The 57,671-nt window shown below is 40.8% G+C and carries 49 protein-coding genes and 1 pseudogene (1 of these 50 running past the window's edge); 41 read left to right on the forward strand and 9 right to left on the reverse strand.

The features are described 5' to 3' along the window. The first annotated feature begins 522 nt into the window (after positions 1–522). From rsmH to D7V32_RS07730, 7 genes are all read left to right on the forward strand, one after another. Positions 523–1,434: a 16S rRNA (cytosine(1402)-N(4))-methyltransferase RsmH gene (rsmH, locus tag D7V32_RS07700; RefSeq protein ID WP_120402309.1), complete on the forward strand. Its 912-nt coding sequence runs from the start codon at positions 523–525 to the stop codon at positions 1,432–1,434. Between the two features lie 9 nt (positions 1,435–1,443). After that, positions 1,444–1,776 (forward strand): cell division protein FtsL, encoded by a 333-nt coding sequence (gene ftsL, locus D7V32_RS07705; protein ID WP_120402310.1) that lies wholly within the window; start codon positions 1,444–1,446, stop codon positions 1,774–1,776. Positions 1,777–1,789: 13 nt separating this feature from the next. Continuing rightward, complete coding sequence (gene ftsI / locus D7V32_RS07710; protein WP_120402311.1) at positions 1,790–3,613, forward strand: penicillin-binding protein PBP3; 1,824 nt, start codon at positions 1,790–1,792, stop codon at positions 3,611–3,613. A gap of 10 nt (positions 3,614–3,623) precedes the next feature. Then, complete coding sequence (locus D7V32_RS07715; RefSeq protein WP_120402312.1) at positions 3,624–5,117, forward strand: UDP-N-acetylmuramoyl-L-alanyl-D-glutamate--2,6-diaminopimelate ligase; 1,494 nt, start codon at positions 3,624–3,626, stop codon at positions 5,115–5,117. 11 nt (positions 5,118–5,128) lie between these two features. Beyond that, the gene (locus D7V32_RS07720; RefSeq protein ID WP_120402313.1) at positions 5,129–6,538 is read left to right on the forward strand and encodes a UDP-N-acetylmuramoyl-tripeptide--D-alanyl-D-alanine ligase; all 1,410 of its coding nucleotides are present in this window, start codon (positions 5,129–5,131) and stop codon (positions 6,536–6,538) included. Continuing rightward, complete coding sequence (mraY, locus tag D7V32_RS07725; RefSeq protein WP_120402314.1) at positions 6,539–7,657, forward strand: phospho-N-acetylmuramoyl-pentapeptide-transferase; 1,119 nt, start codon at positions 6,539–6,541, stop codon at positions 7,655–7,657. A 71-nt stretch (positions 7,658–7,728) separates the two neighbouring features. Then, a complete protein-coding gene (locus D7V32_RS07730) occupies positions 7,729–8,532 on the forward strand; it encodes a putative RNA methyltransferase (protein ID WP_120402371.1) in 804 nt (267 codons plus the stop codon). 43 nt (positions 8,533–8,575) lie between these two features. Here the strand turns inward: D7V32_RS07730 and ponA are convergent, their stop codons facing one another. Then, the gene (ponA, locus tag D7V32_RS07735) at positions 8,576–11,104 is read right to left on the reverse strand and encodes a penicillin-binding protein PBP1a (RefSeq protein WP_120402315.1); all 2,529 of its coding nucleotides are present in this window, start codon (positions 11,102–11,104) and stop codon (positions 8,576–8,578) included. Positions 11,105–11,274: 170 nt separating this feature from the next. Here ponA and D7V32_RS07740 point away from each other — a divergent pair, with 170 nt between their 5' ends. From D7V32_RS07740 to D7V32_RS07865, 26 genes and pseudogenes are all read left to right on the forward strand, one after another. Further along, a complete protein-coding gene (locus D7V32_RS07740) occupies positions 11,275–12,333 on the forward strand; it encodes a pilus assembly protein PilM (RefSeq protein WP_120402316.1) in 1,059 nt (352 codons plus the stop codon). Further along, positions 12,333–12,989 carry a PilN domain-containing protein gene (locus D7V32_RS07745; protein ID WP_120402317.1) on the forward strand — a complete coding sequence of 219 codons (657 nt, stop codon included), beginning with the start codon at positions 12,333–12,335 and terminating at the stop codon, positions 12,987–12,989. The genes D7V32_RS07740 and D7V32_RS07745 overlap by 1 nt, the downstream gene beginning before the upstream one ends. Further along, positions 12,986–13,684 (forward strand): type IV pilus inner membrane component PilO, encoded by a 699-nt coding sequence (locus D7V32_RS07750; RefSeq protein WP_120402318.1) that lies wholly within the window; start codon positions 12,986–12,988, stop codon positions 13,682–13,684. Before D7V32_RS07745 ends, D7V32_RS07750 begins: the two co-directional genes overlap by 4 nt. Beyond that, positions 13,684–14,211 carry a pilus assembly protein PilP gene (locus tag D7V32_RS07755; RefSeq protein ID WP_120402319.1) on the forward strand — a complete coding sequence of 176 codons (528 nt, stop codon included), beginning with the start codon at positions 13,684–13,686 and terminating at the stop codon, positions 14,209–14,211. Before D7V32_RS07750 ends, D7V32_RS07755 begins: the two co-directional genes overlap by 1 nt. Before the next feature lie 16 nt (positions 14,212–14,227). Next, positions 14,228–16,315, forward strand: coding sequence for a type IV pilus secretin PilQ family protein (pilQ, locus tag D7V32_RS07760; RefSeq protein WP_120402320.1), 2,088 nt, complete (start codon positions 14,228–14,230; stop codon positions 16,313–16,315). Positions 16,316–16,351: 36 nt separating this feature from the next. After that, the gene (gene aroK, locus D7V32_RS07765; RefSeq protein WP_120402321.1) at positions 16,352–16,903 is read left to right on the forward strand and encodes a shikimate kinase AroK; all 552 of its coding nucleotides are present in this window, start codon (positions 16,352–16,354) and stop codon (positions 16,901–16,903) included. A 13-nt stretch (positions 16,904–16,916) separates the two neighbouring features. Further along, positions 16,917–17,996 carry a 3-dehydroquinate synthase gene (gene aroB / locus D7V32_RS07770; protein WP_120402322.1) on the forward strand — a complete coding sequence of 360 codons (1,080 nt, stop codon included), beginning with the start codon at positions 16,917–16,919 and terminating at the stop codon, positions 17,994–17,996. Between the two features lie 14 nt (positions 17,997–18,010). Continuing rightward, positions 18,011–18,856 carry a hypothetical protein gene (locus tag D7V32_RS07775; protein WP_120402323.1) on the forward strand — a complete coding sequence of 282 codons (846 nt, stop codon included), beginning with the start codon at positions 18,011–18,013 and terminating at the stop codon, positions 18,854–18,856. Between the two features lie 441 nt (positions 18,857–19,297). Continuing rightward, a complete protein-coding gene (gene gltB / locus D7V32_RS07780; RefSeq protein ID WP_120402372.1) occupies positions 19,298–23,773 on the forward strand; it encodes a glutamate synthase large subunit in 4,476 nt (1,491 codons plus the stop codon). A gap of 72 nt (positions 23,774–23,845) precedes the next feature. Then, positions 23,846–25,267, forward strand: a complete 1,422-nt coding sequence (locus tag D7V32_RS07785; RefSeq protein ID WP_120402324.1) for an FAD-dependent oxidoreductase — start codon at positions 23,846–23,848, stop codon at positions 25,265–25,267. A 230-nt stretch (positions 25,268–25,497) separates the two neighbouring features. Beyond that, positions 25,498–26,386, forward strand: a pseudogene (locus D7V32_RS07790) (metal-dependent hydrolase). Positions 26,387–26,514: 128 nt separating this feature from the next. Continuing rightward, on the forward strand, positions 26,515–27,105 hold the full coding sequence (locus D7V32_RS07795; RefSeq protein WP_120402325.1) for a LemA family protein: 591 nt from the start codon (positions 26,515–26,517) through the stop codon (positions 27,103–27,105). Between the two features lie 25 nt (positions 27,106–27,130). Beyond that, on the forward strand, positions 27,131–28,171 hold the full coding sequence (locus D7V32_RS07800) for a TPM domain-containing protein (protein WP_120402326.1): 1,041 nt from the start codon (positions 27,131–27,133) through the stop codon (positions 28,169–28,171). After that, on the forward strand, positions 28,165–28,725 hold the full coding sequence (locus tag D7V32_RS07805; protein ID WP_120402327.1) for a TPM domain-containing protein: 561 nt from the start codon (positions 28,165–28,167) through the stop codon (positions 28,723–28,725). The genes D7V32_RS07800 and D7V32_RS07805 overlap by 7 nt, the downstream gene beginning before the upstream one ends. 208 nt (positions 28,726–28,933) lie before the next feature. After that, the gene (locus D7V32_RS17550) at positions 28,934–29,365 is read left to right on the forward strand and encodes a pilin (protein WP_407641539.1); all 432 of its coding nucleotides are present in this window, start codon (positions 28,934–28,936) and stop codon (positions 29,363–29,365) included. A gap of 62 nt (positions 29,366–29,427) precedes the next feature. Then, on the forward strand, positions 29,428–31,377 hold the full coding sequence (locus D7V32_RS07815) for a tetratricopeptide repeat protein (RefSeq protein WP_147394212.1): 1,950 nt from the start codon (positions 29,428–29,430) through the stop codon (positions 31,375–31,377). Then, positions 31,374–32,225 carry a glycosyltransferase family 2 protein gene (locus D7V32_RS07820; RefSeq protein WP_120402330.1) on the forward strand — a complete coding sequence of 284 codons (852 nt, stop codon included), beginning with the start codon at positions 31,374–31,376 and terminating at the stop codon, positions 32,223–32,225. Before D7V32_RS07815 ends, D7V32_RS07820 begins: the two co-directional genes overlap by 4 nt. An 8-nt stretch (positions 32,226–32,233) precedes the next feature. After that, a complete protein-coding gene (locus D7V32_RS07825; RefSeq protein WP_228200184.1) occupies positions 32,234–33,943 on the forward strand; it encodes an ABC transporter ATP-binding protein in 1,710 nt (569 codons plus the stop codon). A 14-nt stretch (positions 33,944–33,957) separates the two neighbouring features. Beyond that, entirely contained in the window at positions 33,958–35,130 is a 1,173-nt protein-coding gene (locus D7V32_RS07830) for a glycosyltransferase (protein ID WP_120402331.1), read from the forward strand. 91 nt (positions 35,131–35,221) lie between these two features. Beyond that, the gene (locus D7V32_RS07835) at positions 35,222–35,887 is read left to right on the forward strand and encodes a class I SAM-dependent methyltransferase (RefSeq protein ID WP_171407608.1); all 666 of its coding nucleotides are present in this window, start codon (positions 35,222–35,224) and stop codon (positions 35,885–35,887) included. After that, the gene (locus D7V32_RS07840; protein ID WP_120402333.1) at positions 35,884–36,966 is read left to right on the forward strand and encodes a glycosyltransferase family 4 protein; all 1,083 of its coding nucleotides are present in this window, start codon (positions 35,884–35,886) and stop codon (positions 36,964–36,966) included. The genes D7V32_RS07835 and D7V32_RS07840 overlap by 4 nt, the downstream gene beginning before the upstream one ends. After that, a complete protein-coding gene (locus D7V32_RS07845; protein WP_120402334.1) occupies positions 36,963–37,910 on the forward strand; it encodes a GDP-mannose 4,6-dehydratase in 948 nt (315 codons plus the stop codon). The genes D7V32_RS07840 and D7V32_RS07845 overlap by 4 nt, the downstream gene beginning before the upstream one ends. Positions 37,911–37,913: 3 nt before the next feature. Next, positions 37,914–39,038, forward strand: coding sequence for a GDP-mannose 4,6-dehydratase (gene gmd / locus D7V32_RS07850; protein WP_213072545.1), 1,125 nt, complete (start codon positions 37,914–37,916; stop codon positions 39,036–39,038). 3 nt (positions 39,039–39,041) lie between these two features. Continuing rightward, positions 39,042–40,010, forward strand: coding sequence for a GDP-L-fucose synthase (gene fcl / locus D7V32_RS07855; protein ID WP_120402335.1), 969 nt, complete (start codon positions 39,042–39,044; stop codon positions 40,008–40,010). A gap of 14 nt (positions 40,011–40,024) precedes the next feature. After that, positions 40,025–41,449: a mannose-1-phosphate guanylyltransferase/mannose-6-phosphate isomerase gene (locus D7V32_RS07860; RefSeq protein ID WP_120402336.1), complete on the forward strand. Its 1,425-nt coding sequence runs from the start codon at positions 40,025–40,027 to the stop codon at positions 41,447–41,449. Next, positions 41,449–42,180, forward strand: coding sequence for a glycosyltransferase family 2 protein (locus D7V32_RS07865; protein ID WP_120402337.1), 732 nt, complete (start codon positions 41,449–41,451; stop codon positions 42,178–42,180). Before D7V32_RS07860 ends, D7V32_RS07865 begins: the two co-directional genes overlap by 1 nt. Here the strand turns inward: D7V32_RS07865 and D7V32_RS07870 are convergent. Continuing rightward, on the reverse strand, positions 42,163–43,233 hold the full coding sequence (locus D7V32_RS07870; protein ID WP_120402338.1) for a glycosyltransferase: 1,071 nt from the start codon (positions 43,231–43,233) through the stop codon (positions 42,163–42,165). The genes D7V32_RS07865 and D7V32_RS07870 overlap by 18 nt on opposite strands. A gap of 4 nt (positions 43,234–43,237) precedes the next feature. Continuing rightward, a complete protein-coding gene (locus D7V32_RS07875; protein ID WP_120402339.1) occupies positions 43,238–44,371 on the reverse strand; it encodes a glycosyltransferase family 4 protein in 1,134 nt (377 codons plus the stop codon). A 198-nt stretch (positions 44,372–44,569) separates the two neighbouring features. On the opposite strand from D7V32_RS07875, the gene D7V32_RS07880 reads away from it, so the two are divergent. Continuing rightward, positions 44,570–45,019, forward strand: a complete 450-nt coding sequence (locus D7V32_RS07880; RefSeq protein ID WP_120402340.1) for a pilin — start codon at positions 44,570–44,572, stop codon at positions 45,017–45,019. Between the two features lie 33 nt (positions 45,020–45,052). On the opposite strand, the gene bfr is transcribed toward D7V32_RS07880, so the two are convergent. The 6 genes from bfr to gmk all read right to left on the reverse strand — a co-directional run bounded on the left by bfr (position 45,053) and on the right by gmk (position 49,843). Beyond that, positions 45,053–45,517: a heteropolymeric bacterioferritin subunit Bfr gene (bfr, locus tag D7V32_RS07885; RefSeq protein WP_120402375.1), complete on the reverse strand. Its 465-nt coding sequence runs from the start codon at positions 45,515–45,517 to the stop codon at positions 45,053–45,055. 221 nt (positions 45,518–45,738) lie between these two features. After that, on the reverse strand, positions 45,739–45,933 hold the full coding sequence (locus tag D7V32_RS07890) for a bacterioferritin-associated ferredoxin (protein ID WP_120402341.1): 195 nt from the start codon (positions 45,931–45,933) through the stop codon (positions 45,739–45,741). Positions 45,934–46,086: 153 nt separating this feature from the next. Next, positions 46,087–46,470 carry a RidA family protein gene (locus D7V32_RS07895; protein ID WP_120402342.1) on the reverse strand — a complete coding sequence of 128 codons (384 nt, stop codon included), beginning with the start codon at positions 46,468–46,470 and terminating at the stop codon, positions 46,087–46,089. A gap of 68 nt (positions 46,471–46,538) precedes the next feature. Next, on the reverse strand, positions 46,539–48,644 hold the full coding sequence (locus D7V32_RS07900) for a RelA/SpoT family protein (protein WP_120402343.1): 2,106 nt from the start codon (positions 48,642–48,644) through the stop codon (positions 46,539–46,541). Between the two features lie 216 nt (positions 48,645–48,860). Further along, positions 48,861–49,142 carry a DNA-directed RNA polymerase subunit omega gene (rpoZ, locus tag D7V32_RS07905; protein ID WP_120363916.1) on the reverse strand — a complete coding sequence of 94 codons (282 nt, stop codon included), beginning with the start codon at positions 49,140–49,142 and terminating at the stop codon, positions 48,861–48,863. Between the two features lie 77 nt (positions 49,143–49,219). Continuing rightward, positions 49,220–49,843 carry a guanylate kinase gene (gmk, locus tag D7V32_RS07910; RefSeq protein WP_120402344.1) on the reverse strand — a complete coding sequence of 208 codons (624 nt, stop codon included), beginning with the start codon at positions 49,841–49,843 and terminating at the stop codon, positions 49,220–49,222. Positions 49,844–49,976: 133 nt separating this feature from the next. On the opposite strand from gmk, the gene ispH reads away from it, so the two are divergent. The 7 genes from ispH to D7V32_RS07945 form a co-directional block, all read left to right on the forward strand. Then, on the forward strand, positions 49,977–50,927 hold the full coding sequence (ispH, locus tag D7V32_RS07915) for a 4-hydroxy-3-methylbut-2-enyl diphosphate reductase (RefSeq protein ID WP_120402345.1): 951 nt from the start codon (positions 49,977–49,979) through the stop codon (positions 50,925–50,927). A gap of 166 nt (positions 50,928–51,093) precedes the next feature. After that, positions 51,094–51,540 (forward strand): pilus assembly FimT family protein, encoded by a 447-nt coding sequence (locus D7V32_RS07920; protein ID WP_120402346.1) that lies wholly within the window; start codon positions 51,094–51,096, stop codon positions 51,538–51,540. After that, the gene (gene pilV, locus D7V32_RS07925; RefSeq protein ID WP_171407609.1) at positions 51,537–52,076 is read left to right on the forward strand and encodes a type IV pilus modification protein PilV; all 540 of its coding nucleotides are present in this window, start codon (positions 51,537–51,539) and stop codon (positions 52,074–52,076) included. Before D7V32_RS07920 ends, pilV begins: the two co-directional genes overlap by 4 nt. A gap of 1 nt (position 52,077) precedes the next feature. Then, positions 52,078–52,992, forward strand: a complete 915-nt coding sequence (locus tag D7V32_RS07930; protein ID WP_120402376.1) for a PilW family protein — start codon at positions 52,078–52,080, stop codon at positions 52,990–52,992. Continuing rightward, positions 52,989–53,855, forward strand: a complete 867-nt coding sequence (locus D7V32_RS07935) for a pilus assembly protein PilX (RefSeq protein WP_120402348.1) — start codon at positions 52,989–52,991, stop codon at positions 53,853–53,855. The genes D7V32_RS07930 and D7V32_RS07935 overlap by 4 nt, the downstream gene beginning before the upstream one ends. Before the next feature lie 12 nt (positions 53,856–53,867). Then, complete coding sequence (locus tag D7V32_RS07940) at positions 53,868–57,434, forward strand: pilus assembly protein (RefSeq protein ID WP_120402349.1); 3,567 nt, start codon at positions 53,868–53,870, stop codon at positions 57,432–57,434. A 13-nt stretch (positions 57,435–57,447) separates the two neighbouring features. Further along, a protein-coding gene (locus tag D7V32_RS07945) for a type IV pilin protein (protein WP_120402350.1) crosses the window boundary here: on the forward strand, positions 57,448–57,671 show its start. The gene runs 244 nt beyond the window's last position; the window shows 224 of its 468 coding nt (coding positions 1–224); the start codon lies at positions 57,448–57,450; its stop codon lies off the right edge, out of view.

Consider the following 57,671-nt stretch of genomic DNA (forward strand, 5'->3'; position numbering starts at 1 on the left):
TAACAACAATACTCTAAGTAGAGAACAGTAGAGATATTTAATACGACACCCTATGTCGTATGGCTTACGCCAGTCGCTTATATCCTCATGCTGAACCATGAGGTCTTACGCTCCAGTGGATAAAAGCTGAATAAAAAAAGCCTCTGAACTCAGAGGCTTTTTTTATTGCTGTCATTCATGATGTGATATTTATTGGAAGGCATATTTGGGGGAATACAGCTTGAATAATCATGCAAAATTATGTTGTGAGAGGGGTTTTAAGAGAAATGAAGATAGCAGGCATTGTGCAAATCAGTATGGTGCAATTTAACTTCAAATATATTTTAAAATTGTGCTGATCCACGCAGATAAGAGATTAAATGTATACGCTGTATGCTTTAAATCTTCTGCTTTACAGGCTTTGTACAGTTAAAAACGGTTTTCTCTATGGAAAGTAATATTTCTGTACAAAAAGTCGTTTGGAGCTTTGTTAAAACAAGGTAATAATGTGCAGTTACTTTTTATTGCAATGAATGATCCTGTATGTCGCATATTTCTGTATTACTTCACGAAACTGTTGATGCTCTGCTTGGCGGGCGCAATACAGGAATTTATGTAGACGGCACATTTGGACGCGGCGGGCATACTCGTTTATTACTTTCAAAATTAGATGAAAATGCACGTGTTTTTGGTTTCGATAAAGATCCTCAGGCATTGGCTGTGGCTGCAGAATTAGAACAAGAAGATCCGCGCTTTCAGATTATTCATGCCAGCTTTGCCGATTTAAAGCAGGAATTAGCAGCGCGCGGCATTCAGCAGGTTGATGGGGTTATGGCGGATCTAGGGGTGTCCTCGCCGCAGCTGGATCAGGCAGAGCGCGGCTTCAGTTTTATGAAGGATGGCCCGCTTGATATGCGTATGGATAATTCTCAAGGCCAAACAGCTGCAGAGTGGCTAGTAGATATAGAAGAAGAAGCGCTGGCTAATTATATTTTTCAATATGGTGAAGAGCGTTACAGCCGCCGTATTGCCAAAGCGATTAAAGCAGCAGGATATATCGCAACAACTGCGGAATTAGCTGAAATTGTCAAAGTTGCTCATCCAAAATGGGAAAAAAACAAACATGCAGCAACCCGCACTTTTCAGGCGATCCGTATTGCCATTAATAAAGAATTAGAAGATATTGAAGTTTTCTTGCCGCAAGCTGTGGAAGTATTACAACCTGAGGGCCGTTTGGCCGTGATCAGCTTCCATTCTCTGGAAGACCGTTTGATTAAACAATTTATTCAAAAAGAATCAACTTTAGCAGAAGACACAGGCTGGGGAATGCCGCAAAAGCGTGAAGATACACGCCGTTTAAAGAAAGTATCACGCGTGAAAGCGAGTGATGAAGAAGTGAAAGCCAACCCGCGTTCACGCAGTGCATGGCTTCGTGCAGCAGAACGCATAGTTTAAAGGCGAATAATGAAAACCGAAGCGATAGAAAAAAGCCCTGACAATTTGCGGTTTAAAAAAGTCATCATTTATGCGGTGCTTGTAGCGCTGGTATTTATCAGTGCAATTTTTGTAGTATTTCAGGTGTTTGAATACCGTCAGGATTACCGTCAGCTGAATGCATTCATGCGTGAGCGTGATGATTTAAATGCAGAGTGGGGCCGTTTGCTGATTGAACAGCAAACTTTTGGCGCGACAGCTCAGATTGGCACACGTGCAGTCACGCAGCTTCGGATGTATTCGCCGCCAGTCGCGCAAACGGTAGTTATTTCTTTGCCGCAAACTTCAGAAGAGAAAAAATAAGGCTAGCTGCAACATGGTTGATAAGAGAAGTAAGCAAACTGTACGCAAGAAGCAGTCAGTAACAGGAAAAACCGCCATCAGCGTAGATATGTGGCGTTTTTATCTGATGTGGGCTGTGGTGCTTCTATGTTTTCTAGCCTTAGTGGGCCGTGCTTTTTATGTGCAGGTGATTAATAAAGATTTTCTGCAAAATAAAGCCAATGCCAAAATTTTAAGAACTGAAAAAATCCGCGCAATGCGCGGGGTAATTTATGATCGGCATGGTGTGCCTTTGGCGATCAGCACACCCGTGATGAAAATTGTCATTGATCCGCGTGATTATTTTGATAATAAAAAACTGTTTGAAGAAACAACAGCTTTACTGGCAAAAGATCCGAATAGCAATAAGCTGAAACGTCAGCTGCCAGATAAGAACCTGAATTTAGATGAACTGGCGGATGCCGTCGGTATGGACCGCGCAGAACTGCGGGCGAAAATGAATGAGCGGCCTCGTTCGCGTTATTTGATTTTGAAAAAAGAAGTCCCGCCGCAGCAAGCGGAAATCATCATGAAACGTGATTTTCAGGGTGTTTATACAGAGAAAAACTATAAGCGTTACTATCCGCAGCCGCAGCCGAATTCTCAGATTATTGGTTTGACCAATAGTGAAAGTATGGGGATTGAGGGTCTGGAAATGCAGCTGAATCAGCGTCTGGCGGGCGAGGATGGCGAACAGCAGATTGTGCGTGATAAAAAGGGCAACCGTTTTAAAGATCCTGAAGTGATTAAAGAGGTCGAGCCGGGGGAGAATATTACCCTGAGCATTGATTCGCGCCTGCAATACATTATGTACCGTGAATTGACCGCTGCAGGTGTGGCAAACAATGCGCGTTCTGCCACGGCGATTGCTGTTGATGTTAAAACAGGTGAAATTCTGGCAATGACCAGTTGGCCCTCATATAACCCAAATGATAAAAATGGCGTTTTAAATAAAGATGCGATGCGTAACCGCGGTGCAATTGACTCATTTGAGCCAGGCTCAACCATGAAGCCTATTACTGTGGCAATGGCTTTAGAGAGCGGCAAATATACCGCCAATACCGTGGTTAATACAGGTCCAGGCTCAATGCGGGTCGGCAACCATACCATCCGTGATACGCATAATTATGGCGCGTTAACACTCGGCGGAATTATTCAGAAATCATCTAACGTCGGTGTGGCGAAAATTGCGCTGTCGTTGCCATACGCAACATTGCCGACATTTTATAAGCGCTTAGGTTTCGGTGAGCGTTCAGCTGTAAAATTCCCTGGCGAAAGCGCAGGCTTAATCTTACCGCCAAGCAAGTGGAATGTCTCGGAAGTTGCCACCATGTCTTATGGATATGGCTTGAATGCAACTGTACTGCAGCTGGCAGATGCCTATGCCATGATTGCCAATAAGGGCAAAAAAATGCCGCTCAGCCTGTATAAGCTGGATGAAGCGCCAAAAGGCGAACAGATAATAGATGCAAAAATTGCAGATCAGGTCCTGCTGATGATGGAAGCGGTGACACTGCCCGGCGGTACAGCGCGTCAAGCCAATATTCCGGGCTATCGTGTTGCAGGTAAAACAGGGACAGCACATAAGCTGCGTCCAGACCGCAAGGGTTATTCTCAAACAGATTACCGTGCATTATTTGCCGGTGTGGCGCCAGTCAGTGATCCTCGCTTGGCGATGATTGTTGTTGTGGAAAACCCGAAAGGCGCGTATTACGGCGGTTTAGTCGCAGCGCCAGTTTTTGCCCGCGTAATGCAGGAATCTTTACGTCTGATGAATGTGCCTTTAGATAAGCCATTAGACACTCCTAAAATCCAGTAAGAGGTGATGAATGCCAATTTGCTTTAACGATATTTACACCGCTGCCCAGCCTGCAGACTGGATGACACAGCCTTTTGGCGGTTTTAATTTAGATAGCCGTAAAATCCGTGCTGGGCAAATTTTTATTGCGCTCACGTCATTTTCACAGCCAGAAAAAACGGCGCAATTTGCTCAAGCTGCTTTAGATTTGGGTGCGCTTGCTGTGATTTCTGAAATTGATTTAAATATAGAAAAGGCTTTGACCGTAGCTAATGTCCGTCAGTTGATGGGGCAATGGCAGAAGCAATATTTACAGGCAGCTGCTCCTGTTCAGCCAGCACGGATTATTGCAGTGACCGGCACAAATGGTAAAACCACCATTTCACGCTTAATTGCAGAACTTCTTATGCTGCAAGGCAAAAAGTGCGCAGTAATGGGGACGACAGGCAACGGTATTTTACCGCAGCTGGAGGCGTCTTCGCATACCACGCTGGATGCACTGCATCTGCAAAATGCGCTGCATGATTATGCTGTTCAGGGCGCAGCATTCGCTTCAATTGAAGCCAGTTCACATGGTTTGGAGCAAGGGCGTTTAAATGGCTGTGATATTGAAATCGCAGCTTACAGCAATCTTAGCCGTGATCATTTGGACTACCATAAGACATTAGAAGCTTATGCCGAGGCAAAATCACGCTTATTTCAGTTTGCTTCACTGAAAGCCGCTATTATTAATATTGATGATGAATATGCGGGCATTATGCTGCAGGCAGCGCAAAAAAATCCTGCCCAGCCTAAAATTCTCACTTATTCAACAACTAAGGCTGCTGATTATGAAGTGCAGGATATTCGTTATAGCTTAGGCGGTGCGGTATTTACGCTAAAAACAGCGAAAGGCGATTTTGAAGTGCATAGTCCGTTGCTGGGGCATTTCAATGTAGAAAATATTGTAGCAAGTTTGATTGCTGCTGAGCAGGCTGGTTTTGAGCTGGCAGCGCTAATTGCGGCAGCGCCAAAATTACAAGGCGCACCAGGCCGCATGCAGGTGATTCGTGATGAAGATCGTTTATTTATTGTCGATTATGCGCATACACCTGATGCGCTGATTCAAGTGCTGACGACACTGAAACGTCATGCCGCTGCTGATTTATGGGCTATTTTTGGCTGCGGCGGAGACCGTGACCGCGGCAAACGCCCGCTGATGACACAGGCGGCTTTAGATTATGCGGACGTGGCGCTGCTGACGTCAGATAATCCGCGTACGGAAAATCCAGAACAAATTTTTGCAGATATGAAAGCAGGCATTCAGTTTGCAAATCATCAGGTACATGAAATTCATGACCGCCGTGAAGCGATTAAATTTGCTGTGAAGCAGGCCAAAGCTGGCGATATTGTTGTTATCGCAGGTAAAGGTCATGAAAATTATCAAGAAATTGATGGCGTGCGCCATTGGTTTGATGATGTGGTCGAGGTGCAGTCTGCTGTTCAGGCTTTGCATCATCACCCTGATTCAGGCTATCCAGCTTAATAGGAAAGAATATGCATACCTCTACAACCAGTACCGTGCCTTTAGAACCTTGGTCAGCTGCTGAATTGGCTGACGCTGCGAAAGGGCATTGGCATCATGGGCGTGTTCCAGAAGGAGCGATCAAGCGTATTTTGACTGACTCTCGTGATGCAGAGAAAGGTGATGCTTTCTTAGCGCTGAAAGGCGAGCGTTTCGATGCTCATGATTTTATTCTGCAAGTGGCTGAAAATGGCTGTGAAATTGCCATTGTAAGCCATCCTGTTGACGCTGATATTTGCCAGCTTGTGGTCGCAGATACGCGCTTGGCATTGGGTTGTTTAGGCGCTTGCCGCCGTGCGAAATACCCTGATCTGAAAGTCATTGCGCTGACAGGCAGCAGCGGTAAAACGACAACCAAAGAAATGCTGGGCAGTATTTTGTCGCGTCTAGCGCCGACGCTGATTACCCGCGGTAATTTGAATAATGATCTTGGTGTGCCCGTCATGCTGTTAGAGCTTCGTGCGGAGCATCAATATGCTGTGATGGAGCTGGGTGCAAGCCATCAAGGTGAAATTGATTACACCTCAAATTTAGTGCAGCCGCAGGTTGCTGGTATTTTAAATATCGGGACTGCGCATTTGGGTGAATTTGGCGGCCGTGACGGCATTTGCAATGCAAAATCTGAAATATACGCACATATTGCTCAAACGGGGACATCAATTGTTCCAGCAGCAGATGACTATACAGATGTGATCCGCAGTGCAGTTCAGACGCAGAAACAATTAAGTTTTGGTGCGGGCGGTGATGTTTATGCAGCGGATATTCAGCTGCATGCTCAGTCTGCAGAATTTATGCTGCATACGCCAACAGGCAGCTGCCCAGTCCGTCTGCCGTTTGCCGGTGAGCATAATGTTCAGAATGCGGCAGCGGCGGCGGCTTTTGCATTGGCGATTGGTGTGGGGCTGGATGATATTGCTGCTGGTTTGGAGCAGGCAAAAGGCGCAAAAGGCCGTCTCAATTTCATTTCGCATCAACATTATTTGTTTATTGATGATACTTATAATGCGAATCCAAGTTCTATGCGCGCAGCAGCTGAAGTACTGTCACAGCAGGACGGTGTCCGCGTCATGGTGACAGGTGATATTGGTGAACTCGGTGCATCTGCGGCGATTGAGCACTATAAGCTGGGCCGTGATTTGGTTTCGGTAAAAGGCCTCAATTTTGTAGTTGCAGTGGGCGAATTTGCTCCTGCTATGCAAGAAGGCGCGCGCAGTACACAATATGGTAAAAAAATGCAGGCTTTTTTAAACCAAGAGCAGGCATTGCCATTTTTAATAAGTTTGATTGAAACACATCAACCTCAGCCGATGTCTTTTCTGTTTAAAGGGTCGCGGTTTACCCATATGGAAACACTTATGGCTGCCTTGATGGAGAAACTCTAAATGCTGTTATGGCTATTTGAACATTTGGCGGGCTATGACAGCACGTTTCAGGTGGTTCGCTATTTAACGCTTCGTGCGCTGCTCAGTGTCTTAACGGCATTGACAATTGGTCTTGTCCTTGGCCCTGTAATGATTCGAAAATTGCAGGCGCTTAAATATGGTCAAGCGGTCAGTTCATATGCGCCTGAAAACCATGCTAAAAAAATGGGTACGCCAACAATGGGCGGTGTACTGATTCTTTTGTCTATCAGCATATCGACATTGTTATGGGCAGATTTATCTAACCCATATGTATGGATTGTGCTGGGTGTTATGGTGGTATTTGGCGCTGTAGGCTGGGCAGATGACTGGATTAAAATCCGCTATAAAGATAATGCTGGCCTGCCTGCAAAGAAAAAGTTCTTTTGGACCTCTGTTGCCTCACTGGGTGCAGGTATTGCGCTGTATGTGATTGCATCGAGTCAGCCAAACCCAGCACAGACTGCGGATATGCTGGACGTGCTTATTCCTTTCTTTAAGGACTTAAGTATCCCGCTTTCAATGATTCCATTGGGTATCGGCTTCATTATTTTCACATATTTAGTGATTAATGGCGCGTCAAATGCGGTGAATTTAACAGATGGTCTAGATGGCTTGGCAATTATGCCTGTTGTTTTAGTTGCTGCAGGTTTAGGCGTATTTGCTTATTTGGCTGGTGATATCCGTTTTGCGACATATTTGCATATTCCTTATGTGAGCTATGCTTCCGAACTGGTTGTGATTTGCGCAGCAATGATTGGCGCAGGTCTGGCATTTTTATGGTTTAACGCACATCCTGCGCAAGTCTTCATGGGTGATGTCGGCGCCTTATCTTTAGGCGCTATGCTGGGTACGATTGCCGTTATGGTTCGTCAGGAGATCGTTTTCGCCATTATGGCGGGCGTATTCCTTGTAGAAGCGGTGTCGGTATTTTTGCAGATTGGTTCATTGCGTATGCGCAATAAGCGTGTATTTTTGATGGCGCCTCTGCATCATCATTATGAGAAAAAAGGCTGGCGTGAAACTCAGGTTGTCATCCGTTTTTGGATTATTACAATTATGCTGGTAGTTTTGGGTCTAATGACTTTAAAATTGCGTTAAGCAAAAAATTGAAAATAAAAAACCGGTCAATTGCCGGCTTTTTTAATGCCTTCGCGGCTTTGGAGAAAATGATGAATCTGCTGATGTGCCCTGTGTGCAAAACAGGCTTGGCGCTGCAAGAAAGAACATGGCGCTGTGAAAATGGCCATAGCTATGATGTGGCAAAGCAGGGGTATGTCAATCTGCATGTGGTGCAGCACAAACATAGTAAAAATCCCGGCGATACACCTGAATCTGTACAGGCGCGCCGTGCATTTTTGAGTGCAGGCCACTATGCGCCGCTGCAGCAGGCAGTGGTCAAAAAAATACGTGAATTGCGTATTGAAAACCTTTTAGATATTGGCTGCGGTGAAGGCTACTATACCAATGCGATGCAGGCCGAAGTGATGCAGTGTGTCGGTGTTGATATTGCTAAAAATGCGGTACAGGCAGCAGCTAAGCAAAATAAGCAGGTCACATGGATTGTCGGTACTGGAGCGACATTGCCAGTGATGGATCAAAGTATTGATCTGTGTACCAGCTTATTCAGTCCAATTCCAAAAGAAGAAATCTTAAGAGTATTAAAGCCAAAAGCATATTTATTGGTGGTTACACCTGCACCAGAGCATCTGTATGCTATGCGGGAAGCTTTATTTGAAGAAGTGAAGCAGCATGAGCCAAGCAAATTTGCTGAACAGCTGTCAGACTGCTTTAATTTGCTGGATCAGCAAGTGGTTGAAGCGCCTATGCTGCTGAATCAGGCAGATTTAAAGAATTTGATTGCGATGACGCCGTATGCATACAAAGCTAAGCCAGAACGTAGACAGGCGCTGGAGCAGCATGATCAATTTGAGTTAACAGCACATTATCAAGTTTTTGTGTTTCAAAAACACTAATGCGCTGTATATAAAAAAGCCCTCAAATACGAGGGCTTTTTTATTATTGAACTTGCTGTATGAGGTTGCCTAAAGCATCATTTGCAGGCTTTTGAGCTGGCTGGCTGTCCATCGCAGGCGGTGCTGTGCGGGTTGGCGCAAGCGGCTGTTCACCGGGCAAGTCTTCAAAGTCATTTTGCGGTGTGCGCTGCGGCGCCACCGGCGCTGGACGGTAAATCGGCTGAGCTAAGGCGGGAGATGAGCGGTCTGGTTCTGCTCCCTCTTGTATTTGAACAGCGGCTTGTCCGCGCTGTATAGGCGCTTTGGCGCTTTTGTCTAAGCGTACCCATGACTCAGGCGTATTTTGCAAAGCATTTGCCATGAAGTCTGTCCAAATGGGCAAGGCTGCCACACCGCCATATTCACGGCGGCCAAGCGTGGTAGGCTGGTCAAATCCAACCCATGCAATCGACACTAATTTGCCATTGAAACCCGCAAACCATGCATCTTTAGCATCATTTGTCGTGCCTGTTTTTCCGCCTAAGTCACTGCGCCCAATACGTAAAGCGGCACGGCCTGTACCATGCTGAATCACGTCACGCAAAATATTTGCCATGTCATAAGCAGAACTTGATTTAATAATGCGCTGCGCTTGACGGTAATTGCCGGTATCAATTGCGGTTTTAGGATGATTTGCCGCAACTGGCTGATTGGTCACTTCAATGACTTCATCATCTGGTGTTGCCGGATCCGCGCTGTCTATTGGAGCCTCTTTTTCATTGATACATGCAATGCAGGCATAATCAGGATTGGACTGATAAATGACTTTGCCATATGCATCTTCAATGCGGTCAATAAAGTGCGGCTGGATACGGTAACCGCCATTGGCGAAAGCAGCATAGCCTGTTGCCATTTGTACCGGCAAGACTTGGGGGGTGCCTAGGGCAATCGTGTAGTTGCGCGGAATTTGGTTTTCCTGCAGGCCGAAATCCATAAACAATTGGCGTGTCCGCTCAATGCCGACCATTTGCAATAAGCGCACGGAAACGGTATTGCGTGATAAATACAATGCGCGCCGCAGCGGAATCATGCCTAGATAGCGTCCATCAGAGTTGCGAGGTGTCCACTTTCCAATGGTGATGGGGCTGTCATTCACCATGCTGTATGGTGTCATGCCTCGTTCCAGCGCCAATGCATATACAAAAGGCTTAATGGTAGAGCCAGGCTGACGCCAGCCTTGCAGCGCGCGGTTAAATGTTGAATGGTAAAAATTATAGCCGCCAACAACTGCTTCAATTGCGCCATTATTGGGATTTAAGGCAATCAGCTGACCTTGCACTTTAGGGATTTGAACTAATGACCATGCGGTTTTCTGTTCATTCGGGCGCAGGCGGACAATATCGTCAACTTTCACAATTTGTGAGGCTTTGCTCGGCGCATTGCCTACGCTGTTAGCGTTGCGGTAGGGACGGGCCCATGACATACCCGACCAGGGTACAGTAATAGCAGTGCCATCCTGCAGTAAGGCATCAAAAGTTGAACTTCCCACTTTAATGACTTGGGCTGGGTAGGTATTTGCGAATGCTGTAAATTCTTTTAACGGTTTGCCGTGGGCTTCTGCACCGCGCCAGCCGTGGCGGCGGTCATAACTCTCCAAGCCCTCTTGTACTGCCTGTTCTGCATAAGCCTGACGCTGGCTGTTAATGGTTGTATAGACTTTATAGCCAGAATCGACTGCCTGTTCGCCAAGTGTTTCTGTTAATTCTGTGCGGACCATTTCACCGACATAGGGAAATCGGTTGCTGATACCGCGGTCAGGCATATCTAGATTAATAGGCTCTGCAATCCCAGCTTCATATTGCTGCTGAGAAATGTAGCCTAACTGCAGCATGCGGCCTAAAATCCAGTTGCGGCGTTCTAGAGCGCGTTTAGGATTGGCTACGGGGTTGTATTTAGATGGCGCTTTTGGCAGGCCTGCAATCATGGCCATTTGGCCGAGTGAAAGTTCACTTAAACTCTTGTTGTAATAAATTTTAGCTGCAGCGGCGATCCCGTAAGCATTTTTGCCTAAAAAGATTTTATTGACATATAACGATAAAATTTCTTCTTTATTGAGATTTTGTTCTATTTTTCGTGCAAGGAATACTTCAGTCAGTTTGCGTTTTAAGGTTCGTTCAGAGCTTAAATAATAGTTTTTAGCGACCTGCATGGTAATGGTCGATCCGCCAGTCTGCACATCAGAGCCTGTAATACTTTCGCTGACGGCCCGCCCTAAACCTTTAAAACTGATGCCGCTATGCTCAAAAAATGAAGAATCTTCAGCTGCTAGAAAAGCATGAATAAATGCAGGCGGAATCTGCTCGTACTCAACCGGCACAGAGAGTTTGCCGCCATATTCTGCAATCAGCTCATTATCAGCACTATATACTTGCAGCGGTTTTAATAATGGCGCCTTTTTCAGGGTGGACATTTCTGGCAAAGATGGTGCAATATAGAGATACATGCCATAAAAACCCATCGGAATAGAGATCAAAACTAAAATTAAGATCAAAAAAAATGGGTGAACGAGGCCTGAACAAGATAGCTTTTTCATAACAAGTAAGTTTTAATAAGAGCTAATGGCAAACTAATTAGCGGTCAGTATATCCTTAAGACGCGCAGAATGTTATATGAGATATTGTATCTGCAATAAATTATAGGCTGATTTGTATTAATTAGTGGGTTACTTTTTTTTGGGGATAAAAAAATAATAGGAATGATATTGTGCTCAGGTTATATCGTAAGCCAAATAAGGGGTTAATAGGGGTAGATATTAGTTCAACTTCTGTTAAGGTTCTGGAACTTTCTGTAAAAGGCGGCAGGCACTGGGTTGAAAGCTATGCTTTGGTCCCGCTGCAAGAGGGCAGCGTTGTTGAAAAAAACATCCTGAATCCTGAAGCGGTCGGCGACTCATTAGAGCGCGCTATTAACTTGGCCAATACGCAATCTTCAAATGCATCTTTTGCTATACCGACATCCATGGTGATTACGAAAGTTATCGAAATGGATGCGGATATGACAGCAGATGAGCGTGAAGTGCAAATCCGTATGGATGCCGAGCAATACATTCCGTTCCCGCTGGATGAAGCTAGTTTAGATTTTGAAGTTCTTCCAGATATTTTAGCAAACCCCAACCGTGTAAATGTGCTGCTGGTTGCAACACGTATTGAAAATATCGAAGGCCGTTCTGAAGTTTTGGAGCTGGCTGGTCTGACCCCCAAAATTGCCGATGTTGAAAGCTTTGCTTTAGAAAATGCATTTAAAGTATTTTCAGATACATTGCCAATGGGCGTAAAGACAGTTGGTATTTTGGATATCGGTCACAGTATGACAACGCTGTATGTCATGCAGAATAATAAAGTCATTTATAACCGCGAGCAGGTTTTTGGCGGCAAGCAGCTGACTCAAGAAATTCAAAACCGATACGGTTTGTCTTTTGAAGAAGCGGGCCGTGCGAAAAAAACCCGCGCACTTCCGGATGATTATGATGTAGAGGTTTTGGAACCGTTCTTAGAGGCAGTGGTTCAGCAGGCAGCGCGCTCATTGCAGTTCTTCTTCTCATCATCTCAGTTTAATGAAATTGATCATATTTTACTCGCGGGCGGTAATGCCAATATTCCTGGTTTAGCGAAATTGCTGCAGCAGAAATTAGGCTATCGTGTAACCATTGCCAATCCATTTTTACAAATGGGTTTCTCACCTCAAATCGATATTAAAAAAATTGAAAATGATGCTTCATCGCTCTTGGTGGCATGTGGTTTGGCATTGAGGAGTTTTGATTAATGGCAAAGATTAACTTACTCCCTTGGCGCGATGAGCTAAGAGAGAAACGAAAAAAAGAATTTATTGCGCTTTGCATTGGGACATTTTTTTTAGGGGTTTTAGCAGCAGCTGCAGTATGGTTCTACTATGATCAAAAATTGCAGGATCAAGAACAGGCAAATCAGCTGATTATCAGTACTAACCAGAATTTAGATGTGCAGCTGAAATCGCTAGATGGTTTACAAGAGCAGCGTAATGCGATTGTTGAACGTATGAAGCTTATTCAAGGTTTACAGTCTCAGCGTCCAATTGCAGTACATTTGATTGATGAGCTTGTACGGGTCATGCCGGCGAATTTGTACATTACTAGATTTACGCGTTCAGGTGATAAATTTACATTTGAAGGTAAAGCTGAAAGTCCAAATGCTGTCGCTGAGCTGTTGCGTAACTTGGAATCGTCTCCATGGTATCGCAATGCATTTATGAATTCATTCTTGGCTGCAGAAGAAAAAGCGCGTGCTCCAAGTTCTGTAGTTCCGCGTGTAGAGGAGAGCTATGGTGCGTTTGTCGTCACAGCTGATTTGGACCAAATTACGGTGCAAGCAACTGCTGCAGATCAAGCGAATGCGGCTTCTGAACCAGCTTCAGCCGTAACAACTGCGGAGGCGCCGAAATGAGCAAAGATAACTTTGATGAATTAAATCAAGAGCCAGCTGCACCAGTAAAGAAAAAAATGACGCTGGATAAATTTTTACAGCAGTTTAATACACTAGATCCCAATAATTACGGCAGCTGGCCTTTGTCGGTCAAAATTACCTGCTGGATTTTGATCTTTGCTTTTGTTTTGGTCCTTAGCTATTTTGTCATGATTAAAGGCAAAATTGAGGCGATTGCGAATGCAAGTGCGCAAGAACAAAATTTATTAAATGAATTTAAAGAAAAAGATTCGAAACTGCGTAATTTACAGCAGTACCAGACTCAATTGCAGGAAATGGAAACACGTTTTAATCAGCAGCTAGATCAATTGCCGAAGGAAACAGAGATTCCAGGTTTGGTTGAAGATATTAACGTGACAGGTGTTAATTCTGGTTTGAAGTTTAAAAATATTCGCTTAGAGCCGGAAGTTAAACAAGAATTCTTTATTGAACAGCCGATTTCGATTGAAGCAACGGGTGATTACCACGCATTTGGTTCATTTGTCAGCGGTATTGCGGGTTTATCGCGTATTGTGACGCTGCATGATTTTACGATTAGTGCGACTGGCAGCAGCAATGCAAAGTCGGAAATTCCAAAAATTGATTATGTCATGCAGGCGAAAACATACCGATATATTGGCAGTACGGATAATGCATCTGCAGGAGGCGCTCAATAATGAAAATGAAACATATCGCATTATTTTCAATGATGGGGCTGTTATTTGCTGGCTGTGATAGCCGAATTGATGCTGTTAATCAGGAAATGGCTAATATTCGCAATCAGGCGCCCTTGCCGATTGAACCGGCGCCAGATTTTACGACGGTTGAAACTTTTGTTTATGCAGCGCATCAGCTTAAAAGTCCATTCTTGCCAAGTTCCTTAGCTGCTGAGCTGAAAATTATGGCTGGAAAACGGGTGTACCCGAATTTTAACCGCCAGCAGCAGCCGCTAGAAAGCTATGCATTAGAAACATTGAACATGAAAGGCAGTATGCGGAATCAGTCAGGCGGAATCACCGCGTTGATTCAAACGCCGGATGGTCAGATCGAACGTGTACAGCGCGGCAGTTATATGGGGCTCAATCAAGGTCGGATTATCAATATTACACCGACTCAAATTGATTTGATTGAGGTTATTCCAGATGGGCGAGAGGGATATGTAGAGCGTCCAAGAAGCCTGATTTTAATTGGGCTGGCGCCTTGAGCTTAAAGGAATAAAAATGAAAAAGATTATGACAGATTTAATTTTTGGGGATGGCAATACAATGAACCATGTGTTTCGTCAGTTTACAATGGGTGCTGTAGCAATGGCGGTTATGCAGGCTGCTAGCGCACAGGTGAGTGTTACTAATATTGTGCCTATGCAAATTCCTGGGCAAGGTACGGAAATTCGCGTAATGTTCAATGGCTTGCCACCCCAGCCGCAAGCTTATCAATTAGAACAGCCGTCTCGATTAGTGCTGGATTTTGATAAAGCAGGTCAAAGCTTAAAGCAAAGTACAATTCCTGTTGCTACACAAGAAGCGCAATCAGTAGATGTGACATCTGATGCGCAGCGGGCGCGTTTAACTGTAAATTTAGCTGATGCCGGAGCATTTACAACGCGTGTTGAAGGCAATACTTTTATTTTAAAAATCAATGCGGCCAATACTGCAGCCGCGCCTGTTGCAGTGCCGCAAACTCAGGGCATTTCAAATATCGGTTTTCAGCGCGGTTCAGCGGGTGAAGGCCAAGTTGTGATTGACTTAATGGGCAGCAATACGCCAGTTGATGTACAGCAGCAAGGCAGTAAGGTTGTGGTGCGTACTTTAGGCAGTAAATTGCCGGCACATTTGGTGCGCAGGTTAAATGCAAATGATTTTGCAACACCGGTAGCGACGGTGGATGCGCAAAATGAAAAGGGTAACGGCCTTATTACAATTTCGACTTCTGGCAGCTATGAATATATGGCTTATCAGACAGATAATCGTTTAACGATTAGCTTAAAACGTCCAGAAGATAAGAATCCATTAAAGCCTAAAGCTGCAAATCAATATACAGGCAAGAAAATTTCACTTGATTTCCAGGATATCGAAGTTCGACGCGTTCTGCAGCTGCTGGCTGATTTTACCGATATTAATATGGTGGCAGCAGATTCAGTACAAGGAAATATTACCTTACGCTTGAAAGATGTACCTTGGGATCAGGCGCTGGATATTGTTTTAAAAACGAAAAATCTGGATAAGCGCCGTAATGGCAGTGTGATTTGGATTGCGCCAGTTGCAGAGCTGATTAAAGCTGAAGAAGATGAAGCAAAAGCATTGGAGCAAAGTATCAAATTAGCGCCAATTCAAACAGAATATCTAAAGCTTAGCTATGCTAAGGTGGCGGATATTGAAAAGCTGATTACTCAAAGTAAGACGAATAATACGAATGGCGGCAATAATGGCGGTAATAATGCTTCAGATGCATTGCTAAGTTCACGTGGATCAATATCTGTTGATGCGCGAACGAATACCTTAATTATTAATGATACGTCTCAAAATATTGACAAAATCCGTAAGATGGTTGATTTGCTGGACGTAGAAGTTAAGCAGGTGATGGTTGAAGCAAGGATTGTGACTGCTCAAACTGAATTTTCACGCAATTTGGGTATCAATTGGGGATTAGCGCGCAATAACCCGAGTCTGTCTGGCGGTTCAAATGGCTCAAACGTTTGGGGCGGAGATTTCTCACCTAAATTCGATCTAGGTGTAGATCTAGGTACGGCTTCGGCAGGGACATTCAATTTTGGCTTACTCAAAATTTCAGACTTTATGCTGGATTTGGAGTTAACTGCGCTGCAGTCAGATGGTCATGGTGAGGTGCTTTCTGCACCGAAAGTGTTGACTGGAGATAAACAAAAAGCGTATATCTTGCGCGGTGATCAGATTCCCTATCAGTCATGGAGTGCTGAAGGCGGAACAACAACAAGCTTTGTGGATGCAAACTTGAAATTGGAAGTTACGCCAAGCATTACGCCTGATGGTAAAGTGCAAATGGAACTGAAAATAGAAAAAGATACCGTGGGTGATTTAACCGCTGCAGGCTATTTGATTAACACCAATGAAATTCAAACCAATGTGTTGGTAGGTGATGGTGAAACAGTCGTATTAGGCGGTATTTTTGATGACATTAAGCGAAGTGGCTATCAGAAGGTTCCTTTTTTAGCTGAGCTGCCAGTCGTAGGCAACTTATTTAAAAATAATTCGAAAGTATCGAATCAAACAGAACTGCTAATTTTTGTTACTCCACGAATTGTTAATGACAGTGTTTCAAGAAATCATTAATATATTTTGAAATTAACAAAATCAAAAGGTGACTCCTTGCCAAGCAATGAGTTTGAAACCCTGCCAAATATATATTTGGTAGGGCCTATGGGGGCAGGAAAAACAACCGTTGGGCGTCATTTAGCTGAACTGTTAGGCCGTGATTTTATTGACAGTGATCATGAAATTGAACGAAAAACAGGAGCAACCATTCCTTGGATTTTTGAAAAAGAAGGGGAAGCTGGTTTTAGAGGGCGTGAAACGGCGGTTATTGATGAGTTAACTGCACGCGATAGGCTTGTTCTTGCAACAGGCGGCGGAGCGGTCACTCAAGCCCCAAACCGTGAGTTTTTAAAACATCGCGGTATTGTTGTTTATCTTTATACGCCTGTTGAAATTCAGCTGCAGCGTACCTACCGTGATAAAAATCGCCCGCTTTTACAAGTTGAAAATCCAGAACAAAAATTAAAAGATTTACTGGCTGCGCGGGATCCGCTGTATCGTGAAGTCGCACACCATATTATTGAAACCAATCAAGGCGCTGCCCGTGATTTGGCGCATAAAATTTTGAATATGATTCTTTCTTCAAAAGCAGTTAGTCACTCATAGAGCCTCATTATCCATGCAAACTTTACATGTCGAACTTGGCGAACGCCGTTATCCTATTTTTATTGGCAGTCACTTAAATCCTCAAGCTTTGCTAGAACCGTATATCCATGGCAAGCAAGTGATGATCGTTTCAAATGCAACGGTTGCGCCTTTATATCTGGAGCATTATGAGCAGGCGGTTCAGGCGCTAGGAAAAAAGACGGCGGTATGTGTTTTGCCAGATGGTGAAAAATACAAAAATATTGAGCATTTGAATCTTATTTTTGATGCTTTATTGGAAGCGGGTTTTAACCGTGACTGTACCGTGCTGGCTTTGGGCGGCGGTGTTATTGGGGATATGGCCGGTTTTGCTTCGGCATGTTTTCAGCGCGGCGTGTACTTTATTCAGGTGCCGACAACGTTATTGTCTCAAGTGGATTCAAGCGTGGGCGGGAAAACAGGCATTAATCATCCATTGGGCAAGAATATGATTGGCGCATTTCAGCAGCCGCAAGCTGTATTGGCGGATATGTCTCAGCTGAATACTTTGCCTGACCGTGAGCTGTCTGCGGGTTTGTCTGAGGTGATTAAGTACGCATTGCTTGGTGATCAGGAATTCTTGGTTTGGCTTGAAGAGAATATGGACGGTTTGATTGCCCGTAATCCTGAGCTTTTAGCTGAAGCGGTTTATAAGTCTTGTGCGCATAAAGCGCGAATTGTGGCAAATGATGAGAAAGAGCAAGGTGAGCGTGCTTTGCTGAATTTAGGCCATACTTTTGGCCATGCGATTGAGTCATATTTGGGTTATGGCGCTTGGCTGCATGGTGAGGCTGTTGCTGTAGGCATGGTCATGGCTGCAGATTTATCACACCGTATGGGCTGGATTTCAGCTGAAGATGTTGAACGTACAAAAAAAATCATTTTACGCGCCAATTTGCCTGCAGTTTGTCCTAAAATTCCTCTAGATGAATTCTTAGCTTATATGTCACATGACAAAAAAGTGTTAAATGGCCAGCTTCGTCTTGTTTTAATGAAAAAATTAGGACAAGCGGTTATTACTAAAGAGTTTGATGTGGAATTGATGAAACAGTCGATTCTGGCAAATCAGCAATAAAGAAAAGGTAGCTCATGGCGCGTCTTAAAGCACATATTCAAATACAGCAATATATTTGGCTCGTGTTTGCGGGTTTATGCTTATTTGGCGCGCTTGTATTTTGGGCAATCACCGATACCAAAGATTTGGTGGAAATTGAAAAAAAGCCTGAAACTGAAATTGAATTACAGATTCAGCCAGAAAAAGTGGCATCGATGCACCATCTTGGTGCGCTGTCGGATGAGGTTCAGCCTTTAGATATGACGACACGTGTCGTTGTTACTGCGCAGCATGATTCTGAATTTAGAGGTACTAAGTTTATTGCAGATAATAAAAATACATATAGTATTGAATTGTTTCGTGTTTCTGATGAAACGATTTTAAAAAATTTCTTAAAAAAACAGCCGCAGCGTAAAGGTCTTATTTACTTAAGGCTCTCTGGTGAGGATCATCCAGAGCAATATGTGCTACTGTACGGCACTTACCGCGGTGAGGCTGAAGCAAAACAGGCTTTGGCGGATCTTAAACTGGTTCTTCCTGAGTCAGTCAAGCCAATGCCGGTGCAGCTGGAAAAATATCAGCCTTTAGTGAATGATTTGGGCTCTGATGAGCTTAATGTAAATGCAAAATTATATGCAGTGAAACTGAAAACGGTCCCTGTACCGCGAGTAGATGAAGCTCAACTGGCTGCGGCCCGTGCCCGAGCTCAAGCGCAGCAGGCAGCTCAGGCGGAAACTGCAAAAAATGCAACAACAACGACAACTGTGACACGCAGAGATGCAGATGGAAATGTGGTTGATGTGAAAAAATCTCAAAGTTCTGCGGAAGCCAGCCGCCAGTCAGCGCCTGCTGAGCATGAAGTCAGCGATCCATTTAACTAAGCTGGCTTAAAATAGAGCATACTTAAAACAAAAAAAAGTAAATGTGCGTCTAAATGGTGCATAAGTATTAAAAAATAAAGCGGCTTACTTAGAGATGAGCCTTAAACTTCCGTTAAATCAGCAGCTTTTCTAGTATTGCATTAAGTTGGCATATTTATTGCTTAAATGGTGCGTAAATTGAATTCATCTCCCTATTTTGGCGCGAAAATGATTCGATTAGAGTGCGAAGCAGTCATCTGACCTGAACTGAAAAACTCAGCAAATTATGCATGAAGACATATGCAAGCTAACGATTTTAGGGTTATCTTAAGTATGTGAAGAAGAAATAATTTTGTTCAGTAAAACAATTCATGTGAGTGGATTAAGACTCAATCGCAAAGAATAAGTTTGATTTTGTTAGTGGCTCGAAAGAGCAGTATAAAAGAAGGGTACGCTATGCACATGCCATCGCCTAATACTGTAGCTCCCGCTCAAGGTTTATACCAACCGGATGAGTTTAAAGATAACTGCGGTTTCGGTTTAATTGCCCATATGCAGGGTAATGAAAGCCATGACCTCGTAAAAACTGCTATTCATAGCTTAAGCTGTATGACCCACCGCGGCGGTATTGCTGCGGATGGTAAAACAGGTGACGGCTGCGGTTTGCTTTTGGCTATGCCAAAACAATTTTTCCGTGAAGAAGCAAAGAAAATCAGCGACATTACATTAAGTGAAATTTTTGCTGTCGGTACGGTTTTTCTGAATTTAGATCCAGCACTAGCAGCGCACTCGAAACAAGTATTAACCAAAGAGATTGAATCCGAAGGCTGTAAAGTTTTGGGCTGGCGCGTGGTGCCAACCAATAATGATGCTTTGGGTTCAATCGCAATGCAGTCTTTGCCTGCATTTGAGCAGATTATTGTGAACTGCCCAATGGGCGTGTCTGAGGTGGAGTTCAACCGTAAATTGGTTATGGCGCGCCGCCGCGCGGAACAGCTGTTGACAGCAGACTCTTACTTCTATGTCACGACTTTATGCTCAACTGTGATCAGCTATAAAGGTTTGATGATGCCTGCTTATATTGCAGACTTCTATACAGACTTGGCTGATGAGCGCTTGCAGTCACATATTGTAGTCTTCCATCAGCGTTTTTCTACAAATACTTTGCCGCGCTGGCCTTTAGCGCAGCCATTCCGCTATTTAGCGCACAATGGTGAAATCAATACCATTACTGCCAACCGCAACTGGGCAGTAGCGCGTACGCCAAAATTTGAAAACCCATTATTGCCGGGTATTACTGAGCTGAACCCAATTGTGAACCGTACAGGTTCGGATTCATCCAGTATGGATAACATGCTTGAGCTCTTAGTAGGCGGCGGTATGGATTTATTCCGTGCGCTGCGTATGCTTGTGCCGCCTGCTTGGCAGAACGTTGAAACGCTAGATGCAGACTTACGCGCATTCTATGAATTTAACTCTAAGCATATGGAAGCGTGGGATGGCCCAGCCGGTTTGGTTATTCAAGATGGCCGTCATGCGATCTGTATGCTTGACCGTAACGGTTTGCGTCCAGCACGCTGGGTCATTACCAAAAATGGCTACATTACACTGGCATCTGAAATTGGTGTTTGGGGCTATGAGCCAGAAGATGTGATTTCTAAAGGCCGTGTAGGTCCGGGTCAAATCTTGGTGATTGATACGCATACAGGGAAAATGTTAGACACCAAAGACGTCAGCAACCATCTGAAACGCATGCGTCCGTACCGTCAATGGCTGCGTGAAAACTCAGTACGTATTCAAGGCAGCCCTGAACTTGAAGAATATTTATGTGATCAAGGCTTAAAAGGCGATGACCTGAAAGCCGCGCAGAAAATGTTCTTGGTGACATTTGAAGAGCGTGATCAGCTGCTTCGCCCAATCGCTGAAAGCGGTCAGGAAGCAGTCGGTTCTATGGGTGATGATACGCCTATGGCCGTGTTGTCGCGTCAAGTGCGTCATGTATCTGACTATTTCCGTCAGCAGTTCGCGCAGGTAACGAATCCGCCAATTGACCCATTGCGTGAATCGATTGTCATGTCATTGGAGACGTGTTTTGGCCGTGAGCAAAACGTATTCGAGCAAAGCCCTGAGCATGCAGACCGCTTAATCGTTTCAAGCCCTGTATTGTCAAATTCTAAAATGCATCAGATCCGCACGATTGGCCGTAAAGGTTATGAAATTGCAGATATTGATCTGAACTATGCGGCAGAAGAAGGCTTGGAAGCTGCAATTGCGCGTATTTGTGAGGAAGCTGCGGCTGCAATCCGTGCGGGCAAAACATTATTGGTACTGTCTGACCGTAAAATCCGTCAAGGCTATTTGCCGGCAAATGCTTTAATGGCAACAGGTGCGGTGCATCATTATTTAATGAATGCAGGTCTGCGTACTGATGCCAACATTATTGTTGAAACTGCGTTAGCGCGTGATGCGCATCAGTTTGCTGTGATCTTGGGCTTTGGCGCAACAGCGATTTATCCATATCTTGCATATGATGTGATTAATGATTTGATTGCGAAAGGCGAGCTACTAGGCGACCCAATTCACGCGCAAGCGAATTTCCGTAAAGGGATTGAGAAAGGCTTGCTTAAAGTGCTTTCTAAGATGGGTATCTCTACAGTTGCGTCTTACCGCGGCGGTCAATTATTTGAAGCGGTCGGTTTGTCTGATGAAGTGGTTGAAAAATGCTTCACTGGTGTTCCAAGCCGTATTAAAGGCGCGACATTTACGGATCTTGAAAACGATTTGAAAAAATTGGCAGATTTGGCGTGGAAAACACGTAAGCCAATTGATCAAGGCGGGATGCTGAAATTTGTATTTGATAAGGAATACCATGCATTTAACCCTGACGTGATTAATGCGCTGCATAAATCTGTGCGTTCTGGCAATTATGCAGACTTTAAAGAATATGCTGAGCTGGTAAATAACCGTCCAATTGCAACGATCCGTGATTTATTTAAGCTGAAAACGGATAACTCAATTGCATTGGATCAAGTGGAAGCTATAGAAGCGATTCTACCGCGCTTTGACTCAGCAGGCATGTCTTTGGGCGCATTGTCTCCTGAAGCGCATGAGGCGATTGCCATTGCAATGAATACAATCGGCGGCCGTTCAAACTCAGGTGAGGGCGGTGAAGATCCTGCGCGTTACGGCACTATCCGCAACTCGAAAATTAAACAAATTGCATCGGGCCGTTTTGGTGTTACTCCTGCCTATTTAACATCTGCAGAAGTGCTTCAAATTAAAGTAGCTCAAGGTGCAAAACCGGGTGAAGGCGGCCAGTTGCCAGGCGGTAAAGTGAACGGCTTAATTGCGCGCTTACGTTATTCTGTGCCGGGTGTAACACTGATTTCTCCGCCTCCGCATCACGACATCTATTCAATTGAAGATTTATCACAGTTAATTTTTGATTTGAAACAAGTGAATCCGCAGGCGATGGTGTCCGTTAAGCTGGTTTCTGAACCGGGTGTCGGTACGATTGCTGCGGGTGTGGCAAAAGCGTATGCAGACTTCATTACCATTTCTGGTTATGACGGCGGTACAGCGGCTTCTCCGCTTTCTTCTATTCACCATGCGGGCTCACCGTGGGAGCTGGGTCTTTCTGAGGCGCATCAGGCGCTGCGTGTGAATGACTTGCGCGGTAAAGTGCGCGTACAAACTGACGGCGGCTTAAAAACAGGCCTAGATGTTGTGAAAGCAGCCATTCTAGGCGCGGAAAGCTTTGGTTTTGGTTCTACACCGATGATTGCATTAGGCTGTAAATACCTGCGTATTTGCCACTTAAATAACTGTGCGACAGGTGTTGCGACTCAGCAGGATCATTTGCGTCAAGAGCACTACATCGGCGAGCCTGAAATGCTGATCAATTTCTTCCACTTTATTGCGGAAGAAACACGTGAATGGTTGGCGGCACTGGGTGTGGCAAGCTTAAAAGACTTGATTGGCCGTACAGATTTACTGGAAATGCTGCCAGGCGAAACAGATAAGCATGCGCATTTGGATTTAAGCAAATTGCTTGAATCGCATCCTGCTGCGGAAGGCAAAGCGCAATATTGCCAAGTTGAAGGCAATGCGCCATTTGACAAGGGTTTGCTTGCTGAACAAATGATTGCTGAGATGCTGCCTGCAATTGAAGCGGGTACAAGCGGTGAGTATAGCTTCAAGATCGGCAACTGTGACCGTTCAATCGGTGCACGTATTTCAGGTGAAATTGCGAAACGCTATGGCAACTTAAGCATGGAAGCGCATCCTGTGAAAATCCATCTTACAGGTACGGCAGGCCAGTCTTTAGGTGTATGGAACGCTGGCGGTTTGCATATCAGCCTTGAAGGCGATGCGAATGACTACGTGGGTAAAGGGATGGCAGGCGGCCGTATCTCTATTTTTCCGCCAAAAGGTTCGCCGTTCCAAACACAAAATACTGCAATTATTGGCAACACCTGTTTATATGGAGCAACTGGCGGCAAGCTGTTTGCTGCAGGTACTGCAGGTGAGCGTTTTGCCGTTCGTAACTCTGGCGCGTTTGCGGTTATTGAGGGTGCGGGCGACCATTGCTGTGAATATATGACTGGCGGTATTGTGACTGTATTGGGTAAAGTAGGTCATAACTTCGGTGCAGGTATGACAGGCGGTTTTGCTTATGTGCTTGATTTGGATAATGACTTCGTTGACCATTACAACCACGAGCTGATTGAGCTCAACCGTATTTCTACAGAGGCGATGGAAGAGCATCAAGAGTTCTTGCTTCGTATCTTGGATGAGCATATTAAAGAAACAGGCAGTGCTTGGGCGTATAAGATCCGCCATGAGTTTGATTTCTACAGCCGTAAATTCTGGCTGGTGAAACCGAAGGCTGCAAATTTGCAGACTTTGCTGAAAACAACTCAAGCTGATCCACAATAATTCCACGACTGCAGAAAGTAAGCCAGATGCAAGGCAACTGTGAATTCCTTGCATCTAGCCACGGAGAAAGACATGGCAGAACGCCTAAATAATGATTTCCAATTTCTGGATGTAGCACGCCAAGATCCAGAGAAAAAAGATATTGCTGTCCGTAAAACAGACTTTGTGGAAATTTATAAACCTTTTACTGCAGAAGTTGCAGCCAGCCAGACACATCGCTGCCTAGGCTGCGGTAACCCGTATTGTGAATGGAAATGTCCAGTTCATAACTATATTCCAAACTGGTTAAAACTGATTTCAGAAGGCCGTATTTTTCAAGCTGCGGAGCTTTGCCATCAAACCAATACTTTGCCGGAAGTATGCGGCCGTGTTTGTCCGCAAGACCGTTTGTGTGAAGGCGCGTGTACGCTGAATGACGGTTTTGGCGCAGTGACCATCGGCAATGCTGAAAAATATATCAATGACACAGCTTTTGCTTTGGGCTGGCGTCCAGATATGTCTTCGGTCAAGTGGACCGATAAAAAAGTTGCCATTATCGGTGCGGGCCCTGCTGGTTTAGGCTGTGCGGATATTCTGGTACGTAACGGTGTTAAGCCGGTGGTCTTTGATAAGCGCCCTGAAATTGGCGGTTTGCTGACTTTTGGTATTCCAGAATTTAAAATGGAAAAAGACGTGATGAAACGCCGCCGTGAAATTTTCACAGGCATGGGCGTAGAATTCCGTTTAAATATGGAAATTGGCAAAGATATTACCATTGATCAGCTTCTTGCAGATTATGATGCTGTATTCATGGGTATGGGGACATATACCTACATGAAAGGCGGTTTTGCTGGCGAGGATTTAGATGGCGTGGTAGATGCGCTTGATTTTCTTATTGCCAATGTGAACCGTACGCAGGGCTGGGAAAAAGATCCATCTGAATACATCAGTGTTGAAGGCAAGAAAGTGATTGTGCTTGGCGGCGGCGATACAGCAATGGATTGTAACCGGACCTCAATTCGTCAAGGCGCTGCTTCTGTGACATGTGCATACCGCCGTGACGAAGAGAATATGCCGGGTTCACGCCGTGAAGTGAAAAATGCCAAAGAAGAAGGTGTTGAATTCCAGTTTAACCGTCAGCCGATTGAGATTGTGGGGGAAAATGGCAAAGTAACTGGCGTAAAAGTGGTAACAACGCAGTTAGGAGAACCTGACAGCCGCGGCCGCCGCAGCCCAGAACCTGTACCAGGTTCGGAAGAGATCCTTCCTGCTGATGCGGTACTTCTTGCTTTTGGTTTCCGTACTTCGCCAGCAGATTGGTTTGCTGATGTAAATGTAGGTCTTGATGGCTCTGGCCGTGTAGTTGCAGCAGAGCAGCAGGAATATAAATTCCAGACATCAAATCCGAAAATTTTTGCGGGCGGTGATATGGTGCGCGGTTCTGATTTGGTCGTGACGGCTATCTGGGAAGGCCGTCAGGCTGCGGAAGGCATCTTGGATTATTTAGATGTTTAATTGACAGATGTTATAAAGCAAAACCCGCATGATTGCGGGTTTTGCTTTTTGACGTGTATGGGGGGTATCGGGAGCAGTGGCCTTAAATGATGTAAATGCGGTGTGTAGAGATAATTTGACGTATGAATAATCAGATAAAAATAAAAAATGAATGAATTTGCAAACGGACTAAGCACTTTTGCCATGTGTGAATCTATTTAAAATTAACATACTGAGGCTCAGTGTTTTTCTTGAGATATGCACATGACACATGCGGCGGCAGAAAAAAATATCAAAATCGTCCTAAAGCTATCGGCATTACGGTACGTAAACCGCAATTTAATCCGAAGGCGATCCGCCGGCATTATTTTGCAAACTCGCCAGTAATGTCACATTTACTGACAGCTTTGTCGTCCACTTTTCCGATTGGTGAACAATTTTTTGTGCATAGTGTGCGGGATAAGGTGACTGATGAGAAGCTGCAAGCCCAAATCGCAGCATTTATTGGGCAAGAGGCCATGCATTCCAAAGCGCATGCCGAGTTCAACGATGCTTGGCGTTCAGATACATATAATTTAGACCGTTTTCAGGCGTGGCTTGCGCGCAAGGATCACTACGTTAAAAATTTGCATCCTAAAATTCAGCTGGCGATTACCTGCGCCTTTGAACATTTTACAGCGCTGCTTGGCGGTTATATTTTGCGTCACCCAGAAGTGCTCAGTACCTTAGATGATGATGCGGTGAAGCTCTGGGTTTGGCATGCGATTGAAGAAATTGAACACCGTGCAGTCGCATTTGATGTTTATCAGCATGTATATGGCGATGACAAAATTCGCCTCATGATTATGCGCAGTGTGACAACGGGTTTTGCCAGTCTGACATTTTATTCAGCCAGTAAACTGTTTATGCAAGACCGTAAAAAAAAGTCTGCCCAAAATAGGAGGCAATCTTTTTGGGGCTTATTTACTGGCTAAAATGTTTATACAGCTGCTGCCTGAATATTTGTCTTACTACCAAAAAAACTTCCATCCATCTGAAATAGACTACAGTTCAATTGTGACGTATTGGAAGCAGCGTATGGCTGAGGAATACCAAGTAGAAAGTTTTCAGGATGAGATAAAACCAAGGCTGTATAGCTGATTTTATTTAAAAATGAAAAGCCCGCTCGCGGGCTTTTTTATTAAAGAAAAAAAACATTTAGTTTTAAAAATCAGGCTAGAATGAAATTATCTAAACAAATACAAATAAATACCAGAGGAACTTAGCCGATGAACTTGATAAAAAATAGCGCATTAGCGCTTGCGCTGGCGAGCACTTTAACTTTGACGGGATGCGGCTATAACACACTGCAAGTAAAAGATGAGGCAGTAACGGCATCATGGTCTGAAGTGCAGAACCAATATCAGCGCCGTGCCGATTTAGTGCCGAATTTAGTCAATGTTGTCAAAGGCTATGCTAAGCATGAAGAACAGGTATTGACTGAGGTCACGCAGGCGCGTGCGAATGTGGCAGGTTTAAAAGTAGATAAAGAAGTGCTGGAAGATCCTGCACTGTTCCAAAAGTATCAAGAAGCGCAGGCGCAAATGACCAGTGCTTTATCGCGTTTAATTGCTGTATCTGAAAACTATCCTGACTTAAAAGCCAATGAGCAGTTCCGTGATTTGCAGGTGCAGCTTGAAGGTACAGAAAACCGCATTGCGGTAGCGCGTAACCGCTATATCACAACGGTGCAAGACTTTAACAGCTATGCGCGCCAGTTTCCGCAAGTCATGACCGCAAAAGTGATCGGCATGGATACCAAGCCGAATTTCAGTGCTGAACAAGGTGCGCAAAATGCGCCTAAAGTTTCATTTGAGTAAAATGACTCATCTATAGGACATGCAGATGCTGAACACAAACCGCTTGCTGAGTATGCTGCTGATATTTTTCTGCTTGAGTTTTACTGCTTTGACTCAGGCTGAAACAGCGGCTGCAGTAGATGAGCCTGCAGATCTTGCTGCTGCAGGTCAAATTATTCAGCAGCAGAATCAGGGTGCGCAGGCTAAATCTGTTGAGCAGACTGCAGCAGTTCAGCCTCTGCAGGTTGAAAATGATTTGGAAGATGGGCAATCGATTCGAAATTTACCGACCTTAAATGAGCCTGTAGTCGATCAGGCAAATGTATTAACTCCAGCAGAAAAGCAGGCGATTAGCCAGCAGATCCTCAAATTGCATGCATCTGGGAAGGCGCAAGTTGGTGTGATTATTGTGCCAACAACGGGGCAGGAGGATATTTTCGGTTTTGCAATGCGTACCGCAGAGCAGTGGAAGTTGGGTTCTGCTAAACAGGATAACGGGCTGCTCATGGCGATTGCTGTGAATGATCGTAGAATTCAAATCTTGTCGGGCTATGGTTTGGAAGGTGTGTTGCCTGATATTGTTTTAAGCAGAATTATACGCAACAGCATTACGCCGTATTTTAAGCAAAATCAATTTGCTGCCGGTATTCAATCGGGTTTAAATGAAATTGAGCAAGTGCTGAATATGGACCCTGAGGTAGCTGCAAAAGCGGGGGCTGAGTTAAAAGAACGGCAAGAACAGGCTTTACATGAGCAGCAAGCCAAAGAAAAAACATTCAGTACGGCAATATTTATTTTAATTGCAGGTATTGTCGGTTCGTATATTGTTGGCAACCGTTTAAGCGCAGCTACGGCGGCTGTCGCAGGTACAGTCGCAGGGCTGGTCAATGGTGCAGGGCTTTTGACCAGTTTGCTGATTGGCGGCGGCATCTTCTTTTTACTGATTACTGCGCTGGCGCAAATGATCTTCCAAGCATTTCTTTCCGGCGGCGGAGGCCGCGGCGGCTCAGGAGGCGGTTTTGGCGGCGGAGGATATAGTGGCGGCGGTGGCGGCTTTGGCGGGGGAGGAGCATCAGGTTCATGGTAACAGCATCAGATACAACAAAAATTGTCACGCAGCCTAAGACACAAGAATGTAATCAGCCGAGTTTAAAGCGCTGGTTTAAGCATTTTTTATATATGCCGGCTACGAAGCGTTATTTTAATCAGCAGGATCGGTATGCCATTGCCCAAGCCGTTGAGCAGGCAGAACATGGTCATGTTGGGGAAATACAAGTTGTGATCGAAGGTCATATTCCAGCGCATCAAGCGTATAGGCAGAATACGCATGCCCGTGCACAGCAGTTATTTGCTGAGTTAGGGGTATGGGATACTGAATATAATAGCGGTGTGCTGCTGTATTTAAATTTATGTGAGCGTAAAGTTGAAATCGTGACCGACCGCGGCATTCATAAAGCAGCGGAACAGCAGGTTTGGAATGAGATTTGCGCCCAGCTGATTGTAAAAATGCAGCGGTCTGAGTATCGCTTGGCCGTGTGTAATGCGGTTGAATCGATAGGGCAAATTTTAGATTGCTTTTATGATGGTGTTATACAGGATGAAGTGAATGAAATTTCGAATGCGCCAATCATCTTGGGCTAGAAAATGAGGGGAAGTAAGTGACATAAATTGTCACTTTAATACATAAAAAGTGATTAAAGCGGCACAAAAAAATAAATATTTTTTTAAAGTGCTGTTTTTTTAAGTTTTTTTATTATAATCATTGTTGGCACGTTTAGTGCTAAATATAAATTAGCTTTAAAAGCCTTAATAATTAAATTAAACATTTGTGGAGAATGTTATGAAATCAATTCAAAAGGGTTTCACCCTTATCGAATTAATGATCGTTGTTGCAATTATCGGTATTCTTGCTGCGATTGCGATTCCTGCTTATCAAAACTATACGAAGCGTTCACACGTTTCCGAAGGTCTAAGTCTTGCTGGCGGTGCTAAAGCTGGTATTGCGGAATTCTATTCTTCAAATGGTACATTCCCAACAGGTAACACATCAGTTGGTTTAGCTCTAGAATCAAGTATTAAAGGTAATGCTGTACGTTCTGTAGCAATTAACAGAAGTTTAATTACAATTACATATGGTACAAAAGTTCAACCAGGCGGCCAATTGACGCTTAAAGGTACACCGACTGGTGGCGGCATTGAATGGAAATGCAGTACAACTCCTATCACAACTGCTGCCGATAGAGTTGATCAAAAATTCTTGCCTTCAAATTGCCGTGACTAATTTGATTGTTGAAAACACCCTATTCGTAGGGTGTTTTTTATGTGTAAGTGTTGGGGACGTTTTTGAATCAAATAACTAAAAAAACAAAACCTCTTTATGTTTTGTTTTTAATTTTAATTATCACATTTTTAGCTTATTCACCAGGATTGTCTGGGGATTATGTTTTTGATGATATTGCAAATATTGTAGAAAATTCGAAAATAGCAATTACGTCTTTAGATTATATGAGTCTTAAAGCAGCTTTTTGGTCAGGCGATGCGGGCCCACTTGGTAGACCAATTAGTATGCTTAGTTTCGCACTAAATCATTATTTTACAGGTTTTGCCCCTTATTTTTTTAAGTTGACTAATCTAATCATCCATTTGATGAATGGAGTTGTATTATATTTTATTTCATTGAAATTATTTGAAAATATTAGTTTTAACAGGGGGGCGAGCAAAAAAAGTCAATATCTAGCCTTGATAGTAAGTGCTATTTGGTTAATACATCCATTAAATTTAACTAGTGTGCTTTATGTTGTTCAAAGAATGACGAGTCTTTCGACATTTTTTGGTTTATTGGCATTGTTAATATACTGTAATTGGAGAAGTAAGCCTTTAAAGTTGTCTAACTCAATTGTTCCATTCGTTGGTATTTTTCTTGCATTATGCTGTTCAGTTTTTAGTAAAGAGTCTGGGCTGCTTTTTATTGGATTGATTTATTGGGTTGAGCTTTGTATCTTTAAAGCAAGTGATTTTGAAAGAAAACCAATAGTATTCTTTGGAATAAAACTTAGTTATATTCTATGGTTAGGTATTGTTTTTACTATTTTGGGTTTGGTTTATATATCGTTGCCTTTTGTCGGGAATCCTAGTTTAGGTAATCGAGATTTTAATACAATAGAGCGGCTGTATAGCGAATCTAGAGTGATTTTTTATTATTTAAAAATGATATTTTTTCCATTACTTTCTGATTTAAGTTTATACCATGATGATTTTGAAATCTCAAAAAATATAACTACACCAATAACTACATTGTATTCAATTGTGGGTATTTTTTTTATAAGTATTTTTAGTTTATTTTTATTTAAAAAACTTCCATTAGTTTTGTTTTCGTGGGGTTGGTTTGTTATTTCCCATCTAATGGAGTCAACTTTTATAAGTTTGGAATTAATGCATGAGCATCGAAATTACTTTGCAAGTATAGGTTTTATTATTGCAGGTGTTTATGGTTTGTCTGAATGTAAGTTTAATAGAGTAAGGTCTTTAATTTATATTGTTTGTGCTATCTATATTTTGAATTTGGCTTTTACAACGTGGCAGCGTGCGGTTATTTGGTCAAATTTAGTTGATCATGCTGCGTTTGAAGTGACAATGCACCCTAGTTCAGATCGAGCAAATTATCAAATGGCTCGAATTTATTTAAAACTTATGGAAAAAGAACCCGAAAGAAAAGTCTATTATGCCGATCAAGCTATAAAGTATTTAATTCAAGCGCATGAAAGTTATAGGCCTGCGAATGGCTCATGGTTTGCGCAACTGCATTTGGCATCTTATCTGGATAACCCTATTTCTGAAGGTATAATTCAACAATTAATATATAATTTAAAAAATCATCCTTTTTATAATAGTAATATTGGATTCTTAAGCGCTTTTACACAGTGTCAAATACAGCAAAATTGTAACGTTCCTCATGATCAAGCAATCTTAATTATTGTGGCTGGTTTAAGTAATCCAACTGCTAGTTCGGATGTAAAGGCTGAAATTTATAAATTATTAGCTCAATATTTTGTTTCTGTAGCTGCAGATTATACAAAAGGTGAAGAATTTATACTTGATGCGTTAAAAAATAAAAATGATGTGAGTGGAAATTTACTACTTGCTCAGATTTATAGAATGAAAGGAAATTATACGTTTGCTAGAAAGTACGTGCAAATTGCAAAAGAATTGGATGTAAGACAAAGCTGGTACAAAGAAATTTCTATTGAAAATAGAAATATTGAACATGCTGAATTGTTAGGAAATCAAAAGTGAAAATTAGTGTTGTACTTCCTGCTAAAAATGAGGCTGGGGCTATTGGGGATACAATATTGAGTATTATTAGGCTCAATAAGGTTGATGAGATTATTGTCGTTAATGATGGTTCAACGGATAAGACGGCAAATATAGCAGAGCAAGCTGGTGCTAAGGTTATTCATCATCCTTATTCTAAGGGGAATGGTGCAGCAATTAAGACTGGTGCTAGAAATGCAACGGGCGATATCATTATATTTATGGATGCAGATGGGCAACATGATGCTAATGATATTAAAGAATTAATAAAAAAAATTGAACAAGGATATGATCTCGTTGTTGGTGCTCGTCAAAAAGGTTCACAAGCAAGTATAGGTCGTGGAATAGCAAATAAGCTTTATAATCATTTAGCAACATATATGTCTGATCATCCTGTAGAAGACTTAACATCGGGCTTTCGAGCAGTACGGGCAGCAAAATTTAGAGAATTTATTTATCTTTTGCCGAATGGCTTTTCTTATCCAACCACCAGTACCATGGCATTCTTTAGAGCGGGATATTCTGTAAGTTATGTTCCAATACATGCAGCAAAAAGAATTGGGAAAAGCCATATTCATCCAGTAAAAGATAGCGTTCGATTTTTTATTATTATTTTTAAAATTGCGACTTTATACTCACCATTAAAGATGTTTTTACCTTTTGCTGTGTTGTTGTTTCTATTAGCAACTGGTTGGTATGGTTATACATTATATGAGTATCAAAGATTCACCAATATGAGTGCTTTACTTTATACAGGAAGTATTATGATTTTTCTGATGGGACTGATTTCAGAGCAAATTACAGCATTGATGTATAAGAAAGAAGATTGAGGCTTATTTTGGATAACTCAATTTTTAAAATATGGAAAATATTAACTCCTCTAGATAAAAAAAAATTAGGAGTGGTTTCAATTTTAGTTGTTTTTATGACAATTATTGAATCTATAGGTGTTGTTTCTATAATGCCATTTTTGGCTGTATTGGCTAATCCAGAAAATGTGCAACAAAATTTTGTATTAAAAAAATTATATACATTATTAGGTGTGAGTAATAATAATCAGTTTGTGATTTATTTGGGTGTTATTTCACTTGTTATAGTTGTGTTTTCAGCAATTTTGAAAATATTAACACAATATGCCTTGAATCGTTTTTCAAGTTTACAAAGGCATTATTTTTCTAGCCGTCTACTTAGGGTTTATTTAAAGCAAAATTATAGTTTTTTTATTCAAAGAAATAGCGCTGATTTAGCGAAAATTTTATTGAATGATGTGGATCAAGTAGTTTGGGGGGTCATTAAGCCTGTATTGTCGATACTGTCTTATGGCTTAATTATTGTTGCAATGATTATATTGCTTATTTTTTATGATCCAATGATGGCTTTAACGACTGCTGGGGTAATTGTTAGTTTTTATGCCTTGATGTTTTATGTCGTCAAAAATTTTATGAAAAGAATTAGTCAAGAATTTTCAATATCGAATAAGGAAAGATATCAAAGTTGTCAGGAAGTCTTTGGTGGCATAAAAGATGTGATGATTAATCATGCACATGATTATTATTATCAGCGATTTGATAGAAACTCTAGGGTTTATGCTAGGCATTATGCTTCACATGAATCTTTAGGGCAAATTCCTCTTCATATTATTGAAACTATTGGTTATGGCTGTTTAATAACCTTAGCAATATTTTTAGTTTTACAAGATTATAGTGTGGGAACAATATTACCTGTTATAGGTTTGTATGGCGTTGCCGCATATAGAATGCTGCCAGCAGCACAAAATATATATCGTGCTGTAACAACTTATAAATTCTCTCAACATATTTTAAATGGTGTGATTCATGAATTTGAATTGGACTCAAATAAAAATAATTCTTATAAAGATACAAAGCAAATAGGGTTTAGCTCTAGTTTGGAGTTGGTGGATGTATGTTTTGAGTACCCCAATTATCCAGATAAAAAAATTCTCAAAAATATTAGTCTAAAAATTGATAAGAACAGTAGTCTTGGAATTACAGGTAAAAGTGGATCGGGTAAAAGTACTTTGATGGATATTATGTTGGGTCTTTTACAGCCAACATCAGGTATTTTAAAAGTAGATGGTAAGGTTATAAATCAAGAAAATGTACGAAATTGGCAAAGCTTAGTGAGTTATGTACCTCAGTTTATTTATTTGGCAGACATGACTATTGCTGAAAATATTGCTTTTGGTGTTCCCAAAGATCAAATAGACTTTGAAATGGTAAATAATGCTGCAAAACTTGCTCAAATAGATGATTTTATTACTCAAAATTTGAAAGATGATTATAATACGGTGATAGGGGAGCGCGGTATTTTATTGTCTGGTGGCCAACGGCAACGACTTGGAATTGCTCGAGCACTATATAAACAACCGCAAGTAATTTTTATGGATGAAGCAACGAGTGCTTTAGATACTGAAACTGAAAAAGCTGTAAATGAAGCAATTCAAAGTCTAAATGGAAAAATGACAATGGTGATTATTGCACATCGTGAAAGTGCGGTGGCGAAGTGTGACTGTATTTTGAAGTTATAATTGATGGGCTAATTATGAAGTTTATTAAGTCTTTTTTTAAAATAGTAAGGAATTGGTATTTTAATAGAACTGTTAGCAATTACTATGGGACAAACTTTAAGAAAAATGTTTTAATTTCGTATATTACTCTCCCATTTTATAAAAACTATGTATCTCATACTAATAGTTTTGAAGCTCTAACAGCAGCAAAGATCTTTAATGAGTTAGGATATAATGTTGATATCCTATTTTATAAAAATAAAATTAATGATTTAAAGAAATATGATGTTATTTATGGTTTTGGTGATGTGTTCGAACAGGTTGTCAAAAAAAACTTAAACCCTACGCTGATTTACTATGGTACAGGAATGCATGTGTGTCATCAGAATATGAAAACACTTGAACGAATGCATGATGTGCATCAAAAAAAAGATGTATGGTTGCCAAAATCTATGAGATATGTACGTGAATCTTGGTCATACCAAACTACGATTGCTCATGCAATTATTGCTTTAGGTAATGAGGTTTGTGAAAAAAGCTATAGAAAACATACGGATATTAGTAAGATATATTCTTTACGTGCTCCTTATTTTCATACTATAAAAAATAATCTTATTTATGAAAGAAAGGAGAGTTCAAAAAATAAATTTTTATGGTTTGGTAGCTCTGGACTAATTCATAAAGGGTTAGATTTATGTCTAGAATATTTTAAGTTAAATAAAACAGTTGAATTGCATATTTGTGGGAATATTTTATCAGAACCAGATTTTGTGAAAGTATATTATGAAGAGCTATATAGGACAAAAAATATATTTACTTATGGTTTTATTGATATTAATTCCGAGAAATTCAAAGAAATTTTATTAACTTGTAGCTTTATTATTTTTCCTTCTTGTTCTGAAGGTGGCTCTCCATCTGTAGTGACTTGCGTTGGTAATGGTGGCTTAATACCTATAGTTACTAAGGAAACGAGCTTTAGCACAGGCTATGAAATTATAATTGATAATTATTCTTTGAAAGGTATAGAAGATGCGATTCATAGTGTTACAAGCTTAAACTTTGAAAAGATTAAGGCTTTGCAGGAATATAATCAGCAATTTGTTTTAAAAAATAACTCTCAAGATAAATATTTGAAAGATATGAGGATGATTATTAATAATATAATCGAACCAACTATGGATGGCTGTGCTAATGTATCAAATTTGTAGAGTCTGTCAACATGCACAAAGTAGATATATATTTCAAGGTCAGTTACTTAATCATGTAGTCAAATATTATGAGTGCCCTATTTGTGAATTTGTGCAAACAGAAAATCCATATTGGTTGGAAAAAGCATATGATTCAGCCATTAATGATGTTGATACTGGTATTATAAAAAGAAATCAGATGTGCTCAAAGAGGGCAACAAATTTATGTGCCCTTCTAAATATAAAAGATGAAACTATATTAGATTATGCTGGTGGTTATGGTATTTTTACTCGGTTAATGAGAGATGTCGGCTTCAATGTACTTTGGAAGGATAAATATTGTGATAATTTATTGGCTAAAGGTTTTGGTTATGATGGGCAGAATATCAAACTATTGACTGCTTTTGAAGTATTTGAACATCTGGAAAGCCCTATTCATACACTGGATGAAATGTTTAGTATTTCTTCAAATATTTTCTTTTCTACTTTGCTAATTCCAGAACCAACCCCCAAAATTGAAGATTGGTGGTATTATGGTCAAAGACATGGGCAACATATTGGTTTTTATAGGAAAAAAACTTTGGAGTATTTGGCGAAAAAATATAATAAAAATTTATACTCATATAACGCTGAAATACATTTATTTTCAGAGGTGAAAATCTCAAAGTTATTTTATATGATTTTCATGAAGTTCTATAAGTTATTCTATATTTATACTCAAAGGAGAGTTTCTTCAAGAATATGGAATGATTATATTGAGGTTGGAGAAAGAAAATGAATATAAAGTTTGATCCTGCAATTTTTTGCAGTCAAAGGTTTGGAGGTATTTCTAGGTATTTTTTTGAACTGTCGAATGAGATTAAAGCTTTAAATAAAAATGATGATATTAAGATAGTAGCTCCATTGTATACTAATGAATATATTAGGGAGTCTAAATTTACCAAAGGGTATTATTGGGGGGGGTATCCGAAATATACCAATCATTTGTATAAGTATTTAAATTACTTTATAGATGCTTTGGATGATAAAGTGTTTTCATATGACATTTGTCATATGACTTATTATAAGCCATATGTTAATAAATCAAAGTCTAAAAAAGTTATTACAGTTTATGACATGATTCATGAGATATTTCCTGATAACTTTAATGCAAATGATAGAACTAGAAAAAATAAATTAACTTCTATCAATGCTAGTGATCATATAATTTGTATTTCTGAAAGTACTAAGTTTGATTTGGTTAATATATTAAATATTCCTGAGGAGAAAATTTCTGTTATACACTTAGGGGTTGGTCTAGATGTTGGTGCGTTGGTGGAGAGAAAAGATGATTATATATTATATGTAGGTTCGCGTGGTGGATACAAGAATTTTAATAATTTTGTTAAAGCTTATTCCATGAATATCTCATTAAAAAATAAAATAAAATTATATGTTTTTGGCGGTGGATTATTTTCAAAAGAAGAGCTAAGTCTATTTAATAGTTTAGGTATTAATGAGAAATATATTATTCATGTGGGAAATGACGATCTTGTATTAGATGGTTTATATAAGAATGCTTTAGCTTTTGTATATCCATCTTTATATGAGGGGTTTGGGTTGCCTCCATTAGAAGCAATGATTAGGGGCTGTCCGGTAGTGGTTAGTAATACTAGTTCTATTCCAGAAGTAGTGGGGGATGCTGGTTTATATTTTAATCCTAATTCAGTAGACGATATGAGTGAGGCCTTATCTAAAATTATTTTTGATACAAATTTGAGAGAGTTACTTGTAGCTGAGGGTATCGAGCACGCAAAAAAATTTACTTGGAAAAATTGCGCTATACGGACTAGAGAAGTTTATGAGAGTTTACTTTGAATAAGACAGCATTGATTTTTGGGGTATCTGGTCAAGATGGTGCTTATCTTGCAAAATTTTTACTTGATCGGGGGTATTCTGTTTATGGTACTTCTCGGCAGACTTATATTGATAATTTTTATAAACTTAACATTAGCCACTTAGTTCATATATTTAATGTTAATCTCGAATCATATTTTGAAATTGAACAGCTTATTATTTCTATTAATCCTAATGAAATCTATTATTTAGCAAGCCAATCCTCAGTTGCTATGTCATTTAAATTGCCAGCAGAAACAATTAAGAGTTGTACTTTGGGATTGCTTAATATTCTTGAAACTTGTCGAAATCATCAGGTTAAGACAAAGATTTATAATGCAGGCTCAAGTGAGTGTTTCGGTGATAGTTTAGGAATACCAATTTGCGAAAAAACTATTTTTGCACCTAAAAGCCCATATGCTATTGGAAAATCCTCTAGCCATTGGCTAGTACAGACATATAGAGATGCATATTCAATGTTTGTATGCACTGGTTTTTTATTTAATCATGAGTCGAGATTGAGACCTGATACGTTCGTTACTAAGAAAATCATATCTACAGCTCAGCGGATTGTTGCAGGTTCAAAAGAAACTCTTATCTTGGGCCGTCTTGATATTTATAGAGATTGGGGTTTTGCTCCAGAATATGTGGAAGCTATGTGGAAAATTTTGCAGGCTCAAGAACCAGATGACTTTATTATTGCGACTGGTGTCAGTTATTCTTTGAAAGATTTTGTGATTAATGTTTTTGAAAATCTAAATTTAGATTGGGAAAAATATACCCGACAATCGGAAGAGTTTTTTAGACCTAATGAGTTGCTTGTTAGTCGGGCAGATCCATCTAAAGCAGAGCAAAAATTAAAATGGAGAGCTCAAAAAACAATGCCAGAGACAGTTAAATGTATGCTTTATGAATTGGATAAATAAGGGATGGAAATGAAAAAAGCGCTCATCACTGGAATAACTGGTCAAGATGGTTCATATTTGGCTGAGTTTTTATTAGAAAAGGGTTATGAAGTGCATGGCATAAAGAGACGCGCTTCAAACTTTAATACACAGCGAATAGATCATATTTACCAAGATCCGCATGTGGATCATCAACGCTTAGTACTTCACTACGGAGATTTGACTGATTCATCAAACTTAACGCGTATTATCAATGAAGTACAGCCAGATGAGATTTATAACTTGGCTGCACAATCTCACGTGGCGGTCAGTTTTGAATCTTCTGAATATACTGCGGACGTCGATGCATTAGGTACATTGCGCTTATTAGAGGCTATTCGTTTTTTGGGTTTAGAGAAAAAAACCAAATTTTATCAAGCCTCGACTTCTGAATTGTATGGTTTGGTACAAGAAACTCCGCAAAAAGAAACGACACCATTTTACCCGCGGTCACCATATGCAGTAGCTAAATTATATGCATATTGGATCACAGTGAACTATCGTGAAGCCTATGGCATGTTTGCCTGTAATGGAATTTTGTTTAATCACGAATCTCCGAGACGCGGAGAAACCTTTGTAACACGTAAAATCACCCGATCATTTGCCAATATGGCTGTAGGTCTAGAAGAATGTTTATATCTAGGGAATATGGACGCACTGCGAGATTGGGGGCATGCTAAAGACTATGTGCAAATGCAGTGGATGATGTTGCAACAGGATCAGCCACAAGATTACGTTATCGCCACTGGAGAACAGTATAGCGTTCGTCAGTTTGTAGAATGGTCAGCAAGCGAACTTGGCATTCAGCTGCGTTTTGAGGGGGAAGGCATTGAGGAGGTGGGTATTATTGAATCAATTCACTCAGAACAATGCCCTGCTTTAGAAATAGGGCAAATTATTGTAAGAGTTGATCCAAGATATTTTCGACCTGCAGAAGTTGAAACTCTACTGGGTGATGCAACAAAAGCAGAACAAGAATTAGGCTGGAAAGCTAAAATTAGTGTCAAAGAGTTATGTGCAGAAATGATTCAACATGATTTAAAAGCAGCGCAAAAAAATTCTTTATTAAAACAGCATGGTTTTACTATAGATGTTTCTTTGGAAAAATAAGTTATGAATTCGCAGCGTATTTTTGTGGCTGGTTCTAGAGGAATGGTGGGTTCAGCGATCATTCGGCAACTTGAGCAAGATCAAACGTGTGAAATTATAACGACATCAAAGCAGGAGCTGGATTTGTGTAATCAAGCTTCTGTAAATACTTTCTTCAAACAAAATAAAGTAGATCAAATCTACTTAGCAGCAGCAAGAGTTGGTGGTATTGGAGCAAATTCACAATATCCAGCTGATTTTATTTATCAAAATTTAATGATTCAGAATAATATAATACATGCGGCACATTGTAATGATGTGCAAAAATTACTATTTTTAGGGTCTTCATGTATTTATCCTAAATTAGCACAACAACCTATTGCTGAAGCGGCATTATTGACAGGATATTTAGAACCGACTAATGAACCTTATGCAATTGCAAAAATTGCAGGGATCAAGATGTGTGAAAGTTATAATCGGCAATATGGGCGTGATTATAGAAGTGTGATGCCAACAAATTTATATGGCATTCATGATAATTTTCATCCTCAAAATAGTCACGTCGTTCCAGCATTGATACGACGAATTCATGAAGCGAAAGTAGCTAATTTAGATGATGTGGCGATATGGGGCACAGGACTGCCATTACGTGAATTTTTATATGTTGATGATATGGCTGAAGCTTGTGTGCATATTCAAAACCTAGAGTTCAGTGTTTATCAGCAACATATTACACCAATGATGTCTCATATCAATATTGGAACTAATGAAGAAGTCTCAATCTTGCAACTAGCACATGTAATTAAAGATGTTGTAGGTTACAAAGGACAGCTGATTTTTGATTCAACACAACCTGATGGAACTCCACGTAAATTATTAAATAGTCAAAAATTAAATAAATTGGGGTGGAATTTTAAAATCGGACTAAAACAAGGTCTTAAAATCACGTATGATTGGTTTATAGAAAATGAAAATCAATTAAGACAAGTCTGATTTGGGGAAAGAGGATGATTGTTCCTGTGATTTTGGCGGGAGGTTCTGGTACACGTTTATGGCCATTATCTCGTAGTAGTTATCCAAAACAATTCTTAAGATTATTAAATGAGCATTCTTTGTTGCAAAATACAATTCTAAGACTAAGGAACTTAGATTTACCTTTTGCAGCTCCGATGATTATTTGTGGAGAAGAACACCGCTTTATCGTTGCTGAACAATTAAGAGAGATCGATATTCATAACGCAGACATTATTCTGGAACCAATCGGAAGAAATACAGCGCCAGCAATAACACTCGCTGCATTGCATGCTCAAAAAAAATATCAACAACAAAATGTTCGCTTATTTATCCTTTCCGCTGATCATGAAATACAAAATCATGAAGCATTTAAATTCAGTATTGAGCAAGCTTATAATTATTTGAATATTGCACCTGTTGTAATATTTGGGATTAAACCAATCTACCCCGAAACAGGTTATGGCTATATAAAATATAGTAAGTCTTTAGATTCGGAATCTATATATTATGTAGATGATTTTGTGGAAAAGCCTGATCTCGAAACCGCAAAAGAATATTTAAGCGTTGGACATTATGCGTGGAATAGCGGTATGTTCATGTTTGATCTTATTGAGTTTTTAAGATTGATAGATCAATATGCAAGCGATATTAAAAAAGCATGTATAAATGCTTATGTACAAGCGAAAGCTGATTTGGATTTTATTCGTATAGGCATAAATGAATTTAAACAATGTGCTGATATTTCAATTGACTATGCATTAATTGAGAAGGTGGATCATTTGATTATGGTTCAACTAGATGCAGGTTGGAGTGATATTGGATCTTGGTCAGCACTTTGGGATATTCAAGAAAAAGATGTCAATCAGAATGTCATTAAAGGTGATGTTATCCAGTTACAGAGTCAAAATAATTTAGTCTATGCACATGATAAATTGGTCAGTCTTCTCGGTGTTAATAACTTGATTATCGTGGAAACAAAAGATGCAATATTGATTGCGAATCAAGGTTATGTACAGCATGTTAAAGATATCGTACAAATTTTAAAGGATAATAAAAGAACTGAAATGACAATCCACTGTGAAGCTTTTAGGCCGTGGGGAAAATACGAATGTATAGATGTGGGAACTCGTTATCAAGTGAAACGAATAACCGTAAATAAAGGCCAAAAGTTATCTTTACAGTTACACCATCATCGCGCAGAACATTGGATTGTTGTGAAGGGGACTGCTAAAGTGCGAAAAGGCGAGAATACTTTTTTATTAAGTGAAAATGAATCAACATATATTTCTATTGGCGAAATTCACTCTTTAGAAAATCCTGGTCGTATTCCTCTGGAATTGATTGAAATACAGACAGGTTCGTACTTGAGCGAAGATGATATTCATCGTTTTGAAGATTTATATGGACGTGTTCAGTAATGTTGGGAAATAATAAATATAAAATTAGTGTAATTACTGCTGCTTATAATGCTGAATCGTGTATACAAAATTTGATAGAGAGCCTCAGAGCCCAAAAAGATAAAGATTTTGAATGGGTTGTGGTTGATGGGGCTTCCACAGATCGAACATTGGAAATCTTAAAGAGTATAACCGATCTAAATATCAAAATTATTTCTGAGCCGGATTTTGGAATTTATGATGCCTTGAATAAAGGTATTAAGGCTTGTTCAGGTGAATATTATTTAGTTGCTGGGGCTGATGATGTTTTTTATGAAAATGCTATTCAAGATTATAAAAGTGGGATAGGTCATTCTGTTGATATTATTACGGGTATAGTTCATAAAAATGGTCATTTAGTTCATGTGAGGAAGGGAGGGGCATGGTTGTTTGATCAGTGTGCTTATATTACATGTCATTCTCTTGGTGCATTAATAAAAAGAAATTTGCATTTTGAATATGGATTTTATTCTAGAAAATTTCCTATTGCTGCAGATCAATTGTTTATAATGCAGTGTTGTGAAAATGGTGCTAAAACTATTCAGTTGGACTCTGTTGTCGGGGAGTTTGGTACAAGTGGTGTGAGCAGTGAAGATGTGATTGGCACATGTACCGAAAAGTTTAGAGTTCAGCTATTGCTTGGAAAGAATAAGTGGATTCAATTTATCTTATTTGTATTGAAAATATTGAAGCGCTTACTCCTCCTTAAATAGCATTGTATATAATTGCCGATTAATCGAAATCCAAGTACGGTCATCTTTTGCTATGAAGTAATGTGGATTTTTAAGTTGGTGCAGTATTGCTTGTGCAAAGCTATCGGGATCAGAGCATTCTGATAGTATTGATATGTCATTTTTACTTAAGTTAAAGTTTGAAGAAAAATTAGTACTATTTGTACTTACAATGGGAATTTGAAGTGCTAGATACTCAGCAATTTTACATGATGATCCATGATCCATTAATGATGATTTTCTATACGGAAGTGCGAGCAAGTCACAGCATGACATTGCTGTAGAGACTGTATTGAAAGGAATATTGCCTAAGTAATGAATAAACGCATCATCTAGATTTAAATCTAATCTTTTTGTACCACCAATTAGTATTTTTAAGTCGATACCTATTTTTCGCACTAATTTTGTGGCTTGAATTAGGTCATCAATTCCTCTTTCAATTTCCATACTGCCAAAGTAGCCTATATATAAATCGCCATTTTTTAAATTAAAGGTTTGTCGTGCTAGACTTTTATCTTTTGGATGGAAAAGGTTTTCATCTATTCCATTTGGTACAAAAAATGTTTTTTTGCATATATCCTTGGTATCATTTAATAATTTTAAACTTGGGAAAAGGCACATATCTGATTTTTTAAGTAGTAATTGATATAAGTTGATTCCAAATAAATTTCGATATCCTGAAAAAGTATCATATTTATCATATACATCAAAAATAAACTTTGAACGAGTAATTTTGGATAAAATGAGACTTAATAAGCCAATATAGCAGTCACCGCTCGCAATAATTAACTTTGGTCTTTTAAATATCATTTTAAATATCATATAAAGAAACATTAAGCTAAAGACAGGTGTAGTGGTAATTTCTAATTGTTGATCACTTGATCTGTTTATATTTCGAGTGTGGTAGTCAATAAGCCAAAGATGGGTCGTCTTTTTTTGGGATATATAGTGAGGAATTTGATATATGCGACCAAATTTTTCATTATAAGCATCACGATTTGTGTAAAATCTTTTACCAATAAATAGTACGTCCATTCTTTTAATTTAAGACCTTTTTAAATTTTTCAGCTAAATTATGCCATGCAAATTTTTTGGCAAAATTTTTACATGGTTCTGTTTGAATTATAGATGGATTATTTAATATTTGAATGGCGCAAGCCGTGAATTCAGGATAATTTTGGCTTCTAATTAGAAAACCGCTCTCTTGATTTTTAATCGCATCAATGATTCCTCCTGTAGCAAATGCTATGGTTGGTAGACCATATGATGCAGCTTCAATAGCAACCATGCCAAATCCTTCGGGATCATTTGGGATGTGCTTTACGGGAAATACATGTATTGTAGCCATGTAATAAAACTGAATCAGAGTTTCTTCATCTACAGCTCCAGTAAAAATAATATGTTGATCAATATTTATCTTCTTGGCAGCTTTTAGTAGGTCTTCTTTATTTTGGAACTTATTGTTTAATGCATTATTGGCTGTATCGCCAATAATTAAAAGAATGGTATTCGGAGACACTTGGACTATTTGCGGTAAGCAGTTTTGAATAAATTCCAGTAGTCCTTTTCTTTCGGTAAGTCGCCCAACAGAAAGTAGGATTTTTTTGTTATGGAGGCTAAATTTATCTTTTAATTTCTTGGTGAGATCTTCATTTTTTTCTTTTGGTGGGAAATTGACACCTGGATGGATGATGGAGATTTTTGAGTCTTTTATTCCTTTATTTAATGCTAATTGTTTTGTAGGGGTGCTATTGCAGATAATGGAATCTGCTGAGCGAATAAAAGGAATCCAAATTTTTTGATATGCATGGCTATTATTGCTTATGTCTAGACCATGAAGATAAATAATACTTTTTTTTCTAAAAACCTTTGCCCAAAAAACGACAATTGGTGCGGTTAAGCCACTTCCAGCAAAAATCACATCCGGTTTTTGTGATAAACAAATAAAGAATGCTTTAAAAAAAGCAAAGATTAAAAAAATAGGTAATGGATTGAGTGCAACGCCATAAAATTTACATTGGGTGGGTGCTTGTTTTTTAGCTTCAATATGACTTAATAAAAGAACTTCATTTTGTTGGCTCAACTCATCTGCTATATGCCAGTTTAATCTTTCCATACCGCCAATAAGTGGCGGTAGGTTTCGAGTAATCATTAAAATTTTTTTTGTGGTCATTTTAAATAAACTAAAAAAGCTGTAGATCCGATTGTATATAATTCTTGGCGTTAAAAAAGTGATATAGTTTGTTATATTAAGACAAAAAATGACATATATCAAAATAAAACAAAAATAAGCTTTTGATTTTTATTTAAAAAAATATTTGGCATGATTTTTGATGGAAAATTATATGATCTGATAGTTTAGGAAATTAAAATGCAAAGAGGCTTTACATTAATTGAACTCATGATTGTAGTTGCAATTATTGGCGTTTTGGCGGCCATAGCAATCCCTGCCTATCAAAATTACACAACACGTGCGCACGTTTCCGAAGCTCTAAGTATGGCTAGCGCATATAAAAGTGATTTAATTACAGTTTATGGTGATACGGGAGCTTGTCCAACATCTTTGGTTGAAATGGGTGTTGTATCTACGGGATTAATCAATTCTAAATACGTACAAAGTATCGGCTTAAATACAACATATCCTAGTGCATTATGTGCTTTTGAGTTTACTTTCAATAGTTCAGGAATGAATGCAGGCGTTGCTGGTAAAAAACTCATTTTTGCAATGATGGATTATGCTGGCAATGGATCAGCACGCTGGGAGTGCGCATCTGCAGAGATTAGGCAGCTATACTTACCCAGTGTATGTAAAGGAATTTAATAAAAAGCCCGCAACTTGCGGGCTTTAAAACATTTAAATCTGACTCTGAATATAATTTTCAACACCGACATTTTCAACAAGATCGAGTTGAGTGGTTGCCCAATCCAGCCACTCTTCTTCTTTCTCTAAAATTTCTTGAACCAAGTCGCGGGTCACATAATCCATTTGAGTTTCAGCTAAAGCAACTGCTTTTTGAATCGCTTCAATATTTTCCTGTACTTTACGTACATCACAGTTCAGCATTTCGACAGTATGCTGGCCAATATAAAGCTTACCTAGGTGCTGTAAATTCGGCAGGCCTTCTAGGAATAGAATGCGTTCAATAATTTTATCGGCATGCTTCATTTGGCGGATGGATTCTTTATATTCCGCAGAACCCAGCTGTTCAATCCCCCAATCATTAAACATGCGTGAATGTAAAAAATATTGGTTAATCGCTGTTAAATGATGGTATAGCACCTGATTCAGTTGATTAATCACGTCACGATTGCCTTTCATTGCACTTGCTCCATCAAATAAATTTGCCGCATGCATTGCCGGCTAAAAACAGAATATAAAAATATATTAAACAAGAACGTGGCTTTAGGCGAGTAATTTATTGAACAGCAAATGAAAATCGCAATCAAATACAATCGGGACTTAAAAATAAACCCGCCTAGAGTCATGGCGGGGAAGGAGGAATAATCTTTCGATTACTGATTTATTATTTTGATTATGTGTTATGCCGCTATTGCTAACCGAGAGGCAATAAGAGCGACTTCTTCGCTGATAATGGCGCGGGCTTCTGGCGCACAGCGGCCGCAGCATGTGCCTAGGTCAAGCAAATCGCGCACTTCACGATAGCTTTCTGCACCATTGGCGATAGCGTCTTTAATATCTTGATCTGTAATACCGCGGCACAAGCAAACGTACATTGATACAATCACAGGAATAAATAAGATAAGTGATATTATTGATAATTGTTATCGTTTGTCAATTAAAATCATTTAATTATTTGATGAATGTTGATTGAGTTTTTGAATAAAAAAAGACCGCTTTATTGGCGGTCTCTTATGTTTTAATCTATTTTATTGATTAATAATAACAATTCCGTCCATTTCAACTAAAGCGCCTTTAGGCAGTGCTGCAACGCCTAGCGCAGCTCGAGCTGGGTAAGGCTGAGCAAAGTATTCGCCCATAATCTGGTTGACCAGCTGAAAGTGTGAAAGGTCAGTCATGAAGATGTTTAATTTGGCGATATCTGCCAATGAGCCGCCAGCTGCTTCGCAAACTGCTTTTAAATTATCAAAAACACGGCGGATTTGAGCTTCAATGCCTTCAACCAATTCCATGCTGTAAGGATCTAAGCCAATTTGGCCAGACAAGTACAGGGTATTGCCGGCTAAAATTGCTTGAGAGTATGTGCCAATAGCAGCAGGCGCATTTTCAGTATGGATTACTTGGCGGGACATCATTTTCTCCTTATACGGTGTTCTTGATAGGTGTGCTGTAAATCCCAAAGGATTCTACCGCACAGCTGTTAGCTTGCCTTTGATGCCTCAGTGACGTTTAAAGGCTGTGCTAAGCGCGAAATACGCGGGAAACCTAAAAGCATGCGCAGATCACGGATAATCTGGGCAATTTGCTTACGGTTATGCACGACGATATTCACATAGGTTTTGCCTTCGTGGGTGCGGACTGATTCTACACCTACTTTTTGTTTACGGCACTGGTAAATGACTTCTGAAAGCTGTTCATCAGAAATACTCATGTCAATGCATAAGTAGGCGCTGAAACTGATGTCTTCAATTTCTTCTTGGTTCCATTGAAGCGGCATAATATTTTCAGGGTGCAAATGCTGCTCATGCAGTAAATTGTGACAGCGTGAGTGGTGAACAATCAGACCGCGGCGTGATAAATGGCCTTGAATCTGATCGCCGAGCACAGGGTTGCAGCAGTGTGCATATTTTACATCAATGCCTTCTGTGCCTTGAATTAGACGGTCAGAGTTATTTTTAGCATGTACACTGTCTTGCGCAAATAAATGATTTGCGACCAGCTGAGGCAATAAATCTCCAACTGCAATTTGTTCAAAAAGGGTGTTTTGATCTGGAATATGGCGCCATTGCAGAATATCTTGCCAGTCGTCTTCAGTTAAGTCATTTACAGAGAGATTAAACAGGCGCAATGCGCGATTTAAGGCTTGCTGGCCGACAAGCCGCTGTTCATCAATATCCTGTTCGCGCAGAATATTTTGCAGAGCGCGGCGTGCTTTTTGCGTATTCACGAAGCTGAGCCAGTCGGGGTTTGGCGTTGCCAGTACGTCGGTAATCACTTCGACAACTTGACCGCTCATCAGCGGGGTCGAAAGCGGTTTAGTTTCACCATTTACTTTGGCGCCTACAGCGTGGTTGCCTAAAAATAGGCTGGCTGAGTAGGCAAAGTCGACTGCAGTTGCGCCTTGAGGCAGCTCATGCAAATGTCCATGCGGTGTATAAACCCAAATTTTTTCTTGATGAAGATAATCCAGCAGCTCGCTGAACGTTGTTTTTGCGCACTCTCCGCCAACTAACACATTCAGATTCTGCATGGATGCCTGAATAGCCGAACGGCAAGCTTGCGGCGCATTTTCGCCCAAGACTACGCCAAAGCGCGCAGCTTTACGCATCAGCTCGGTTTGAATGGTTACAGACAGTGTGGTTTTTTCGCCTTTTAGGCGCATCATTAAGGATTGATTGCCGCCAGGCAGCGGGCGGCGGATATGGTCTTCAAAATGCAGCACTTGGAAACTGCTGCGCAAAATATCTGCAATGCGGTCGCAGTCGGCAATACTTTGCAGAATAATTTCAAATGCGTGGCTATGGGTGAGTTCCTGCAGGTCAATGTCATTTTTAACAAAGTGGCGCAGCAGCTCAATATTATTATTTTTCTTTTTAATCCGCCCGGGAATTTGATGTTCTTGAAGCAGCGCCGCTAAGTTATTTTCCCACTTAGCTTGATATTCGCATCGTTTGGATTTGGTTTCAGCCAAGGCTTCCTGAACATTGTTATACATGTCTAAATCTAGATTTTGATAACAGAGGTGCTCAAGATTGTCAGCCATTTCATTCATGCCGACCAAGCGCGCCATAGGCACAAAAATTTCAAAAGTTTCGTTAGCAATGCGGGCGCGTTTATCAGGGCGCAGCGCCTCTAATGTGGTCATATTATGATAGCGGTCAGCCAGTTTAATAATAATGACACGCGGGTCTTGTAAGGTGGCTTGCAGAATTTTTCGGAAAGAGGCCGCTTTATTGTATTCTTTATCGCTGGACTGGCTGAGCTTCGTGACGCCATCGACCAGCTCGGCCACAGTTTTGCTGAATTTTTCACTGATATCTTCTTTGCTAAAGTCTGTATCTTCAATGACATCATGTAAAAGGGCAGCCATTAACGTTTCTGCGTCTAAGCGCATATGCGCCAAAATACAGCTGACTGCGATAGGGTGCAGGATATAGGGTTCTCCGCTTTTACGGGTAATGCCGTCGTGGGCGGTATCGGCATAGTCACAAGCTTCGAGCACACGAACGACCTCACTTTCCGGAAGATAAGCGTCGATAATGATTTTAAGCTGCTGCTTGGCTTGACTGACCTCTGGGCCTGGCATAGAACACCTTTTACTGCTGAATTTTCAAATGAAACGGGTAATCTTCTAATGAAATGCATATTGCATGGCTTGTCAATTTATTCATGCAAAAAAGACAAAAAAATTAGAAGCAGATAAGAATTTCTTAACTTAAGTTATAACGTGAATTGCGCCAAGATTAAAGTGCAAACAATAAAAAAGCCTAGTGAAACACTAGGCTTTTTATATCAAATTTGATTATTGGAAGGAGAAGCCATCCAAGTTCAAATTATTTGCAGAAAGAGCAAGGTCAAGGCTAGACGTTTGGTAGTCTTGATCACGCTGCTTCAGAATCTCTTTTGATACGTGGCCTTCCGCAATTTCGCGCAAAGCAACAACTGTCGGCTTGTCATTGTCCCACTCAACAGTAGGTTCAATGCCTTGACGTGCCAATTGACGCGCGCGTTTGCTTGCCACTAGTACAAGCTCAAAGCGGTTGTCTACATGGTCTAAACAATCTTCAACGGTTACGCGTGCCATAAGAATTCTCGTTTGAATATTAAATTTTAAACAGACTGCGAAGTATAAGGCGCTTTGCTTGTAGACTCAAGTTTTAATCACAGCGGCTTAGGTGTAATTAATTTTTGAATCAGTTCTTGATGGCGGTTCGCCTGCTGAGAAAGCACTAAGCGATTGGCAATAATCACTGCTTCCAAGTCATGCAGCGCTTTATTGAAGTCATCATTAATAATGATATAGTCAAAATTGCTGTATTGCTGCATGTCTTCAACAGCACAGCTTAAGCGGTGTTCAATGACTTCTACAGTGTCTGTGCCGCGGTTGGATAGGCGCTGGCGCAAATCAAACTGGCTAGGCGGAAGAATAAAGATTTGTTTTGATTCAGGAAAAAGCTTGCGAACCTGCTCTGCGCCTTGCCAGTCAATTTCTAACAATACGTCATGGCCTTTTGCTAACTGTTCTTTTACGGTTTGCTGAGCTGTGCCGTAATAGTTGCCAAAAACTTCAGCGTACTCAATAAAACCGCCTTGATTAATCAGCGCAAGAAAATCTTCTTTTTGAGTAAAATGGTAGTGTACGCCGTTTAATTCGCCGGGACGTTGACCGCGAGTCGTGTGCGAAACAGAAACATGTAAGTTATTTACACGCTCAAGCAGGGCTTTAACGAGGGATGTTTTGCCTGTTCCAGACGCAGCAGAAACGACAAACAAGAGACCCGACATGATATTTTTCCTGATATGATAAAATATCTTCTCTATTTTAGAGTAGACGCGGTTCAAACAAAATAGTTAAGTTTGGTTTTGTTTAAAATTTTCCGTTTTAATTGTATCCATCAATACGAACATCGAGGGTTCTATGGAAATTGTATTGGCTAATCCACGTGGTTTTTGTGCAGGCGTAGACCGTGCCATTGCGATTGTAAATCGTGCTCTAGAGGTGTTTAATCCGCCGATTTATGTTCGCCATGAAGTCGTGCATAACAAGTTTGTGGTGGATGATTTGCGTCAGCGCGGTGCTGTTTTTGTGGAAGAGCTGGATGAAGTTCCAGACGGCAATATTGTGATTTTCAGTGCGCACGGCGTATCTAAGGCTGTACAGCAGGAAGCGGAACGCCGCGGTTTAAAAGTTTTTGATGCAACTTGCCCGCTTGTGACGAAAGTGCATATTGAAGTCACAAAATATGCGCGTGAAGGTGTGGAAGCGATTTTGATTGGTCATGAAGGTCATCCGGAAGTCGAAGGGACTATGGGGCAGTATGATACCAAGCAGGGCGGCGCAATCTACTTGGTAGAAGATGAGCAGGATGTTGCCCAATTGGAAATTAAAGATCCTGAGCGTGTTGCCTTTGTGACGCAAACAACATTATCTATTGATGACACAGCGAAGGTCATAGATGCTTTGCGCGTGAAATTTCCGCAAATTCAGGGTCCGCGTAAGGATGATATTTGCTATGCCACGCAAAACCGTCAGGATGCGGTGCGTGATTTGGCTGCTCAGTGTGATGTTGTTTTGGTTGTGGGTTCGCCGAACTCATCAAATTCGAACCGTTTGCGTGAGCTGGCGGAGCGCATGGGCAAGCATGCTTATTTGGTCGATAATGCCGATGAACTCAAGCAAGATTGGTTTGCGCCTGATGCAAAAATTGGGGTAACGGCTGGCGCATCTGCGCCTGAAATTTTAATTAAGCAAGTACTGCAGCGTTTGCAGGATTGGGGTGCGGTTGCACCGCAAGAACTCGCAGGCCGTGAAGAAAATATTACCTTTAGTTTGCCAAAAGAGTTGCGTATTCCTGTAACTCAAGCATAAAGTGCCTATTGTTTAACATTTTGATATATTTATAAAAATTGACAGATCATTGCTTTTTGGCAATGATCTGTTTTTTTATACCTTTTATCTCTATTTGTATTCGTTTTGTCGGTGAAACGGATATTATTTTAAATAGGGCAGTGTTTTAAGAGTTGTAGGGGGGCGCATGTATAAAAGCAAGGGGTTCACACTCATTGAACTTATGATCACGGTTGTCGTGCTGGCAGTTATTGCAACGATGGCGGTGCCTTCTTTTAATGCGATTAATGCGAATCAAAATCTGAAAAAAAGTACCAATACTCTTGTGCAGGAGATTAAGGCAGCACGGACTAAAGCGATTTTAGAGAAAAGGGTAATCACTTTGAATCTGGCTTCGTCGTCTTCTAATACGGCAACAGAAATGTATTGGACTCCAGACGGAACAGTGGTTTTGAAAACGCCTGCAAACAATAAGCTGAAGTTTAATGGCAGCGGTGTGATGACCAGTGCATTTTCTGAGATTGTGCTCTGCAAGACATCGGGTGCAACCACTGCTAAGCCAACAACAGCCAAAAAAATCACTTTAACGAAATTTGGTCAAATTGAAAAAATAGAAGATGGGGGTTGTCCATGAGCACAAGATCATCTCAAAAGGGTGTGGGTATGATGGAAGTCTTGATTGCCTTGGTTGTTTTGGCCATTGGTGTATTGGGTTATGTCATGCTGCAAGTTCGTGCTATGGAGGCAACTGCCGAGGGAACACAGCGTATTCAGGCAATTAATATTGCTCGTGATCTGGCGGAGCGGGTAAGGGTAAATCGAAGTGGCTGGACATTTGCAGCTTCGCCTAAATCCTATTTTACAGAATTTTCAACGACAGCGCTTCAGGCTGATAGAACGAAAGATTGTGCAGCATTAACAGCAGAATGTTCCGCTTCTGAGTTGGCTGATTATGACGTCAATGAGCTTTATAACTATTCATTGCAATATGGCATGAATTTGGGGATGGCCGAATGCCCAGGAAATACTGCAGCAAACAATAAACGTTATTGCATATTTGTCGCTTGGGGAGATACGGTAGCATCCAATAGCTCAACAGATACAAATTCTTGTGTGAACGGTAATGCTTATAGAACAAGCTCCACATGCGTAATGATGGAGGTTTATTGATATGAAAAAGCAAACCGGATTTACTCTGATTGAGCTGATGATTTCGATTGGCTTGGGTTTAATTATTGTTGCTTCAGCACTGCTATTATTTCTGAGTGGGCAACGTAACGTTGCTGTGCAAAAAAGCGCTGCTGATCTGCAGGATGATCAGAACTTTGGTTTGAACTACATTGCAAAAAATATTAGACAAGCGAATTTAAATAGTCCTTCAGCAAGTTTGAGCAGTACGTCTAATTTGTCTGGTATCGTCTTTAGTTCAGCAAATATCAGTGACAAAGTCACATTGGATCCTAACTTCGCAACGAAATTTGTAACGGCAAATCTTGGTGCCAGCAATATGCAAATCAAAAATGGAATCAGCTATGCAGATGCTGTGAATGATCAATTGGTGATTCAATATAAGCCAATCGAAACAGGCGGTTATGATTGTTCAGGCAGATTAATTGATCGTACCGATATTTATATTTTAGAGCGTTATTTTATACGCACAGATGCGAATGGCGGTGGTGCTGATGCAGAGCGTTCCGCTTTAGCTTGCGCATCTAGCCGATATGCAGCGGATTTAACTACGGCAACAGCTTTGGAGTCAACATCGACATCGGGCTTGTATGGCAGCGGTGAAATTATTATGAAGCGCGTTGATTTATTTCGTGTGCGTTTTTTGGTGGATGGCAAGCGTTATATGACTGTCGCGCAATATAACGCGAGTACAGCTAAACCGCGTATTTTAGCTGTACAGTTAGGAATTATTGCCCGTGCGCCAGATAAGAGCAGTGAGCGTTCGATTTCGACAGCTCAAGAGTTTACTTTATTCGGGCAAACCTTTACGCAAAAAACAGATTTTCCAAACCGCTATCTTAGAGTGCCAATTATGCAGACTGTTGCTTTAAGAAATGCGCTGGGAGACCGCTCATGAGAAAAAACCAAGTTGGAGCAACTTTAATTATTGTATTGCTGTTATTGGTTGCGATTACGCTAATAGGCAGTTTGGCAATTCGTTCGAGTGTGCTTTCGTTAAAAGTATCTACGATGAGTCAGGCGCAGCAGCTGCTGCTTCAGAACTCAGATGCTGCATTATTTAAGATTGAAGACCCTGACCAGTTATTAAAAAACATGGCGCTGAACGGTATGTTTGGCTATATCAAAGGTGAGGATAATGTGGGTAAAGAGCTGGTTTTTTGTTTCAAATCTGGGAATACGGACTTTTTTAGCCTTTCTAAGTCAAGCTTGATTAGCTGGAATGGCTCTTCTGTTGCCAATGATGGTTTGGGCAGTACTGGTTTTTGTAAAATGGAAAGCGGTTTTTTTACATCTGGACGCAGTGCTGTGATAACGCAAATAGTGGTTAAAGCAATGGATGCAAAAGATGCAGTTGCTTTCCAGCATATGCAGAAAGGTACAGACCCTGAATCTTCAAAAAAAGATCCAGCGCAAATGTATACCATTTATGCGACTTCAATTTTTCCAAATTTAAGTTCAAATGATGTCATGAGTGACAGTGAACTAAAAGCTGCAGTAAATACATGTTTTAACTCACGGTTTAATAGTATTCCTTCTAGTAAGCAAAGTGAGCTGGATGTGGATATTGCAAGTGAAGATACAAAAATTAATGACCCAGCGACTTCGGCAGGCGATAAGGCGGCGAGTGAGGCAAAGAAAGCAGGTTTGCAGTTGGCTAAAGTGACGGTTTCAGCTTGTTTGGCGAACCTAGGTGTACCAACACATACACAAGTTGCTAATTATGCTTTGACGCAAACATTAAGCAAGCCAGCCCCTTAAGGAGATACAGAAATGAATACTAAAAAATATAAACAGGGTTTGGTAACTAGCTTAACAGCCCTCTCAACTGCAATGTTATGTCAAACTGCAACGACTTATGCCAGTGATATTGAGATTTATAAAGCGCCGACTACTGGTGGGGCTTCATTGATGATGGTGCTGGATGTGTCAGGTTCTATGTCTGGCTCTGGTCCTATTAAAAAAGATTTTGGAATGGATTGTGATGATACAGAATATCGAGAGGTATCAACAACTTTTAATCGTACAATTTATAAGTTTAATGGAACGTATTGCTCAGTTAATGCTAATAATAAGGGTGAGCCTAATATAAGTAATGCTACGAATAAGGCCAATATAATAAAATCATGCGAGCCAGAACAAAATAAATCGGGTAAAGTTACTCAATTTTGGTGTCCTGATCGTTTAACTTCATTAAAAAAGAGCTTATTTACATTATTGAATAGTTCTAATGAGTCGGAGCGTTTAAAAGATACAACGATAGTGGGCATCACGCAATTTCCGAAAACAGGTGTTTTATTTGCACCGGCTGTGATGAATGATACTAATCGAGCGGCTTTATTAGATATTGTTCAGAATATCCCTATATCTAATAAAGCATTTTTAAAGGATTCGGGTACGCCGCTGGCTGCTGGTTATAGTGTAGGTATTACAGGGCTTCTTAAATCCACATCTTCTAGTGAGACTGCGTGTGCTGGTTTTGGAACATATTTATTAACTGATGGCGCGCCAAATGAAACCTCAGATAGTGTAAGTTCTGCTGCAACAAGAACGAATATAATTTTATCAGGTACTTCTATTTCATGTAGTGGTAAAAATGATAGTTGGGATTGTATTCAAAAAGGAGCATCTAAACTTATTGAGAAAGCAGTCAATAAGAGGCTTGGTGCAGCACTTGCTTCTCAGCAAGGACTTGAAATCAAAACAGCAGTGGTTGGGTTTGGTAAAGATTTTAGTTTTACAGATAAAAATGACAGTTCTCAGACTGTTCCATATGTTGCTGAAAACTTATTAACCTACAATAACGCGTGGCTAGAAGGAAAGTTTAAGGGGAATGCTTTGGATGCCTCTCAGGCGGCAGTCGCTGGTAAAGGCGGTTGGTATAGCGCTGCGAATACAGCTGATATTGTTGAAAGTGTAACGAACTTCGTAAATTCAATCAAAGTTCCAATTCCAGCAATTACCACTGGAACGTCTGCTATTCCGCAAGATGTACTGAATACCTCAGTCATTCAGCCTTATTCTTATTTCCCGCAGTTTGAGCCAAGACCTTCTGAAGACTTTCGCGCTTGGACAGGCAACTTAAAAAAATACAATGTGTCTGGCGGTCTATTAATAGATAAAAGTAATACTGCTTTATTTAGCAGTGCAGGAGTGTTGAATAAGACCAATGAAGACCTTTGGACACCAAATTATGCAACGGGCACAACTTTAACTGCAGAACAGCAGGGCTTAAAAGCATTAGGCGGTTTGCTCAGCCGTTTAAATTTGAAAAAAACCGGTTCAACCTTAAACCGTAAAGTATTTACCAGCAATGGAACAACTCCTATTACTGTGGATGAGACTTATATTAAAACTGCCCCTAAAACTCTTGGTTATTATTTAGGTCTTTTGGGCTATAAGATCACAGAAGCACAGGTATCAGCTTTAAATAACTCTAACCCTGCTGGAGTAGATACACTACTAAACTTACCAGAGGTCTCTGCAACGGAATTGCGTCAAATTGGCGCGGTGATGCACTCTACGCCAGTGCTGTTAACACAATCAGGTAAAATTGTCAACTCGACTACGGGAAATGACACCACGAATCGTGATGACTATGTGTTATTTGGTACGACGCAGGGTGTACTGCATGTAGTGAAAGCTGGTAAGTCAGATGAGATAACGACGGTTGGAAATACAGCTGGGCAGGAAGTCTTTGCATTTGTGCCGCAAGAAATGCTGGCAGCTCAAGGGAAAGCATTTTTAGATCCGCCGCAAACCGTTGTAGAGGGCGGCACCTCAAATGGTATGAATAATTTGTACTATGGTGTTGATGGCGCTTGGACAGCACATACAGAATATGTTTATAACAGCACTGCAGATCAGTTCAAAGTCTATGACACCCCATCTAAATATGGCAAGCAATGGGTGTATGGCGGTTTGCGTATGGGCGGGCGCAGTTATTATGCTTTAGATTTAACAAAAATGGCTGAGGCAACAGATAATCAGCCTAGAATTAAATTCCGTATTAACCCTGTAACAAGCAGTGTGGATGGTTTTGCAACCCCGTCGAGTACAGCTGAATCAGCACGTTATGCGAACTTGGCAAAAATGGGACAGAGTTGGTCGAAACCAACCATTGCTAATGTGCAGTGGAAAGGCAAGCGCCGTTTAGTGATGCTTGTTGGCGGCGGTTATGACCCAGGCTATGAAACCTTTAATTATAATCAAGATTCAGTAGCACAAAATACTGCGACTGGTACTGGTGCGGGCATCGGAGCAGGCGTTTATATGTTTGATGCCAATACTGGTGAATTTTTATGGTCTAGCTATGATGCTGTGAAAACACCTGCAGTAGCAGGAAAAACACTCATTGGTGATGGTGATCACCTAAAATACAGTGTAGTCAGTCAAATTAAAGGGGTTGACCGCGATGGTGATGGCGATGTCGATCATTTGTATTTTGGTGATTTGGGCGGACAAGTATTCCGTATCGATTTGGACGGTGCGCATAATGCGAGCGGCACGGCAGCGAATTATGCCAAACAAATTACTCGCATTTATAATGGGCATGTAGCCAATGGTGTGAGTCCGCGTTTTTATGAAATGCCAGCCTTTACCGTGTACCAAGGAACAGGTGGATTATTTGCTGTGATCAGTATAGGTTCAGGAAACCGCAGTACGCCATTGCTGGGTAAAAAAGTGAATACTGGTTATATTGTAGCTGGTGAAACCGATGCACTAAATACAACATTAACAAATGATGCAATTTATAATATTTATGACAAGGTCGTAACCGATGCTAATCCCGCGGCAGTGACATTGCCTACGAGTCCGATACAGTCTGATTTGTATGAGCTAACCAGTGCAAATCGTGAACTAAACGCTACAACGGCAGGCACACCGCCTGCAAATTTGGCTGCCAATAAAGAGAATTCAAATTATAAAGGATGGTACTACTCTTTTGTATCGCCTAATTTAGCATCTAATGATACTCGTAGAGCAATTGAAAAAGTTCAGGGTGATTTGATTGCTATTGATAATGACCTTTATGTCAGTACCTTTGATGCAGAGGGCGTGGGGACAACTGAATCATGCGGTGCAGGGATCTATGGAAACAGCCGCGCGCACCGTTTCTGCATGCCGTATGGCCAATGTCTAAATGGTGATACTGTTGCAAACAATACGCTGGTATTAGGCAAGGGGCTTTTAGGCATTACTATGGGGCCAGGTGCGAATGGAGCTGACCGCCGTATTATTGCGCCACTAGGAAGTTTGCCGAACGGGAATAAAATTACTGGCATCACATATGGTGCAGCCAATAAATTGATTCCGCAAAGCTGGTATGAGAAAAATTAAGGATGCAGTGTAAATGATCATCAAAATGAAAGGATTTACACTTGTAGAGATGATGGTTGTTGTGATGGTGGTTGCCATTATGGCAGCCATTGTCCTGCCGTCTTATCAAAGCTATGTCAGAAAATCTGAAGAAAATAGCGCGCAGCAAGAAATCCAGAAAATCATGCGGGATTTAGAGCATCAGAAATCTAGGCAGTTTAACTATTTGGGTTACGCGCTTCCCGCCGATCCGCTTTA

Origin of the sequence: Acinetobacter tianfuensis, from assembly GCF_003611465.1 — a bacterium.
Lineage (GTDB): Bacteria > Pseudomonadota > Gammaproteobacteria > Pseudomonadales > Moraxellaceae > Acinetobacter > Acinetobacter tianfuensis.

Bases quoted from the DNA above. Each gene is read 5' to 3' on its own strand.
- D7V32_RS07860 (WP_120402336.1), top strand. From the start codon at position 40,025: ATGATTGTTCCTGTGATTTTGGCGGGAGGTTCTGGTACACGTTTATGG.
- gltB (WP_120402372.1), top strand. From the start codon at position 19,298: ATGCCATCGCCTAATACTGTAGCTCCCGCTCAAGGTTTATACCAACCG.
- D7V32_RS07715 (WP_120402312.1), top strand. From the start codon at position 3,624: ATGCCAATTTGCTTTAACGATATTTACACCGCTGCCCAGCCTGCAGAC.
- gmk (WP_120402344.1), bottom strand. From the start codon at position 49,843: ATGTCGGGTCTCTTGTTTGTCGTTTCTGCTGCGTCTGGAACAGGCAAA.
- D7V32_RS07785 (WP_120402324.1), top strand. From the start codon at position 23,846: ATGGCAGAACGCCTAAATAATGATTTCCAATTTCTGGATGTAGCACGC.
- D7V32_RS07830 (WP_120402331.1), top strand. From the start codon at position 33,958: ATGAAGTTTATTAAGTCTTTTTTTAAAATAGTAAGGAATTGGTATTTT.
- mraY (WP_120402314.1), top strand. From the start codon at position 6,539: ATGCTGTTATGGCTATTTGAACATTTGGCGGGCTATGACAGCACGTTT.
- gmd (WP_213072545.1), top strand. From the start codon at position 37,914: ATGGAAATGAAAAAAGCGCTCATCACTGGAATAACTGGTCAAGATGGT.
- D7V32_RS07805 (WP_120402327.1), top strand. From the start codon at position 28,165: ATGGTAACAGCATCAGATACAACAAAAATTGTCACGCAGCCTAAGACA.
- ftsI (WP_120402311.1), top strand. From the start codon at position 1,790: ATGGTTGATAAGAGAAGTAAGCAAACTGTACGCAAGAAGCAGTCAGTA.
- D7V32_RS07745 (WP_120402317.1), top strand. From the start codon at position 12,333: ATGGCAAAGATTAACTTACTCCCTTGGCGCGATGAGCTAAGAGAGAAA.
- bfr (WP_120402375.1), bottom strand. From the start codon at position 45,517: ATGAAAGGCAATCGTGACGTGATTAATCAACTGAATCAGGTGCTATAC.
- D7V32_RS07875 (WP_120402339.1), bottom strand. From the start codon at position 44,371: ATGACCACAAAAAAAATTTTAATGATTACTCGAAACCTACCGCCACTT.
- aroB (WP_120402322.1), top strand. From the start codon at position 16,917: ATGCAAACTTTACATGTCGAACTTGGCGAACGCCGTTATCCTATTTTT.
- D7V32_RS07730 (WP_120402371.1), top strand. From the start codon at position 7,729: ATGAATCTGCTGATGTGCCCTGTGTGCAAAACAGGCTTGGCGCTGCAA.
- D7V32_RS07870 (WP_120402338.1), bottom strand. From the start codon at position 43,233: ATGGACGTACTATTTATTGGTAAAAGATTTTACACAAATCGTGATGCT.
- D7V32_RS07895 (WP_120402342.1), bottom strand. From the start codon at position 46,470: ATGTCCCGCCAAGTAATCCATACTGAAAATGCGCCTGCTGCTATTGGC.
- pilQ (WP_120402320.1), top strand. From the start codon at position 14,228: ATGAAAAAGATTATGACAGATTTAATTTTTGGGGATGGCAATACAATG.
- D7V32_RS07755 (WP_120402319.1), top strand. From the start codon at position 13,684: ATGAAAATGAAACATATCGCATTATTTTCAATGATGGGGCTGTTATTT.
- rsmH (WP_120402309.1), top strand. From the start codon at position 523: ATGTCGCATATTTCTGTATTACTTCACGAAACTGTTGATGCTCTGCTT.
- pilV (WP_171407609.1), top strand. From the start codon at position 51,537: ATGAGCACAAGATCATCTCAAAAGGGTGTGGGTATGATGGAAGTCTTG.
- D7V32_RS07795 (WP_120402325.1), top strand. From the start codon at position 26,515: ATGAACTTGATAAAAAATAGCGCATTAGCGCTTGCGCTGGCGAGCACT.
- D7V32_RS07920 (WP_120402346.1), top strand. From the start codon at position 51,094: ATGTATAAAAGCAAGGGGTTCACACTCATTGAACTTATGATCACGGTT.
- D7V32_RS07800 (WP_120402326.1), top strand. From the start codon at position 27,131: ATGCTGAACACAAACCGCTTGCTGAGTATGCTGCTGATATTTTTCTGC.
- rpoZ (WP_120363916.1), bottom strand. From the start codon at position 49,142: ATGGCACGCGTAACCGTTGAAGATTGTTTAGACCATGTAGACAACCGC.
- ponA (WP_120402315.1), bottom strand. From the start codon at position 11,104: ATGAAAAAGCTATCTTGTTCAGGCCTCGTTCACCCATTTTTTTTGATC.
- ftsL (WP_120402310.1), top strand. From the start codon at position 1,444: ATGAAAACCGAAGCGATAGAAAAAAGCCCTGACAATTTGCGGTTTAAA.
- D7V32_RS07940 (WP_120402349.1), top strand. From the start codon at position 53,868: ATGAATACTAAAAAATATAAACAGGGTTTGGTAACTAGCTTAACAGCC.
- D7V32_RS07880 (WP_120402340.1), top strand. From the start codon at position 44,570: ATGCAAAGAGGCTTTACATTAATTGAACTCATGATTGTAGTTGCAATT.
- D7V32_RS07890 (WP_120402341.1), bottom strand. From the start codon at position 45,933: ATGTACGTTTGCTTGTGCCGCGGTATTACAGATCAAGATATTAAAGAC.
- D7V32_RS07935 (WP_120402348.1), top strand. From the start codon at position 52,989: ATGAGAAAAAACCAAGTTGGAGCAACTTTAATTATTGTATTGCTGTTA.
- D7V32_RS07865 (WP_120402337.1), top strand. From the start codon at position 41,449: ATGTTGGGAAATAATAAATATAAAATTAGTGTAATTACTGCTGCTTAT.
- D7V32_RS07840 (WP_120402333.1), top strand. From the start codon at position 35,884: ATGAATATAAAGTTTGATCCTGCAATTTTTTGCAGTCAAAGGTTTGGA.
- ispH (WP_120402345.1), top strand. From the start codon at position 49,977: ATGGAAATTGTATTGGCTAATCCACGTGGTTTTTGTGCAGGCGTAGAC.
- D7V32_RS07720 (WP_120402313.1), top strand. From the start codon at position 5,129: ATGCATACCTCTACAACCAGTACCGTGCCTTTAGAACCTTGGTCAGCT.
- D7V32_RS07900 (WP_120402343.1), bottom strand. From the start codon at position 48,644: ATGCCAGGCCCAGAGGTCAGTCAAGCCAAGCAGCAGCTTAAAATCATT.
- D7V32_RS07930 (WP_120402376.1), top strand. From the start codon at position 52,078: ATGAAAAAGCAAACCGGATTTACTCTGATTGAGCTGATGATTTCGATT.
- fcl (WP_120402335.1), top strand. From the start codon at position 39,042: ATGAATTCGCAGCGTATTTTTGTGGCTGGTTCTAGAGGAATGGTGGGT.
- D7V32_RS07750 (WP_120402318.1), top strand. From the start codon at position 12,986: ATGAGCAAAGATAACTTTGATGAATTAAATCAAGAGCCAGCTGCACCA.
- D7V32_RS07775 (WP_120402323.1), top strand. From the start codon at position 18,011: ATGGCGCGTCTTAAAGCACATATTCAAATACAGCAATATATTTGGCTC.